Genomic DNA, 57,671 nt, shown 5'->3' with positions numbered 1-57,671 from the left:
AACTTCGACGCGCAGCAAATTTGCACGATTGATGCCCGAATAAAAACGGCTCAAAAAGAAAACATCTCCAACCAATTGGCGGAGATGCTTTTAGATTTCGAAATTATCGATTTATAATATTTGTTAGTCGCGACGGCCTCCAAAGAGCATCGATGCCCAGTAGAGAAGCTGTCCAAGAGAGCCAATCGCAGCGACAACATAAGTTCTTGCCGCCCATTTTAGACTATCTTCTACACCAACATATTCTTCTTGTGTTACGGTTCCAGATGATTTTAACCACTTCATTGCGCGATTACTTGCATCGTATTCCACTGGTAACGTCACAAATGCAAACAATGTTGTCACTGCAAAAAGCGCTACACCGATTGCTAAAATCCATGTATTACCTTGTGGATTGTCAATTGTTCTAGATGCGAACATGACACCAATACCCGCCATAATTACGAATTGAGACAAGGTAGAACTAATGTTAACCATCGGCACCAGTTTCGATCTTAGTTGCAACATCGAATAACCAACAGCATGTTGAACTGCATGCCCAACTTCGTGTGCTGCAACTGCCGCAGCCGCTGCATTTCTTTGCATATATACGGCTTCCGAAAGGTTAACTGTTTTATCAGCAGGATTGTAATGATCTGTCAATTGTCCTGGCACCGAAATAACTTGCACATCGTTGATGCCATTATCTCTCAACATCTTTTCTGCCACTTCTTTTCCGGACATCCCGTTCCTTAAGTGGACTTGAGAATAGTATTGGAACTTGGATTTTAACCGATTGGATACAATCCAACTCGCTAACATCGTAAGACCAATAATTAAATAATAACCCGTCATTTTTATATATTTTTATAACTTTTACTTTGAGTAAATTTGAGTAAAAAGTATGCCAAAGTATTGTAATAACTGCCATTTGCGCTTATATTTGTTTAATTTTGAAAATTATGTCACAGATCATCATAAAAAAGGTTGAAACTAAAAAGGATTTGGCAGATTTTGTCCAATTCCCGAACGATTTGTATCGCAACAACGATAATTACGTTCCGCCTTTAACCAACGACGAACTTAATATTTGGAATCCTAAGGAAAACCCAGCTTTAGAATATGCAGATGCACAACAATTTTTAGCTTTTAAAAATGATAAAATCGTTGGTCGTATTGCTGTAATGATCAATCATAAGGAAGAAAAGGATTTAGGCATCAAAAAAGTGAGATTCGGTTGGTTAGATTTTATCGATAATCAAGAAGTTTCTAAAGCTTTGATTGATGAAGCTATTAAATATGCTAAAGCCAACAACATCACGAAAATCGAAGGTCCAATGGGCATCACCAATCTCGACAAAGCTGGGATGTTAACACTTGGATTTGATAAGCTTGCAACAATGATTGGCATTTACAACGAGGCTTACTATCCAAAACATTTGGAGAATCTTGGACTTGTAAAAGAAAAAGAATGGGTAGAATTCGAAATTGTTTTCCCTGAGGTTTTACCAGAAAAAGTGGTGAAATTCAATAATTTAATCAAAGAAAAATATAAACTGAAAGTTTTAGAATTTAACTCAAAAAAAGAAATTCTTCCTCTTGTAGAACCAATGTTCAAACTTTTGGATGAGACTTACAAAGGACTTTCTACCTATACGCCGATTACTGACGAGCAAATCAAACATTATAAAGAGAAATACTTCGGTTTTATAGACAAAGATTACATTATTTGTATTGAAGATGAAAACCACAATTTAGTATCCTTCGCTATTACAATGCCTTCTTATTCTCGCGCACTTCAAAAAGCCAACGGAAAACTTTTCCCTTTTGGTTGGTGGCATCTTTTAAATGCTGGTAAGAAAAACGATCGCGCTAACTTTTATCTAATCGGTATCCATCCAGAATACCAAAGACGTGGTGTTACAGCAATTATTTTTAAAGAAATCTATGAGACTTTTAAGAAAAAAGGTGTTAAATTTTTAGAAACCAATCCAGAATTGGAAGAGAACAAAAACATCCAACTTCTGTGGCAAGATTACGATCCCGTTAATCACAAAAGAAGACGTACTTATAGCAAAGAAGTATAAAATTTAAGCAAATGTTTAGTTTTATTTAAAAAGGAAAATCAAAGAATAATGAAGACTCAAATTATCATATACGCAATTCTTATCGTCATATTTTTAGCTTTCAACTTTATTGATCCGATTAAAGACCCGAAAACTAACACCTTGATTAACATTGTTTTTGCAAGTATTTTATTCCTTTACATTGCATATATCGCATTTGTTATATTGAAAAAAATGGGTAAGAAAAAATAAGAATCCATTTATTTTTAACCATTCTAAATTAGCTTTTTTTTGCCATTCTAAAAAGACTTAAAGCCTAGGTTTTTTCTATTATTCGATCTTAATTTTGTACTTTTGCAGGTGCATAAATTAGGTACAATAATGAATTTGCCAGAAAATTATATTCCGATACTCATCCAAGCTGCTGTAGGCCTTGGATTTGTGATAGTTTCTTTATTAGGTGCTCACTTTTTAGGACCAAAAGTAAAAAGTGAAGTCAAAGACCAAAGTTGGGAATGTGGTGTGGAAAGTGTCGGTAATGCGAGAACGCCGTTTTCGGTTAAATATTTCCTAACCGCTATTCTATTTGTTTTATTCGATATCGAAATCGTATTCTTCTACCCTTACGCCGTTAACTTCCGCGAGTTGGGTGTCGAAGGCTTTTTAGCTATAGTAACTTTTGTATCCATCTTTTTCCTTGGTTTCTTTTATGTTCTTAAAAGAGGCGCTTTGGATTGGGATAAATAATTTTTAACATTAAAAGATTTAAACATTAAATAATTGAATTTTATTTCAAATTTTAAAATCATTGAATCTTTAAATATTTAAATCATAAACAAAAATGTCAGATAATAAACCAGTCGTTAACATGAACAACCCTGCTCCTGCTGGTTATGAAGGAGAAGGTTTTTTTGCGACAAAATTAAGTAGCGTTATTGGTCTTGCCAGAAGTTATTCGCTTTGGCCGTTACCATTTGCAACCTCTTGTTGCGGTATCGAATTCATGGCAACACTTAACCCTAACTACGATGCAGCAAGATTCGGGATGGAGCGTAACTCCTTCTCACCTCGTCAAGCTGATATGTTGATGGTTTGCGGAACTATTTCTAAAAAATTAGGTCCAGTTCTTAAGCAAGTTTACTCACAGATGGCGGAACCAAAATGGGTTGTAGCTGTTGGTGCTTGTGCTTCTAGTGGTGGTATTTTTGACACATATTCTGTACTTCAAGGTATTGACAAGATTATCCCAGTTGACGTGTACGTGCCAGGATGTCCTCCAAGACCAGAACAAATTATTGAAGGGGTAATGCAAGTCCAAGAACTAGCACAAACCGAAAGTCTTAGAAGAAGAGACTTACCAGAATATAAAGCTTTGTTAGACTCTTACGGAATTAAATAAATCAGGAAACAATGACAAACGAATTTGTACTAGAAGCTTTAACACGAGAATTTCCTGATTCTATCCTTGCATCATCGGAGCCTTATGGCATGTTAACCATCGAGGTTAAAAAAGATGATACTAAAAAGATTATTCATTATCTAAGAGATTCTTCTTTGGAATTTAATTTTTTAACAGATATCTGTGGTATTCATTATCCAGAAACACCAGATAAAGAAATCGGCGTTATTTACCATTTACAAAATATGATGGCAAATTTCAGATTACGTCTTAAAGCTTTTATGCCAAGAGAAAATGCTGAAATAGATTCTTTAACAGAATTATTTGCTGGAGCTAACTGGATGGAGCGCGAAACCTACGATTTCTATGGTATTAACTTTAAAGGACATCCAGACTTAAGACCTATTCTTAATATGGACGACCTTGGTTATCACCCAATGTTAAAAGAATATCGACTAGAAGACGGAACAAGAACGGATAAAAACGACAGCATGTTCGGAAGATAAAAAATAATGCATGAAGCTATAAGCAATAAGCAAAATGCTTAACGCCTAGAGCCTAAAGCCTAAAGCATTAATATTATGAAAGACAACGAATTATCAAACATACTTAACCAATACGAGTCAAAAGAACAGATTGACGGGCAGCTATACACCCTCAACCTTGGACCAACCCACCCTGCTACACACGGTATTTTCCAAAACGTGTTGACCATGGATGGCGAGCGTATTCTTCATGCTGAACAAACAGTTGGATACATCCACAGAGCTTTTGAAAAAATCTCTGAAAGAAGAAATTTCGCTCAGATTACGACGCTTACTGACCGTATGAATTACTGTTCTGCACCTATTAATAACTTAGGTTGGCACATGACAGTTGAAAAACTAATCGGTTGCGAAGTTCCAAAACGTGTAGATTATATGCGCGTTATCTTGATGGAATTAGCAAGAATTGGTGATCACCTTATCTGTAACGGTGTTACAGGTATGGATGCTGGAGCTATTACTGGTCTAACTTATATGTTCATCGAAAGAGAACGAATTTACGATATGTATGAGCAAATTTGTGGTGCTCGTATGACAACTAACATGGGAAGAATTGGCGGTTTCGAAAGAGATCTTTCTCCTAAATTCCATGAGTTGTTAAAAGACTTCCTTAAAACTTTCCCACCAAGATTCCAAGAGTTCTGTAATTTATTAGAAAGAAACAGAATCTTTATGGACAGAACCATTGGTGTTGGAGGTATTTCTGCAGAACGTGCTTTGAGTTATGGTTTCACAGGACCTAACCTAAGAGCTGCAGGTGTTGACTACGATGTTCGTGTAGCACAACCTTATTCATCTTATCAAGATTTTGATTTCGATATTCCAATTGGTACAGCTGGTGACACTTATGACCGTTTTATGGTACGTCAGCAAGAAGTTTGGGAATCGATTAAAATTATAAAACAAGCTTACGAAAACTTACCCGAAGGCCCTTTCCATGCAGACGTTCCGGATTTCTATTTACCAGAAAAACCAGACGTTTATACGAAAATGGAAGCTTTGATCTACCATTTCAAAATCGTAATGGGAGAAACTGAAGTGCCTCGTGGTGAAGTTTATCACGCTGTAGAAGGCGGAAACGGCGAGTTAGGATTTTATCTAGTAAGTGACGGCGGAAGAAGTCCATACAGATTGCACTTCCGTAGACCTTGCTTTATTTATTATCAAGCTTATCCAGAGATGATTACAGGATCTGTAATCTCTGATGCGATTGTAACGATGTGTAGCATGAATGTGATTGCAGGCGAGCTAGACGCGTAATTTGTACGAAGTACAAAGTAAAATGTAAAAAAATTTAAATATTATTAAAGTACGCTGTACATAGTACATAGTACATTTTACAAGAAATAAAAATGAGCGAAACTATTGCTTTTAAACCTGAAACTTTAGAACAGGTTAATAAAATTATCGCTAGATATCCAGAAGGTCGTCAGAAGTCGGCTCTTATTCCTGTTTTGCATGTTGCTCAAAAGGAATTTGGAGGTTGGTTAGACGTACCAGTTATGGATTACGTTGCACAAGTTCTTAACATCACACCAATTGAGGTATATGAAGTGGCGACATTCTACACCATGTTCAACATGAAGCCAGTTGGTAAATATGTTTTGGAAGTTTGTAGAACAGGACCTTGTATGGTAAGAGGTAGTGAAAAAATCCTTGACCACATTCGTACAACTTTAAACATTAAAGATGGCGAAACAACAGCAGATGGATTGTTCACATTAAAACCAGCCGAGTGTCTTGGTGCTTGTGGTTATGCGCCAATGCTACAACTTGGTAAGTTTTATCACGAAAATTTAACCATAGAAAAAGTTGACGAAATCTTGGAGCTTTGCAGACAAGGTCAAGTTGATTTGGGTTAATAAAGTTTAAAAAGATTTGATTTTTTTTTTAATTAAATCAAACCTAGGTAATTAATATTAAAATGCAAAAAGCTAACACACAACGCTTGTCAAAGTGTAAAAGCCGATTGCAATAAGCAAATAAAAATGAGTAAAAAACTTTTACTTAAAGACGCCCACGTAGAAGGCATTAGATATTTCGATGTGTATCGAAAGCAAGGTGGCTATGAGGCTGTTGAAAAAGCTTTGAAAATGACAACCGATGAAGTTTTAGAAGAAGTTAAAACTTCTGGACTTCGTGGTCGTGGTGGTGCAGGTTTCCCCACTGGGATGAAGTGGAGTTTCTTAGCGAAACCAGAAGGCGTACCAAGACACTTGGTAGTTAACGCCGATGAGTCGGAGCCTGGGACTTTCAAGGATAGATACTTGATGGAATTCATTCCGCATCTTTTGATAGAAGGGATGATCATTTCGTCTTACACTTTAGGTGCAAACACTTCTTATATCTACATTCGTGGCGAATATTCTTGGATTCCAGATATCTTAGAAGAAGCGATTGAAGAAGCTAAAAAAGCTGGTTTCTTAGGTAAAAATATCTTAGGAACTGGTTTCGATTTAGAAATATATGTTCAACGTGGTGCTGGTGCTTATATCTGTGGAGAAGAAACGGCTTTGCTAGAATCTCTTGAAGGTAAAAGAGGAAATCCTCGTCTTAAACCACCTTTCCCTGCTGTTAAAGGACTTTGGGAAAGACCAACCGTGGTTAACAATGTAGAAACAATTGCGGCAGTTGTGCCGATTATCAATATTACTGGAGCTGAATATGCCAAAATTGGTGTTGGACGCTCAACGGGAACTAAATTAATTTCGGCTTGTGGTAACATTAACAAACCAGGCGTTTACGAAATTGACATGACAATTTCTGTGGAAGAGTTTATTTATTCCGAAGAATATTGTGGTGGAATCCCGAATGGTAAAAAATTAAAAGCTTGTATTCCTGGAGGTTCTTCGGTGCCGATTTTACCAGCGAATTTACTTTTAAAAACTATTAATGGTGAACCTCGTTTGATGAATTACGAATCTCTTGCAGATGGTGGTTTCGCAACAGGAACAATGATGGGTTCTGGAGGTTTCGAAGTTTTGGATGAAGATCAATGCGTTGTAGAACATACAATGACTTTGGCGAGATTCTACAACCACGAAAGCTGTGGACAATGTACGCCTTGTCGTGAAGGTACAGGATGGATGTACAAAATCTTAAAGAAAATTGATGCCGGAAAAGGAACTTTAGCAGACATCGATCTACTTTGGGACATCCAAAGAAAAATTGAAGGTAACACCATTTGTCCATTAGGAGATGCAGCGGCTTGGCCTGTTGCAGCGGCGATTCGCCACTTCCGTGATGAGTTCGAATGGCATGTTAACAATCCGGAATTATGTTTAACTCAAAATTACGGCCTGGCTAATTATGCCGACCCAATTCCTGTAGTTGCAGGAAACTAAAATGAAAAAATTAATTGTAGCTGGACTTTGTGCCTTGTCAACAACTTTAGGTTTTGCACAATCACAAACTTCACAAGAGGATAGTTCTTTAACTAAAAAAGGAAAAATATTTTTATTCTGGGGTTGGAATACCGCAGCTTATAGTGACTCAGATATTCATTTTAAAGGAAATGGTTATGACTTTACATTGAAAAGTGTAAGTGCTCATGATAGAATTACACCATTCACTTTTAAGGATTATTTTGCGCCAGACAGTTGGACAATTCCACAGACTAATGCCAGAATTGGATATTTTGTAAAAGATAATGTTGCAGTTGTTTTAGGTCTTGACCACATGAAGTATGTGATGGATCAAAACCAAACTGTTGGCTTCGAAGGTCACATTTCGGATCCGACTTATGCCAATATGATCCAGCCAGGTTCGGCGGTTAATCTTACGAATGAGCAGTTTTTAACTTTCGAACATACCGATGGACTTAACTACATCAACGTTGGTGTTGAAAAATATCAAAACATCCTTAACAAAAAAGGATTCGATGTAGAATTTGCTTACGGAGCCGGTGTTGGCGCTCTGTTTCCGAAAAGTAATGTTAAATTATTTGGAAACGAAAGAAGCGACAGATTTCATTTAGCAGGATTTGGAGCTGATGCGAGAGCGAGTTTCAATGCTATTTTTGCAAATCATATTATGTTGAGATTGGAAGGTAAAATTGGTTACATCAATATGCCAGATATCAAAACAACATTGAACAATAAGCCTGATAAAGCGTCACAAGATTTTATGTTTGCACAGGCTAATTTAGGAATCGGATATATTTTCGGTTTAAAAAAGAAAAATTAACAGGCTTTTGCCTTAATGATAAGCTTATAACAATAAGATAATGAGCGAAGAAATTAAAAAATTTAAAGTAACCATCGACGGACAGACAACCGAAGTCTTGCCTGGTACTTCTATTTTGGAAGCTGCTAGACAAATCGGTGGCAAATCTGTTCCGCCTGCGATGTGTTATTATAGCAAGTTGGAAACCAGTGGTGGCCGTTGCAGAACATGTTTGGTAGAAGTGTCAAAAGGTTCTGAAGCTGATCCTCGTCCAATGCCAAAATTGGTAGCGAGTTGTAGAACTGGCGTTATGGACGGTATGGAAGTTAAAAATTTAACTTCGGAAAAAGCACAAGAAGGTCGTAAAGCGGTAACCGAATTTTTATTAATCAATCACCCTTTGGACTGCCCTATTTGTGACCAAGCTGGAGAATGTCATCTTCAGGATTTGGGATACGAGCACGGTGTTGAAGGGACAAGAACGGAGTTCGAAAGAAATACTTACGATGCAGATGACATCGGTCCTTATATTAAATTAAATATGAACCGTTGTATCCTTTGTGCAAGATGTGTCTTGGCTGCTAATCAGTTGACTGAAAAGCGCGAGCATGGTATTTTGTTCAGAGGAGATCATGCTGAGATTTCGACTTATCTTAACAAAGCTTTGGACAATGACTTTATCGGAAACGTTATCGATGTTTGTCCAGTAGGCGCTTTAACAGACAGAACGGCTCGTTTTGCAAGTAGAGTTTGGTTTACTAAACCTGTTAACGCAACTTGTAAATGCGAAAAATGTAGTGGTAAAGCAGTGTTGTGGATGAAAGGTGACGAAATTGTACGCGTAACTGCAAGAAAAGATCAGTACGACGAAGTGCAAGATTGGATATGTAACGAATGTCGTTTCGAAAGAAAAGATCCTAAATATTGGAGCATCGAAGGTCCTAGACATATCGACAGACATTCTGTTATCTCGCTTAACCATTACGAAAAGCCAAAAGATTATTACAGACAATTGGATAATCCTGATGCTATAGAAATTGCTAAAAAAGACGAGGAGAAAATCGAGAACAATAATTAATTTGAAAATTAGATAATTTGACGTTTTGAAGATGAATTTTATTCTGAATCGAATTTCAAATTTCAAATCAAAAATATGGAACTATTAACTTTTAAACTAATATTAGTCCTAGCTTTATTCTTGCTAGCACTTACGGTAGCAGCCTACTCGACTTGGGCAGAGCGTAAAGTGGCAGCAATTATGCAAGACCGTATTGGACCTAACCGTGCGGGACCTTTTGGACTTTTACAACCTTTGGCTGATGGTGGAAAATTCTTCTTCAAGGAAGATTTTACACCTGCAAATGCCGAAAAATTCCTATTCGTAATTGGACCTGCATTGGTGATGTTTATTTCATTAATTACAGGTGCCGTTATCCCTTGGGGAAAAAGTCTTAACATTGGTGGACAATCATTTGACCTACAAGTTGCTAACGTTGATGTTGGTGTACTTTACTTGATCGGAATGGTGTCAATTGGTGTCTACGGAATTATGATCGGAGGTTGGGCTTCTAACAACAAGTACTCTTTGATAAGTGCGGTTAGAGCGTCTTCACAAATGATTTCTTATGAATTAGCGATGGGACTTTCGTTACTAGCAATCATTATGATGGCTGGTTCTTTAGATTTAAAAGTTATTACTGAATCACAAACGCATGGTAAACTTTGGGGTATTATTCCTGAGGTTTCTGGGATGAACTGGAATATCTTCTACCAACCCGTTGCATTTATTATTTTCTTAATTGCAGCTTTGGCAGAAACCAACCGTCACCCATTCGACTTACCAGAATGTGAGTCTGAGCTTGTAACAGGTTACTCAACAGAATATTCTTCGATGAAGTTAGGATTATTCATGTTCGGAGAATATGTTAACATGTTTATTTCTAATGCTTTAATCACTGTTTTATTCTTTGGAGGTTTCAACTATCCAGGAATCGATTGGGTTACTCAACACTGGGGCGAAAACGTTGCTGGTATCTTGAGTGTTGTAGCATTTTTAAGTAAAACAATATTCGGTATTATTTTATTCATGTGGATAAGATGGACCTTACCGAGATTCCGATACGATCAATTGATGCACTTGGGATGGAAAACTTTAATTCCACTAGCATTGGTTAATCTATTAGTAACAGGAGCATTAATCTTGTTATTCGGACATTAAAAAAGTGATAATATGATGATGTAAGATGTGCTATCAGATAGAATTTATCTTTTAACATCTAACGTCTAACATCTAATATCTATAATTAAATGAAACTAACAAACAGATCAAAAGTTGTTTCTAACAAGAAAATGAGTTTGAAGGAAAAACTATACCTTCCTGCAATTGCACAAGGTATGGGGATTACTTTGAAACATGCTGTACGAAATCTTGTTAAAGGCGTACCATCCGTACAATATCCTGAAGAGCAAAGACCACGCGCTATTATCTGGCGTGGACAACATGTGTTAAAACGTGATGACGAAGGTAGAGAGCGTTGTACTGCTTGTGGATTGTGTGCTGTAGCTTGTCCTGCAGAAGCGATTACAATGACGGCGGCAGAACGTACAAAAGACGAAAAACATCTTTATAGAGAAGAAAAATACGCCGAAATCTACGAAATCGATATGCTACGTTGTATCTTCTGTGGTATGTGCGAGGAAGCTTGTCCAAAGCAAGCCATCTTCTTGACAGATCGTCTTGTAGATGTTGAAATGATAAGACAAAATTTTGTCTACGGTAAAGACAAGTTAGTTGAGAAAATCGAACAACGTATCGATATTAGTGAACGTCAAAAGAAAACTTATTAAGAATGGATCAGATATTATTTTTCACAGTTGCTTTTATTGCAATTCTTAGTGCTGTGTATTTTGTATTTGCAAGAAATCCATTATACAGTGTTTTGTCCCTTATCGTAACGTTTTTCAGTATTGCTGCGATGTATATTCTTCTTAACGCTCAGTTTTTAGGAATTGTACAGATTATCGTCTATGCTGGAGCTATTATGGTGCTTTTCCTTTACGTATTAATGATGTTAAACCTTAATGCTAAAGACGAAAGTAAAAAGAAAAATCTTCCAAAATTCATTGGGATTTTCACGGTTTGCATTTTGTTTATCGGGATGTTGGGTGCTTACAAAGGTCTTACTGGTAACACCACAGCAGCGGCAACAGTAGACTCTGGTGTTGGATTAACAAAAAATTTGGGAAGACTATTATTTAACGAATATGTTTTACCGTTCGAGCTAGCATCAGTACTGATATTTGCAGGTATTGTTAGTGCGGTATTAATTGGTAAAAAAGAAATATAAAAATGGGAGAAGTTAACAGTTTTATACAATCTGTACCTTTAGAATATTTTATTATTCTAAGTACCATTTTGTTTTGTTTAGGCGTGTTGGGCGTTCTAATTCGTAAAAATGCGATCATCATTTTGGGTTGTGTGGAGTTAATGCTTAACTCTGTCAATCTTTTGTTAGCAGCTTTTTCTGCATACAAAGGTGATGCGCATGGACAATTATTAGTATTCTTTATCATGGTTGTAGCAGCTGCCGAAGTAGCAGTTGGACTTGCAATTATTGCTATGATGTACAGAAATACTAAATCTGTGGACGTAAGTATATTTAATAAATTAAGAGGATAATTAGGAATGGAAAATTTAGTTTACGCAATTATTCTTTTACCATTAGCAGGTTTCCTCATCAATGGTTTGTTTGGGAAAAATCTTCCTAAAACTCTTGTTGGAGGATTAGCAACTTTGGTTGTTTTTGGATCTTTCCTTATTGCTGTTAGCATCTTTATAGGAATGTCAAAAGATAGCGCGCCTGTTATTGTAAAAGCATTTGAGTGGTTCACAGTTAATGGGATGCAGGTTAACTTCGGGTTCCAAGTTGATCAACTATCAATCATGATGGTGATGATTATTACAGGAATCGGGTCGTTGATTCACCTTTATTCTATTGGTTATATGAGCCATGACAAAGGTTTTTATAAATTTTTTACATACCTAAATCTTTTCATCTTCTCGATGTTGTTATTGGTATTGGGAAGCAATTATCTTATCCTATTTATCGGATGGGAAGGTGTAGGACTTTGTTCTTACCTATTAATTGGTTTCTGGTACGACAATGTTGAATATGGTAAAGCAGCTCGTAAAGCCTTTATCATGAACCGTATTGGTGACTTAGGATTGTTGTTAGGTATTTTTGCTTTAGCACATCATCTTAACGCGATTGACTTCTTGAGCGTTGCAGAAAATTCAACAGTTTTTGAATTGGATGGCAATGCGATTATCTTCATCACAATGTGTTTATTCGTTGGGGCTGTTGGTAAATCTGCTCAGCTTCCACTTTTCACTTGGTTGCCAGATGCGATGGCTGGACCAACGCCAGTTTCAGCTTTAATCCACGCTGCAACGATGGTAACTGCGGGTATTTATTTAGTCGTAAGATCTAATTTCTTATTCACTTTAGCACCGACAACACTTAATGTAATTTTGTTAATCGGTTTAGCAACATCTTTGGTTGCAGCTTTCATTGGTTTAAGACAAAACGATATCAAAAAAGTATTGGCCTACTCTACTGTTTCCCAGTTAGGTTTTATGTTTATTGCTTTGGGCGCAGGCGCTTATACAACTGGTATGTTCCATGTTATGACGCATGCCTTCTTCAAAGCTTTATTATTCTTAGGTGCAGGATCTGTAATCCACGCAATGAGTGGCGAACAAGATATGCGCTTTATGGGAGGACTTAGAAAGAAAATCCCAGTAACTTATTGGACATTCTTAATCGGTACTTTGGCAATTTGTGGTGTTCCGCCATTGTCAGGTATGATTTCTAAAGACGAAATTTTAGTAACGATTTACGAAAAAAGTCCTATTCTTTGGGCATTGACATTATTTAGTGCTGCAATGACAGCGATCTATATGTTCAGATTATTGTTCTTAACCTTCTTCGGAGATTTCCGTGGAACTGAAGAACAAAAGAAGCACATCCACGAAAGTCCAGCTTCTATGACGATTCCATTAATTGTTCTAGCGATTCTTTCAGTAGTTGGTGGTTTCATCAATCTTCCGCATTTTATTGGACATGGCGAATATCAAAACTTGGCACATTGGTTAAGTAAAGTTTACAAATATCCACAAGCTGCGGCTGAGATTCCGTTTAACATCGAAATGATTTTGTTAGCGCTAACGATTATTATGGTTGTTGTTATCTTCTTCGTTGTTAAAAATATCTATGTTAACAAAAAGAAAGTGGCGCTTCCAGAAGAAGAATACACTGGTTGGGAAAGACTTTCTGCAAAGAAGTTGTTTATCGACGAAATATATCAAGCTTGTGTTGTAAAACCAGTTGAAGGACTTGGTAAAGCAGCGTCAATGTTCGATAGATCTGTTCTTGATCCGATTGTAACTTTCATTGGACTAGGCGCAGCAGACTCTGGTAGAGCAGCGAAGAGATTGCAAAATGGTAAGGTCGAAAACTATGTTTTGATCATGTCTTTAGCAATCGGAATAATTTTAATTATTAACTTTTTATTGAAATAGTAATGTCATATTTAGCAACACTATTACTATTACCTCTTGTAGGTTCGGGATTGGTTTTTGCATGGAGAAATTCTTCTAGCAAGCATCTTGCGCTGGCAATTGCGTTTATACAAATGTTTTTAGCATTCTATATGTTATCCAATTTTGATTTTGGACCAACGGTAGATTCTAGATTACAATACGAAATCCAATATCCTTGGTTTCAGTTTATTAACAGTACACTTCATTTCGGGATAGATGGGATGAGTATGCTTTTGGTGATACTAACTAATATTTTAGTACCATTAATCATACTTTCTTCATACAACGAAAACAAGCCTTACAACAACAATTTTTATGCGTTAATCTTATTAATGCAATTTGGATTAATTGGAGTTTTCACAGCATTGGATGGTTTGTTATTCTACATCTTCTGGGAAGTAACTTTGATCCCGATTTGGCTTATTGCTGGCGTTTGGGGACAAGAAGACAAACGTATTAAATTCACAACAAAATTCTTTGTTTACACATTTGTTGGGTCTTTATTTATGTTACTTGGTTTCATCTACGTTTACAACTATTCGGCATCGTTTGCGGTAACGGATATGTACAACGCAGCGCTTAATCTTAATCAGCAGACGGTTATATTCTGGTTTATATTCTTTGCATTTGCAGTTAAATTACCAGTATTTCCGTTCCATACATGGCAACCAGATACGTATACTTATTCACCAACACAAGGTTCGATGTTGTTATCTGGTATCATGTTAAAAATGGCTGTTTATGGTGTTTTAAGATATTTATTACCGATTACACCTTTAGCAATTGGCGGAATTTCGGGAGATATTGTTGTTATTCTTGCAGTTGTCGGTGTTATTTATGGTGCATTAATCGCCATTGTCAACAACGATTCTAAAAGAATTATAGCTTACTCTTCCCTATCTCACGTAGGCTTGATGGTTGCAGGGATTTTTGCTTCTGCAATTTTGACAGTGCGACTTGCAAATCCAGCGTCATTGGTTATCGAAGGCGCAGAAGGTGCTTTGGTACAGACATTTGCACACGGTATCAACGTTGTAGGTTTATTCTACTGTGCTGATATTCTTTATAAAAGATTTAAAACAAGAGATATTAGACAAATGGGTGGCCTGGCGAAAATCGCACCCAAGTTTGCAATTCTTTTCATGATCATCTTACTAGGTTCTATGGCGGTGCCATTAACCAACGGATTTATCGGAGAATTTATCCTTCTTAAATCAGTTTTTGATTATAACCTCATCATGGGCGTTTTATCAGGATTAACAGTAATCTTGTGTGCCGTGTACATGTTGAGATTATACGGAAAAGCAATGTTTGGTAAGACAGATGACATGTTATTATCAACCGCAAAAGATCTTTCGACTGCAGAGTTTTCAGTTCTTGCAAGTTTATCTGTTTTTGTAATTCTTATGGGTATTTTCCCACAAGTTATTATCGAAATGGTGGGTAGTTCGTTGAAGTTTATCTTCTTATCAATGATAAGTTAATTTGATATATAAAAAATGAGTGTTTTTATAGTATTATTCATTACCGCAGTTTTAGCATTATTTGCTGGCGTTTTCGAACAAGGCAAATATTCAAGATACATCGGCATTGCAGGATTGTTAGTAGCTTTATATGTAAGTTATCTTCCAGATTGCGAGTTTTTCGCAGCCTACAAAACGATGTTCGATTACAGTACTAATGCTGCTTTGTTTACCAAAATATCTATCGTAACGACTTTGCTAATTTTCTTTATCGGAGGATTTGCATTTAGTAATCATAGAAGTCACCAATCAGAATTGTATGCGTTAATGCTAATTTCTTTATCTGGTGGTGTTGTACTTTTCGGTTATCAAAATTTAGTAACATTATTCATCGGTATCGAAATCCTTTCTATCCCATTATATGTAATGGCAGGAAGTAACAAAACTGACCTTCGCTCTACAGAAGCCTCAATGAAGTATTTCTTGATGGGAGCTTTTGCAACAGGGTTTTTATTATTCGGTGTCGCATTAGTTTACGGATCTGCTGGTAGTTTTGATCTTTATCAAATAAGTTCGTTCGCGATTAACAATCCTAAGAATTTGATGCTAGTTGTTGGATCGATTCTTATGTTATCCGCAATGGCTTTCAAAGTATCGTTAGCGCCTTTCCACATGTGGAGTCCAGACGTATACCAAGGTGCACCATCATTGATTACAGCTTTCATGGCAACGGTTGTTAAAATCGCAGGTTTCTTTGCGTTCTTAAAATTAATGACCATCGCATTTGGAGGAATCGTTGGAGAATGGATTAACATTGTTGGCGTATTATTAATCGTGACTTTGCTATTAGCAAACGTAATGGGATTGGTACAAACCAACGCAAAACGTATGTTGGCTTATTCGAGTGTTTCGCATGCTGGTTACGTGACGCTAATTTTCTTCGGAATGAATAGCCTTTCACCTTATAACTTAGCATTCTATCTATTCGCTTATTCGTTGTCTACGGTTGGTGTTTTCATGGCATTAATTTGGGTAGAAAAAGTGAAAAGAGAAACCTCTTTCAATGCCTTTAACGGTTTAGGAAAAAGACATCCATTATTGGCAATTGCAGCAGCAGTTTCGATGATATCAATGGCTGGTATTCCTTTAACAGCAGGATTCATGGCTAAGTTTTCGTTATTCAACCAAGCAATTAAAGGTGGTTTCGAATTCTTAGTATTAATCGCAGTTTTCGGTTCTGCATTGAGTATCGCTTATTATTTACGATTAATCATTGCGATGTTTTTCTATAAAGAAAGTACATTCAACACTTCAGAAAAAGTAAGCATCACTTACAACATTGTGGCTGTTGTTATTATTTTCGCCATCATCAGTCTAGGTGTTTATCCAGATTTGTTTGTCAAACAATTTGGACTTTAATAAAATTAAAAAAGCTTCAGTTCTTCTGAAGCTTTTTTGTTTTTAAATTAAGTTTAAAACTAAATAATTGTCTATAAAATTTTGGTTTAAAAGACTTACAAAACTTTCAAAACCTCAGTAGCGATTTCGTAGGAATGAAGCTTAGCAGCGAAATCATAAATATGTCCCGACACAATTATTTCGTCTACTTTATTCAACTTTACAAAATCTGATAATTTCTTTTCTAAAAGTTCTTTATCTCCAACAAAGGTTTTGGCAGACATTCTGTTAAGATGAACAGCCAACTCATTAGACATATCGCCCAATTGCGTTTCTTCAGGTGGCAAAAGTGGTTGACGCTGATCTGTCAAAATATTAACAAAAGCTTGAAAATGCGACGTCGACAAATAATGCGCTTCTTCGACTGTATCAGCGGCAATAATATTAATACACGCCATTTTATAAGGTTTATCTAAAACCTCACTTGGTTGAAAATGTTCTTCATAAATCTCAAAAGCAACTTCCATTTGTGATGGTGCAAAATGTGCAGCAAACGCATAAGGCAAGCCTAACTTTGCAGCAAGAAAAGCGCTGTCTGTCGACGATCCTAACATATATAACGGAACATCCGCTCCTTCTCCAGGAATTGCTCTAACTTTTGAATTTTTATTTTCTAAACTTAAATATTGTCGAAGCTCTTGAATATGAAATTCAAAATTATAATTGTTATCCAGTTGTCCTCGGCGCAAAATGCTTGCCGTCAGCATATCCGTTCCCGGTGCTCTTCCTAGACCTAAGTCGATTCTGTTGGGATAAAGCGCTTCCAAAGTCCCAAATTGTTCTGCAACGGACAATGTCGAATGGTTGGGTAACATAATGCCACCAGAACCAATTCTTAAGGTTTTGGTTTGTGATGCAACATGTCCTATTAATAAAGAAGTCGCCGCACTCGCAACATTGGGCATATTATGATGCTCCGAAAACCAATATCTTGTAAAACCTAATTCCTCTGCTTTTTGTGCCGCTCTAACAGATTTATCAAAAGTCTGGCTAAGATTATCGCCTTTAATAATAGTTGCTAAATCTAACACCGAATATTTAATTGCCATATTTTCTCTTTTCTAAATCGGGACAAAAACCGAACCACTAAAAAAATAGGACAAAGTTGCCAGTTTAGTCCGATGAAATAAGAATTGTATTAAAAATTATACTACATTTGATAGACACAAAAAAATTTCAAACTATGACAAAAAAATTATTTGCTGAATTTTTCGGCACATTTTGGTTAGTATTCGGAGGTTGCGGAAGTGCTATTTTCGCTTCTCAAATTGCCCCTGCAAGCACGGGACAAATGGGTATCCTTTTGGTTGGTGTTGCTTTGGCTTTTGGTCTTACGGTTTTGACGATGGCTTATGCTGTTGGTCATATCTCTGGAGGTCACTTCAACCCAGCGGTTTCTTTTGGGCTTTTCGCGGGTGGAAGATTTTCTGCTAAAGAATTGGTGCCGTACATTGTGGCACAATGTGTTGGTGCGATTGCAGCTGCTGGTGCGCTTAGCTTCATCAATGGTGGTGTTGGCGATGGCAGCGCTGGATCCTTTGCTACTAACTTCTACGAGTCCGCCGTCTATTTTGGTAAAAGCTATTCGATGCAACAAGCCTTTATGACTGAGTTTTTATTGACTTGCTTTTTCTTAATCATCATTATGGGAGCAACGGATAAATTCGCGAACGGAAAATTTGCGGGTATCGCGATTGGTCTAGGTCTTACATTGATCCACTTGATTTCGATCCCAATTACAAATACATCTGTTAACCCTGCAAGATCACTTTCTCAAGCTGTTTTTGTTGGTGGACAAGCGATGTCGCAGTTATGGTTATTCTGGGTTGCGCCAATCTTGGGAGCAATTGTTGGTGGTGCCATCTACAAATTCCTTTTGCAAAGAACTGACGAAGAAGTTGCAAATGCGTAATAAATTTAAAATAAGCTTAATAATAGTTGCGCTAATTCTTTTGGTATTAAACTTAATATTTTCAAAAGATTATGACTGGCTATTTTGGTTACGAATTATCCCTTTAGTTTTGATGATGATAAGTTGCTACTTAAGTTTAAATAAAACAAAAAATCCTATCGAATGATAGGATTTTTTGTTTTACAATTATGGCGGTTAGTAGTCGCGGCCGGGATAGTAAGGGCGCGACTGCAAGGAGCGGTCTGAAGAAATGCTTGGGGAAAGTTCGGGTTTCTGAAGACGAAACCCCTGAATAGCCCGAAATGCCGCCCAAATAAAAAAGCTAAGTCTTACGACCCAGCTTCTGAAATTATAATATGTTGTCCTCCATCATCTCGCGGTGCTGATAGTCCTGCACCAGCTCGATAGCGTTGGTCAAAACGTCGCTGAGCGCGGTGATAAACATGCCGTCCTCCGCCATGCTCATGGCGTGTTTTAGAGCTTCGATTTCTTTCGGAATAATCTCATAGCTGACTTCTCTGCCCGAGCTGTTGATGCCCTCGATGATGAGATTGTTGATTTCTTCCTCTTCGCGGCCTCGCAAATGCTTTTCGCTGCGGATAATGATATGATCGAACATGCGACCTGCAATCTTACCACACTCGCGGATGTCCTCGTCACGGCGGTCGCCAACGCCAGAAATAATACCGATTTTTTTGTTGGATTCGACGTTTTTCAGAAAGTCTTCGATAGCTTCGTAACCCGCAGGATTGTGGGCAAAATCGATCATCACTTTAAAGTTTTTAAACTTAAAGATATTAAGTCGTCCCGGCGTCAACTGCGCACTCGGGATAAAAGTGGTCAAGGCTTGTGCAATGTTTTGGATTTCGAAACCGTAAACGTAAGCCGCCAAAGATGCTGCCAAAACATTTTCGATCATAAAACGGGCTTTGCCTTCCATCGTAATCGGGATGTTTTTCACTTTTTCGATGCGGATTTTCCACTCACCTTTTTTGATGGTTACATAACCGTCTTCGAAAACGCAAGTCGTCTTGCCTTCTTTCGCATATTTTTGAATATAAGGATTGTTTTCATCCATACTAAAAATCGCGACTCTGCAATCCAAATCATTTTTGATTTTCATGGAATATTCGTCGCCAGCATTTAGAATTGCCCAACCATCTTTTTTGACACTGTCTAAAACGACACGTTTTACTCGTGTTAAATCTTTGAGCGTGTGGATATCATTAAGCCCTAAATGATCTTCTTTAATATTGGTTAAAACCCCAACATCACATCTTGAGAAACCAAGTCCAGAACGGAGAATTCCGCCTCTCGCTGTTTCTAAAACCGCGAACTCAACCGTTGGATCTTTTAGGATAAATTCTGCCGACAAAGGTCCTGTTGTATCGCCTTTTGACAACATGGTATTCTGAATATAAATACCGTCAGAAGTTGTAAAACCTACGCGATAACCACTGTTTTTAACAATGTGAGAAAGAATCCTTGTCGTCGTAGTTTTACCGTTGGTCCCCGTAACCGCCATAATTGGGATTCGACATTCTTTCCCCTGTGGATACAACATATCAACGACTGGTGCAGCAACATTTCTTGGAAGACCTTCACTTGGTGCCAAATGCATTCTAAAGCCTGGCGCTGCATTAACTTCTAAAATTGCGCCGCCACTTTCCTTAAGCGGTTGCGTCAGATTTTCTGCCATAACATCGACACCGCAAACATCCAAACCAATGATTCTGGAAATACGTTCCATCATGGTTATGTTTTCGGGATGCACCATTTCGGTAACATCAATGGAAGTTCCTCCAGTAGAAAGATTGGCTGTGGACTTTAGATAGACGATTTCACCTTTTTGAGGAATTGTTTCTAATGAATATTCTAATTTTTCGAGAAGCTCGTTGGTATCTTTGTCAACTTTTATTTCTGTTAAAACATTTTCGTGGCCATAACCTCTGCGCGGATCTTGGTTTTCAAGATCTATTAAATACTGAATATTATTTTCGCCATCCCCAATAATATGCGCAGGAACTCTCCTCGCTGCAGCTACCATTTTGTGATTAATCACCAAAACTCGGAAGTCAAAACCTGTAACATATTTTTCAACGATAACACGTCTAGAGACATTTTGAGCATGTTCTAAACCAATTTTTGCGGTTTCCCAATCGGTTACATTTATGGTTTGTCCACGCCCGTGATTGCCATCCAAAGGTTTAATAACAATCGGATAACCTATTTTTTTAATAACAGATTCTAATTGCTCAACATCGCTAACCAAGCCTCCCGTCGGAACAGGAATCGCCGCATCATCCAACATTTTTTTAGTTAGCTCTTTATTACAAGCAATATCCACGGCAATACTGCTCGTGTTACCTGTAATTGTCGCTTGGAAACGTTGCTGATTAACACCGTAACCCAACTGAACTAAAGAATTTCTGCCTAATCGAATCCATGGAATGTCACGCGAAACGGCTTCTTCTACAATACTTCCTGTTGATGGACCAAGACGTTCTTGCTCGCGAATTTCTTTTAATTTTTGAACGCAATCTGCAATGTTATAATCGGTGTTGTCTATCAAAGCTTGCGCAATCTTCACAGATTCTTCCGCAGCAAAGACGCCAACTTTCTCTTCTACGTAGTCAAAAACAACATTGTAAGTGCCTGGTGTTTTGGTCTCTCTTGTACGTCCAAAGCCAACCGACATCCCTGCTAAATGTTGAATTTCTAAAGCAATATGCTCGATGACATGTCCCATCCAAGTTCCCATTTCGATACGCTTGAAGAATCCACCTGCTTCCCCTTCGGAACAGCGATGCGCGTACATTGACGGTAGCAAAGCTTCTATTCTTTCTCTAAAACCATCGATTTTATTTGTCGGAAAATCTTCTAATTCTTCCAAATTTAAGCGCATTTGGATAAGCTTTTTTCTTCTTATACTCCAAATATTTGGACCGCGTAAAACTTGTATTTTCTCAATGCGCATATTTTATCATTTTTTAATCGTTATAATCAAAGATAAAAGATTTTCCTAATAATTAACATTCAAAACAATTAATATTTTATTAGAAAATGCAAACCAATTAATTTTCAACAATATTAATTCGGAAGTTTTAAAATTTTTTATTAATTTTTCAGTTTTAAAGAACTAAATCGAAATTATCAATAGCGATACATATTAAAGAGATTGCATATTAATAATTCTTAATTTTGTAATATGAAACCGATAGGAAAATTAGTGATCATAGGAGGCGCCGTTAATGTCGGCAGCTTTTCCGAAGTATCATACGACCAAGATGTAGAGAAAAATCTTAACTTTTTTGAAAGAGGTATTTTAAAGAAAATTATTTCAGAATCTCGTCTGAAAGAAGATTCTGTTATCGAAATAATTACGACAGCCTCTCAAATCCCTGATATCGTAGGACCAGAATATATCAAAGCTTTCACGCATCTAGGCGCGAAGCATGTCAACGTTTTGGATATCTTCACACGTGAGCAAGCTAACAGCGACGAGATCGTTGCAAGAATAAATGCTGCGGATGTTGTGATGTTCACCGGTGGAGATCAATTGCGTTTGACTTCAATTTTGGGTGGAACGCTTTTCCATGATGCATTATTAAACAAGTATCAAAATGAAGATTTTATCTATGCTGGTACTTCTGCTGGTGCAGCTGCGGCTTCCGAAAATATGATCTACCAAGGAAGTAGCACAGAAGCACTTCTAAAAGGTGAAATTAAAATGACGCAAGGTCTCGGCCTCATCGAAAATGTTACCGTGGATACACACTTTGTACAACGTGGCAGAATGGGGCGTCTCTTCCAAGCGGTGGTTAACAATCCTCGTACTTTGGGCGTTGGTTTGGGTGAAGATACTGGACTTTTTATCTCAGGTGATGTAATGACAGCCATTGGATCTGGTCTTGTTATTATTGTAGATGGTCGTTTTATAAAAGACACCAATCTTACAAATGTCGAAATGGGACAACCAATTTCTATAGAAAATCTTATTGTAAATGTAATGTCGATGAACGATACTTACAATCTTACAACACGTGATATGACGATTATTAACTCTCAATACAGTCCGATTCCGCAAGTTAATTAATATGATGAAGCTTATTATTCACGGTGGTTTTTTCTCGGAAAGTGACCAATCGCACGACACTAAAATTGCAAAGCAAAACGCTCTAAAATCTATTATTGAAAAGTCTTATGAGTTTTTAAAATCAAATTCTTCTTATGATACCGTAGCTTATGCTGTGTCTTTATTGGAAGATGATGAGCTCTTTAATGCAGGAATTGGATCACAAATACAAAGTGATGGCGTTATCCGTATGAGTGCTGCCATTATGGATGGCGATTCGCAAAAACTAAGTGGTGTTATTAATATCGAAAATGTTAAAAATCCCATTTTTGTAGCGAAAGCTTTACGACAAGAAGACGACCGCGTTTTGGGCGGTTCTGGTGCTAAAAATTACGCAACAGAACATGGCTTTGAAGATTTTTCAACCGAAATCCCTCAACGTAGAAGTGAATATGAAGCTAAACTAAAAACTGGTGGTAAAGGTACAGTAGGCGCAGTTGCCATCGACAGCAATGGAAAATTGGCTGTGGCAACTTCAACAGGTGGAAAAGGTTTTGAAATCCCAGGACGAATCTCTGATTCTGCTACTGTTGCTGGAAATTACACAAATGAATATTGTGCGGTTAGTTGTACTGGTGTTGGCGAAGATATCGTCAGCAATGCCACTTCTGCAAAAATTGTTACGCGCGTCACAGACGGTATGAGCATAGAAGATGCTTTTGCTAAAACCTTTATTGAATTAAAACAAATCGATGGTTTTGCTGGTGCAATTGGCATCGATAATAAAGGCAATATTTTCCATCAAGATTCTTATCCGACAATGGTATTTGCTAGTTTTGATGGAGAAAACTTTGAGGTTTTTGAATAAAAAGAAATGAATTTAATCTTACTTTCTACCCACATTTTGCGTGAGGGCGAAATGCATTGTTGGAGCTCGTTATGCGAGGCGGCGGAGCGCAGCGGAGCCGTCCGAGCATAACAGCGACTGCATGGAGACCGACCACAATAAAAAAGACTGCCCATATTAAGCAGTCTTTATTATTGTGGGCACGCCCAAAATACTTTAAAAATGTTAGTCTAGCCAACCCATTTCTTTCATCCACTCGTCGTTGTAGATTTTGGCTACATAACGGCTTCCGTGGTCGTGTAACAATACAACAATAACGTCATCTTTGGTGAACTGATCCTTCATCTGTACCAAAGCCGACATCGCACTTCCCGCAGAATAACCACAGAAAATCCCTTCTTCTTTCGCCAGTTTTCTAGCATAGATCGCACCGTCTTTATCGGTTACTTTTTCGAAATGATCAATCACCGACATATCATAATTGTCTGGGATAATATCCTCTCCAATTCCTTCTGTAATGTAAGAATAGGCATGATCGTAATGCAATTCGCCAGTCTCGTGGAATTCTTTAAGAATCGAACCATAAGTATCCACACCGATTACTTTGATGTTTGGATTTTTCTCTTTGAAGAACATACCACAACCTGTGACTGTACCTCCAGTCCCTGCTCCAGCTACAAAATGCGTCAACTTCCCTTCTACTTGATCCCAAATTTCGGGAGCCGTTTGCTCGTAATGCGCGGTTCTGTTTGACAAATTATCGTATTGATTAACATACCAACCATTTTCGGTTTCTTTCGCTAATCTTTTTGAAACTGAATAATAAGAGCGTGGATCAGTCGGTTTAACATCTGTCGGACAAACGATAACTTCTGCACCAACAGCGCGAAGAATATCGCATTTTTCTTTTGACTGTTTCGCGTTCGTCACAAAAATACATTTGTAACCTTTGATAATCGCCGCCAAAGCCAATCCCATACCTGTGTTACCAGAAGTCCCTTCAATGATGGTTCCGCCTGGTTTTAGACGTCCGTCTTTTTCAGCATCTTCAATCATCTTAAGCGCCATTCTGTCTTTAACAGAATTACCAGGATTGGTCGTTTCTACTTTTGCTAAAACCAAAGCAGGAAAATCTTCTCCCAATACTTTGTTAAGCTTTACCAATGGCGTATTGCCAATGGTTTCTAAAATGTTATTATAATATTTCATAAAATATTTTTTCTGAAAATTAATCGTATTTAATAGACTTCACTGGGGAAATCTTACTTATTAAATAACTTGGGATAATCATCACAATTGCGGATGTTATAAGAATTCCCAACGATATCGAAATGATATGCACTGGATTGAGATCCACAGGAACGGTACTAATAAAATAGTTTTTGGGATCGAGTTTAATAATACCAAAATACTTTTGAATCAACAATAGACCAACGCCAACGACATTACCTATAATTAATCCAGGCACCATAATCATCAAAGTATAATTAATAAAAATCGCTCGAATCTGACCATTAGTTGCACCAAATGTTTTTAAAAGTCCTATGGAATTTGTTCTTTCAATGATTAAAATTAAAAGTACCATGACGATGTTAATAACCACCACCAAAAGCATAATCGTGATAATCAAACTGATGTTTTGATTAAAAATATTAATCCAATCCAAAATCTGCGGATATCGATCGATAACGCGTTCTGCATAGTTTTTGTAACCGATATATTTTTCGATTTCGGGATATTCGCGGGTCATATTCGCGTTGTCTTTTAGGAAAATATCCATCCCACCAATATCTTCTGGTTGCAGTCCTTGGATTTTTCTAACATGATTGATGTCGCCAATCATATAAAGGTCGTCAACTAATTTAATGTCCGTTTTATAAATTCCTGTGACAACAAATTTTCTATAAATTGGTTTTTGTTCTTCCTTAGAAAAGATCGCAACAATGCTATCTTTTGGTTTTAAATCTAAGTCGTTAGCCGTTTTTTCGGACAAGATAATTTCGTTGTTATAGCCGTCCTCATTATAGTTAGGAATACTTCCTGCGACCATAAAACTTTGGAATCTTTCTTTATCAAAATCTTTCCCAACACCTTTTAGGATAACGCCCGAGAAGTTTTTTTCGGTTCTTAAAATCCCACTAACTGTTGCATAGGATTGTACGCCTGCAACTTCATCCAGTGATTTTAGAGCTTTAAGATTAAGACCTTTTTTGTCTAAAACAGAAGAGTTATAAGAATTATTAGAGCGCGTCGACTTAACAGTAATATCACCACTAAAATTGGAAATTCTGTTTTCTATTGCTTTTTTGGATCCAAGACCTGTTGCCACGGTAATCAGCGACACAATTATCCCTAACGCAACCGAGATGCGCCCGATGTAGACAATAACCTTTGATAGATTATTTTTGTTATCTTTGGAAAAGGCAATTTTTTTAGAAAAAAATACAGGAAAATTCAACTTAATGATTTTAGAGTTCAAAATTAAACATTTAGTTTTGATGTGCCTAATTTATTTTGGAATCAACCAAAATTTAGGTGCTCAAAATATCGCAAACACAAGCTTCCGAACTGGCGCTGACCAACCCGAACTTTATTTAGAAAAACTTAAAAGCAAAAAAAACATCATCGTCGTTGCCAACCAAACTTCGCTTTTGGAAAACAAACAACATCTTGTTGACTTTTTAGTAGAGAAAAAAATAAACATCAAAAGTATTTTTGCACCCGAACATGGTTTCCGTGGTGATGCTGACGCTGGCGAACATATCAAAAATGGTATCGATACCAAAACCAACCTACCAATTGTTTCGTTGTATGGTAAAAATAAAAAACCAAGCAACGATCAACTAAAAGGCGCAGATCTCATCCTTTTTGATATTCAGGATGTTGGGGTGAGATTTTACACGTACATTTCGACTTTGACTTATGTAATGGAAGCGGCGGCGGAAAATAATATTCCTGTAATGCTTCTTGACCGACCAAATCCGCACGATGGCTACATCGACGGTCCTGTCTTAAAAGAAAAATGGTCGAGCTTTGTTGGATTGCATCAAGTGCCTGTTATCTATGGATTGACGATTGGCGAATATGGCAAAATGGTAAATGGTGAAAAGTGGATGAAAAACGGTGTGACTTGCGATTACGAAATCATCCCAATGAAAAATTATCACAAACAAAAACGTTATCCAATTTCGGAGCGTCCATCGCCTAATCTTCCAAATGACCAATCGATAAATCTTTATCCAAGTCTTTGCTTTTTTGAAGGGACGGAAGTTTCGGTTGGTCGAGGAACGGATTTCCCTTTCCAAATATACGGTTCGCCTTGGATTAAAAGTATGGACTATAGCTTCACGCCAAAACCTAATTATGGTGCAAAAGATCCTTTCCTGAATGGTCAATTATGTTACGGAGAAAATCTTAGTAAAGATAAAAGCGATCTTAGAAAACTCGATATCGCTTGGTTATTGAAAGCTTACAAAAATTTTGACCATTCGAAAAAGCAATTCTTTTTGAAAAATTTATTCTTTGATAAATTAGCAGGGAGCGACGAATTAAGGAAACAATTAATCTCAAGAAAATCCGAAAAAGACATCCGAAACTCGTGGAAGTCTGATCTTGAAGCATTTAGTAAAATAAGAAACAAATATCTTATCTATCCTAACTAAAACATCTATTGATATAAAAACAAAAATCCTCAAATATTTTGAGGATTTTCTATTTGTTATAATTCAGTGAAATAATTTTTGGCACGATGCTTGCAAACTACTTAAACATCTTATTAAATCAAGAAAAACACACTTTTAATATAAACGACACGATTAACAATCGATAAAAATCCACCTTTTGGGGTGGATTTCTTATTTATTAATAATTTAATCAAAATTTTGTGGAGGATCATTATCCTTATTAAAGAACAACATCCATATTGTAAGTCCCGCAACGCCACCAAGTCCTGTTAAAACGGCACGTTCTACTTTGTCTGGATTATCGTTACCAATGTAATTCATTAAAAATAAAACTACAAAAACTGCAACTGCGATTAAAAGATATTTAGGATTTAAAATTTTCTTCATTGGTTTAAAGTTTATAAGTTAACATCACACCGCCACGATAAGGCAGCCACTCGCCACTTCTGTCCCACTCATGTCCTGCGCGATCTTCAAGATTATCGTAACGGTCGCCACTTACTTTATCATAGCCTTTATAGAAGCTCTGCATCGTCCCAATTCCTAAATAAATATCAAGTCCCCAATGATCGTTCCACTGGAATTGATAACCGCCAACTGCACCAAGGATAAACGTAAATCCTTTTTGATAAAGATTAGAATGAATATAAGGCGTTACTTCACCATTTTTATGAACATAAAAGTTGTCGTTCCAATAATTCCATTTTTGAATATTAAAAAATCCACCAGAAACATTGGCTCCGATATAAAACTTTTCGAATGCCTTACTGAAATAATATCGACCATCGAATCCCACCAAATAAGCTTGTGCATGTTTGCCCGCAAACGACTTCCAAGGTGACACAAAAACATCTGCTTGTACAGTATAATGTTCGCTAATCTGCTTTTCTACACCAACATTTATCATGCTTATCGGCAAGGTTAGTAGGTTAGCTTTTATTCTTAAATCTTTTGTATTGTTAGATTCTTGTTCCTGTCCAAAAGCAAAACTTCCTACACTAAGTAATCCTGCAATAAGAATATTCCTCATCTATTTTATTTCTGATTGATAATTTTGTTAAGCTCTGTTAGATCAACATTTTGATCTTTCGAATGCGCTACAGCAGATTCGGCAAAGCTTTTAGCTTCGCTCTTTTTTCCGATTTTGTTATAAAGTGTAGCAACCATCGCATTGGTTCGGAAAGAATCTTCTGTCATCAAAGCTTTTTCTGCCCACATCGAGGCTCTTTCTAATGAAGATTTTGTTGTTATATGATCACTAAAATTTTTAGCAGCCGTTAATAAATCTTCGGCTGAAAAGCCATCTCCAGTTTTAAAAACGTCTAAAGCAGCCTTTTCGTACTCTTTCCAGTTTTGTACGCTTTGATAAAAACTTAATTTAATAATAGAAAGCGATTTTTGAACCTCTTCTGCAGAAATATATTTAGACGCCTCTTTGATGTATAATTGCTCATCAAAAGTCTTTTTATCCACGTTAGTTGCATCCTGAATAATCTTCTGAATATTAACTCTGAAAATGAACTGCGAATAGTTGTCGTTGCCGATGTATTTAGAAAGTACATCTTTATTATTAACAATATATTGATAATTAAAATCTTGATTGGATTGGATGCTTCCAAACAACATATTAATTTCGTCAGCCGAAAATTCTAAATTCTTTTTTGCTTTAAAATAAGCTTCTGCAGCCATTTTCGCTTTAATAGGATTGGTCTGCACCGCTGTTTTAAAATAGCTAATTAAAAAATCTGGATCGCGATCGCCTTTATCAAAACGTTCTTGAAGGCTTCCTTGCGTGTTACCCGGTTTGTTATATCTTTCGCCAACTTTTATAAACTCTGAACTTTCGATATAACCTAACTCTTGTCCAACAGCTTCGCCATCACCATTTAAAAACAAAAAAGTTGGGTAACTTCTTACAGAATATTTCTGTGCCAATGTTCTACCTTCCCCTTTTTCCATATCAAAACGGGCATTGATGAAGTTTTTATTGTAATACTCTGCAACTTTTGCATCAGTAAAAACATTTTTTTCCATCATTTTACAAGGTCCACACCAAGCTGCAAAAGCATCCATAAAGATTATTTTTTTCTCTTTTTTGGCTTTTGCTAAAATAGTTTGGAAGTCTGTATCCTCAAATTTAATAGAGTTTTGTGCCCAACCAGCAACAGAAATCCCTAATCCAAATACAACTGCGGCTTTTTTCAACAACATAGATTGCTCAACGAAAAATGACATAAGCTTGTTTGTCTTTAATTTATAATATGCGAATATACTGCAAAATTGAAAAACCTAAGACAATGACTTTTAACAAAACTAAAACGCAATCGTAAGAATTTCATAAATTTGCAAATTATAAAAGTTATTTATGCAAAAATTATCTCTTCTTTTCATGAAGGACGGCTTGCAATGGCAAATTCTGAAAGCGAAAAAAGTCATTGAAGAAAAACAATTTTTCGTAACAGAAGAAAGTCCTGCAAACCTTATTGAAGAAGCACTTAACGAGGTGCTTTCTAGAGATGATTTCCAAGATATTACGGTGTTGAGTACGCTTAATCATTTTACAGTAATGCCAGAAGGTTTTGATAAACATAATCTTGGATTTGACCTTATTGCATACAATGCTGATGTTGACAAAGCGAATGAAGAGTTGATGTTATCGATTAATAAAAAATTCGATGTTCAATTCTATTATAGTTTTCCAAAAAACTTTTATAAAGCAATAAAAGCCAAAGACTTACCAACTTATTTCAACTTTACTGGAGAAAAATTTCTTAACACGATTAATAATAAACATAAAAAGGAAATCCACATTAACCTTTACAAAAATCAGGTTGAGTTTTTCGCTTTAGAGAATAAAAAAGTGGTGCTTTATAACAATCTTGATGCTTCTTCGGAAGTTGATTTTTTGTATTTTATTATGTTTACATTAAGTAAAATCGGCTTCGGAATTAACGATACGTATTTCTACATCTACGGCGAGACTTCAGAAAACGATACCTTTATCTCTGAGTTGCAAAAATTTGCAAAACACATGAAAATTCTTTTCGACAATTTGTATAAAAAATCCTTTATACTAAACGCTTAGAAGAGAAAATTCGATCTTAAAAATTAAAAAAAATGTACAGAATTATATCCGGAAAATGGAAAGCAAAAAGAATTGCTGCTCCCAAAAATTTTGATGTTAGACCAACAACTGACTTCGCAAAAGAAGCTTTGTTTAGCATGTTAGAACATCGTTTTGATATGCAATTTATTTCCGTTTTGGATTTGTTTGGCGGGATTGGTTCCATTTGTTTAGAATTCGCTTCTAGAGATTGCCCCGACATTACAACAGTGGAAATGAATCCTAAACATGCGGGGTTTATCAACACAACTGCGCAAGAATTAGGTTTTGGACTGCAAGTTAACGTGCAACGTTCTGATGTTTTTGAATGGTTAAAAAAGAAGCGCAATCAATCCAAAACTTATGATTTAATTTTTGCGGATCCACCATTTGATATGGACGAAAAAAAATACCACGACTTGATAACTTTGGTGATGGAAGGTGACTTTCTAAAAGAAAACGGAACTTTTGTTTTAGAACATCAAAGTCGACAAAAATTCGAACATCCCAATTACATCGAAACTAGAAAATATGGGAATGTGAGTTTCTCATTTTTTGACAAGAAAAAAGCTGAAGGTCTATAAGACTTTCAGCTCTAATGCTATTCGGTTTCCGAAAAACTTCTTCGAAATTCTCTCGAAATTCTTCGTAATATCTGACAAGAAAAATCTGTATTTAGGATCAGGATTTTCTTCGTTTAACAATTGATATTTATCCAAAACACTTTTCACTTGGTTGGCAACAATATTTGGCGAATCGATCACACGAACACGATTGCCGTAATACTGCTTGATCTCGCCCAAAAGCAAAGGATAATGCGTACATCCAAGGATTAAGGTTTCAATATTTTTGAGTTTACTATTGGATAGATAATTGTAAATAATCGCGTGCGTTATCGGGTGATTTGCAAAACCTTCTTCAATAGCTGGAACCAAAAGCGGTGTCGCCAACTCGTCCACTTTGATGAATTTATTATGCTTGCGAATGCTCTTTTTATAAAGTCCTGAATTAACCGTTGCTTTCGTCGCAATTACGCCAACATTATTATGAATTTCGAAAGCTACTTTTTCGGCAACAGGGTTGATAACGTCAAAAACAGGAACCTGCCCAGCAACCAAGTCCAGAATTTCTTTTAGAGCGTTCGCTGTTGCGGTGTTACAAGCAATAACAATCGCTTTACAGTTCATGCTTAGAAGGAAATTAACGATTTGTAAAGAATAGCCTACAATCGCTTCTTTGGACTTTTCGCCGTACGGCAAATGTTTGGTATCGCCAAAGTAGATTAAATCTTCCTGAGGCATCAATCTTTTTATCTCTTTTGCAACAGTCAAACCACCAACACCAGAATCGAAAATTCCGATGGGTTGCTTTGCTGATAGATGTGTATAATTAGGTTTCAAAAAAAAATCTTTGTGCAAAATTACTTATTAATTATCTTTTCAGCTTTAATATCGGAAATAAATTTTAAACCAAAAAAATGCTTTACCAACAGAATCAAAAAACTTCTACTTTTTAACCACAAACTTCTTAGTAATTATTTTGTCTTTTGATTTTAATTCTAGGAAGTAATTACCATTTTTAAGATTTGAAACATTGATTTCTGGTTTGAATAAACTTGTCAAAACCAATCTTCCCGAAGCATCATAAACATTAACTTCATCGAATTTAACATCTGTTTTAAAATTTAAAATATCTTTTACAGGATTTGGAAAAAGAGAAACCGATTTATTATTAAAGTCGTTTTCAAAAGTTTTTAAAGAAATCGTTCCCGAAAAAGGCATCGAAAAATTGAGATTAACACTGTCTTCGAGTTTTTTATAATCACAAACAACCTCGGTTTGATAAACATTAACTTTCAGATTGTAATTACTAGGAACTGTAGGAATACCGATATTAAAATCATGGTCATAATATGTCATCGCTCCAAAATCCGTTACTTTATAACAAAGTGAAAGTGTAATTTGTGAGCCTGAAGTTTCTATTTTATTAGTCAAATATTCACCAGCGGTAGAACCAGTCACTTTTAGATTTGCTTTTATTTGATGTTCACCAATTTGGGCTAAACTTAAATCAGAAATTCCCAAATATTCTGCATTTTGTGAAAAACTGAGAAAAAAGCAAAACAGAAAACAGAATGTGTAAAGTTTTTTCATAGTCATATTTTTTATTAAAAATATAACTTATTTTTACATAGAACTAAAATTCAGTAACAAATCAATTATTTAATTAGGAATTACTTAAACTAAACCAAAAACAAATCCGCTGCAATGCCATCTGCCATAAACCAATGTTGCTCAGGAATTATCAACCGATTATTTTCGATTTTTAAAATACCATCTTTTATTTTTTGCTGAATCGAGTTTTCAAAAGCAGAAATCATCTCACTTGAAAAACTATTTTTAAACCTCATCAAATCAACGCCTTTTTGCGTACGAAGTCCAATCATCAACATTTCGTTGTAGCGATCATTTTCATTAAGTTCTTCACGTTCGATCGGCAATTGATTTTCTGAAAGTGACTTGATGTACTTCGTATTATTAGCGACATTCCAACTTCTGAGATTTTTACCATCATAAGAATGTGCGGACGGACCAATGCCCAGATATTCCTTATACTCCCAATAAGAAGAATTGTGTTTAGAATGGAAATTCGGTTTTCCAAAATTTGAAATTTCATAATGATCAAAGCCATTTTCTTTCAAAAATTCTGACATATAGAAAAAGGCATCATTCTGAAACGCTTCGTCAGGAGATTTTATTTTTTGTTGATTAATCCAATTGTCTAAAATCGTTTTTGACTCGATGGTTAAAGCATAAGACGAAACATGTGGAACTTGCAATTCTATGATTTTTGCGAGATTCTGTTTCCATTGTTCCATTGTAGATGTTGGCGAACCATAAATTAGATCAACACTGATGTTTTCTAAACCAAAATCTTGTGCACGTTTGATGCTAGATTCCGCTTCCGAAGCTGTATGTGCACGATTCATTAATTTAAGATCGTCTTCAAAAAAAGATTGTGTACCGATACTTAAACGATTAATGCCAATATTTTTTATTTCTTTTAAAAATGAAGCATTCAGATCGTCTGGATTCGCTTCCAAAGTCAATTCCATGTCTGGATTAAATTCAAAATAGCGATTGGCTTCATCAATAATTTTTCCAATTTCCTTAGCTTCTAGAATAGATGGCGTCCCACCTCCAAAATACAAAGAGTCGATTTTTTTGTTTTCGAGTTCTTGATGTCTTAACGAAAACTCTTTGATAATCGACGAAAGCATATCTTCTTTAAGCTTTAAAGAAGTTGAAAAATGAAAATTGCAATAGCTGCATTTTTGCTTACAAAACGGAATATGTATGTAGATCATCAACAAAAAAAGCCAACTAATGTGGCTTTATGATATTTAATTTAAAATAAAATTCTATCTATATCGGAAACCTTGTCCATTAATAAAGTTCTCGAATCTGAAACCAAGACTCAACATAAAACTATTACCAACTGTCTGTTGCAACTCTGACATCCCGAAGTTATAAACTGCTCCAAAAGTGAAATTACCAACACGACCTTTAATAACTGGAGAAAGCCCCAAGTTTTGGCTACCAACGCTACTTTTTGCACTTCTAAAACTAACACCTCCAGAAAAACTTGCATTATCTGAAAAAATAGTTGCTAGAAGATTTAAATCCATCATACTTGATGAATTGGTATTGAGATTCCAAAGGACCGATGGTGTTATAAAAAAACTATCTGCAAAATGCCAATCGTAACCAGCATTCATAATAATTTTGGTAGGAGAAGGTTCGATACCGTTAACGATTGGGATGTCATTATTCAATGCAATGTCCATCACCGAAATACCACCAGCAAAACCTTTATATTTAACCGCCATACCTAAGTTAGCGTAGGCTAGAAAAATATTTTTATCATAAAGTACAGGATCATTAGGATTTTCTGGTGTTAACAAAGCTGTATCCAAATTCATGTTATAAAAACTTGCTCCTGCCCCAAATGAGAATTGATTTTCACGATTTTCTTCATCACCAAGCGGAATGAAATATGCGGATCCTACAGTAATACCATTTGCTGAAATGGGACCATTTTGATCTCTAAAAAAAGACGCGCCAACACCTACTCTATCGAAAACATTGGCATGCATCCCAACAGATTGTACGTTAGGCGATTCTCCAAAATTGGAAAACTGTTTTTGATAGTTTAGATTTAGAACAACATCATCCGATTCTCCATACAATGCTGGATTGAACAAGAAATCCCCATCCAATAAATATTGTTGATATAGTGGTAAAGTCTCCTGAGCTTTAACTGTATTTACATTAAATAAAGTCAAAACAAAAGCAGCGCTAAAGATTTTATAAATTTTTCTCACAAGGCAAATATAAAAAAATATTGTATTAGATACTTTTAATTACTTTCCAAATACTTTCGCCATCTCTCAACAGCCTCTTGCATATCACTAGGCATCGGACTTTCGAAGTACATTTCTTTTTTCGTCGTCGGATGGATAAATCCTAATGTATGTGCATGTAGCGCATGTCTTGGCAATACTTCAAAAACATTTTGAACAAATTGTTTATATTTTGGAAGATTAACACCCCTCAAAATTGTATGTCCCTCGTAACGTTCATCATTAAATAAGGTATGCCCAATATGTTTAAAATGTGCTCTAATCTGATGTGTACGCCCTGTCTCCAATTTACACTCCACCCAAGTCATGTGACGAAAACGTTCCAAAACTTTGTAATGCGTTACAGCATGTTTACCGTGACTGCCATCTTCATAGACCGCCATTTGCATTCTATTTTTTTGGTGGCGTCCAATATGTCCGCGTATTGTTCCTTCATCATCAGCAACATTTCCCCAGACAAAAGCCCAATACAAGCGTCTTGTTTTTCTATCAAAAAACTGCTTCGCCAAATAGCTTAATGCATACTCTGTTTTTGCAATCACCAAAAGTCCAGATGTATCTTTATCAATACGATGTACCAATCCTACTCGATCTAAATCTGAATTGTAATTCGGGTCTTTTGCAAAATGAAATGCCAAAGCATTAACCAAGGTCCCATCCCAATTTCCGAAACCTGGATGTACAACCATCCCAGCATCTTTATCGACAACTACCAAATCGTCATCTTCATAAACGATTTTAATTGGAATATCTTGTGGAATGATGACATTTTCTCTTGGTGGATGCGCAAGAAGTACACTAATCTCGTCACCTGGCTTTACACGATAATTCTGCTTAACAGGATTACCATTAACGACAACATTACCAGCGCGACAAGTTTGTGATATTTTGTTACGAGATGAGTTTTGTCGATAGATTAATAAGAACTTATCGATACGCAGTGGTTCTTGTTTTTTATCAACAGTAATATTAAGATGTTCATAGAGTCCACTATTCTCATCGGATAATCCCACTTCATCATTAGATTCTAAAGCATCATCAAATTCGTCTTCGTAATTATCTTCTTGCATACTTTTATTTATCAAAATTGGCTTCAACAACTAAGCTGAAGCCACTTTTATATATTTTATTTTTATTAAAATTATTCTATAATAACCTTTTTCTTTTCTTTTGGTTTTTCGGTTGTTATTGGTTTTTTGTCAGAAGAAGTTGCTGTCGGTTTTGTCGTTGTAGTCTGTGGCTTCTTCTCTGCCTCCGGTTTTGGCGTAGGCTTTGGTTTTGGAACAACTGGCACAGGCGCTGCTGGTGCGTCAAAATCTACTTCTTCATATCTAATTGGCGGTGGTGCCACTGTATCAACTTTTGGACGATACATCAAATCCAACTCTTTAACTTTATTAAACATCTCAGCAGGTGTTTTCTTACTTGCCCAAAGGTCAATTTGCATACCTTGATCACGAAGTGCACCACCTGGTGGATCTTGATAATATACAATGGCAGATTCGTCGGTTTTGCCGTCTTCATATTCTACGATACCAACTTCGAATAAATTCTGAGCGATAATCTTTTTAGCCTCTTGTACTGTACGCCCAACTAAATTAGGAATCGTTACGTTACGCATTGGACCAGAACCAATTACCAAATCTACAGAAGAGAATTTCGGAAGCAATTCACCTGGTTTGATTGGGCGACTTTGATATAAAATTCTAAGAACCGCATCTCTTTGGATACTTGGTTCATAAAGGGTGTCACCTACTTTGAGACCAACCAAGTTAAGCTGGTTAAAAGCCAAACCTTTGTAACGATCGATAATATCTGGCACTGCAACTTTTGCCCAAGTTCTTGGGTTAACTTTTAAAAGTACAGTTCTTCCGCCTTTAACATGAGATCCTGGTGATGGAGAAATCATCAAGACTTGGAAAGGTTTGTATACTGGATTGTATTGCGCACTGTCAACCTCATACTCTAGACCTGAATCGTCCAGAACTTTGATGGCTTGGTGCACTGTCATATTAACAACATTAGGAACAGGAATTTCTTCACCATGATTGGTATGAAACTCTAACCAACGGAAAGTCAACCAAACAAGACCTGCAAATACCGCCAAAGCGACAAGGAGGTTAACAAGAACTTTCCAATGGAAAAAAGATTTGAACATATTCTATTGTTTTGTTACAAAAATATCTAGCAAATATAAATAATAATTTTTGTAGTTTTTTCTTGTTGCTTCATTTTTTATGCCATTTTGCGATAGGGATAGCAGCGGATATCCTTCTGAAGAAATGGCTAAAGCGATGGACAGAAGATAGCAGCGAATAGCCCGACCGCAACTGTGCCAAGGAAAAAGCTAGGAAAAGTTGCGGAATCGCCCAAAAATAAAAAGCAAACGGGACGGTCCTTGTTGATAAAATTTTTACATTTGTTGCAATATAAATCTGTTATGGAAAAGAAAAATATAGCTGTTGTTATGGGCGGCTATTCTGATGAATATGTTGTATCGCTAAAAAGTGGACAATTGATCTACGACTCTCTAGACCGCGATAAATACAATGTTTATAAAGTTGTTATCCTAAAAGATGAATGGTACTTTTTGGATGAAAACGAACAAAAACTTGGCATTAACAAAGTGGATTTTTCGGTGACGTTGGCTGATGGTAGCGCATTGAAATTTGATGCTTGCTTCAACATTATCCATGGAACACCAGGTGAAAATGGTATTCTGCAAGCTTATTGGGACGCTGTTGGACAACGTTATACGGGCTGCAACTTCTACCAAAGTGCCTTGACTTTTAATAAAAAAGATACGTTGGCGGTTTTGTCAAAATATAATATTCCGTCTGCAAAAAGTATTTATTTAAGAAAAGGCGAAGTTGTCGATCAAGAAAAAATAGTTACAGAACTGGGACTTCCTGTTTTTGTAAAACCTAACCAATCTGGAAGTAGCCTCGGAATTTCGAAGGTTAAAGATATATCTGAACTAAACAAAGCGATTGAAATCGCTTATAAAGAAGACGACGAAATCCTTATCGAAAGCTTCTTGGACGGCACTGAGGTTTCGGTTGGCGTTTTAGATTATCAAGGAAAAACTATTGTTTTGGGAATTACGGAAATTGTGCCTGACAATGAGTTTTTTGATTATCAAGCTAAATACGAAGGCGCTTCGCAAGAGATAACGCCAGCAAGACTAGACGAGGAAACACGCAAAAAGGTTGAAGAAATTTCGATTCGTGCGTATGATTCTCTTGGGATGAGTGGTTTCTCTAGAAGTGAATATATCATCATGAACGGCGAACCTTATATGCTGGAAATGAATACCAATCCTGGTTTTTCGCCAGCGAGTATCCTTCCGCAACAAGCCAAAATCTATGGCATCAGCATACAAGACCTTTGTGGTAACGAAGTCGAAAAAGCACTAAAAAAACCTTTACATTAACCAAACTAAAACTAATGAGAATAGCAGTTTTCCCAGGTTCTTTTGATCCGATCACACTTGGACATTACGACATCGTAGAAAGAGCTTCCCCTTTGTTTGACAAAATAATTATCGCCATCGGCAAAAACTCGCAGAAGAAATATATGTTCTCTCTCGAGCAACGCAAAGAGTTTATCCGTAATACTTTCAAAGATTTTCCGAATGTTGAAGTTGACGACTTCGAAGGTTTGACAGTGGATTATTGTAAAAGTAAAGGTGTTAATTTTATCTTGCGTGGTCTTAGAAATCCAGCTGATTTTGAGTTTGAAAAAGCGATTGCACAAACCAACCGAGCCTTGACACGAGAAAATGTTATTGAAACCATTTTCCTACTGACTTCTTCTGGAAAATCCTTTATCAGCAGTAGCATCGTGAGAGAAATTATCTCTTTTGGTGGTAACTACGAGATTATGGTTCCGGATTCTGTGAGGGTTTAGAATTAAAAGAAAAATCAAGATTATAAAAACTAAAAAACCTCTAGAAATTCTAGAGGTTTTTGTTTTATTTTAAATCTTAAAAATTCGATTAAGAATTCTCCAAAATGTACGTAAACATCAATGGTGCACAGATTGTAGCGTCTGATTCCACGATATATTTTGGGGTATCGATATCCAATTTCCCCCAAGTGATTTTCTCGTTCGGAACAGCTCCTGAATACGAACCGTAAGAGGTTGTAGAATCTGAAATCTGACAGAAATACGACCAGAAAGGTACGTCTTCCCACTCCAAATCTTGATACATCATCGGAACTACACAAATTGGGAAATCTCCAGCGATACCTCCACCAATTTGGAAGAATCCAACGCCTTTTCCGCCTGAATTTGCACGATACCACTCCGTTAAGTAAATCATATATTCGATACCAGATTTTACGGTGTGAACATTAAGATTTCCTTTGATTACGTTAGAAGTAAAGATGTTTCCAGTTGTTGAATCTTCCCATCCTGGACAAACGATTGGTAAGTTTTTCTCTGCCGCCGCTACAATCCAAGAATCTTTAGGGTCGATTTCGTAATATTGTTCTAGAACTCCAGAATTCACCACTTGATATAAGAACTCGTGTGGGAAATATCTTTCGCCTTTTTCTTCGGCTGCATGCCAAACATCTTCCAAATGCGTTTGCAATCTTCTGAAAGCTTCTTCTTCAGGAATACAAGTATCTGTAACACGGTTGTAGTGTTGATCTAAAAGTTCTCTTTCCTGCTCTGGCGTTAAATCACGGTAGTTAGGAACTCTTTTATAATGCGAATGTGCAACAAGATTCATTACATCTTCCTCCAAGTTGGCTCCTGTGCAAGAAATAATATCTACTTTCCCTTGACGAATCATGTCCGCAAGAATTTTACCCATTTCTGCCGTTGACATTGCACCAGCAAGAGTAATCATCATTTTCCCGCCATCTTTTAGGTGGGCAACATAACCTTTAGACGCGTCTACAAGCGCAGCAGCGTTAAAGTGTAAATAGTACTTTTCAAGAAATTCTGAAATTGGTCTATTGCTCATTTTTGAAATTTGTTTTTGCAAAGATAGGAATATTGAAACGTATAGGCTAAATCTTGCTTAAGGAAAAGCCGATTTTATCATTTGTTAAAATTTCTGTTTTAATAATGAAATAAAAAAACATTTCTAAAAGTTTAAAATAAAGCTATATGCATGTCTTTTTTTAATAAAGACCTATCTTTGCCGAATCAATTCAATAAAATGAAAAGATATATTTTCGCTTTTTTACTTTTAAATATCAACTTTTACTTCAGTCAAAAAAACAAATCTTTAGATTGCTACGACTTGAAAAAAGTTCTCGAGGTTGAAGCAACACCTTTGTACCAACCTCATCTTGACGCTTCCAAAAAGTTTAACATCAAGCTTTTAAAAGACTCCAAAGACGTTACAAAGTACAATAACAGAGGGAAAATGCCGAAAGTTAAAATGACAGCGAAAGGTTATAAAGTTCAGAAATTGGATTACAGCCGACCTTATCTTGTTTCGAAAGCGAAAACAACTTTAGAAAAAATTGGTTCTAAATTTAGCAAAGACAACAAAGGCGCTACAATTACAGTTACTTCGATAACGCGAACTTTGGAAGATCAGTGCAAACTTCGTAAAGTCAATAAAAATGCGTCATTAGGCATTAGCTCGCACAATTATGGCAATTCGTTTGACATTTCTTATGTAAGATTTAATGGAAAACTTGAACATAACACCAAATTGGATGCTGCACTTTTAAAAGTTTTAAAATACTACGAAAGCCTTGGCAGAATTTATTTTATTAAAGAAAAGCAACAAAGCTGCTATCATGTCACGGTGAGGAATTATTAGTTTTGGTTGTTAATTGATGGTTGATGGTTGATGGTTGTCGGTTTTGGGTTCTTGTCTCTTGATTCTTGTCTCTTGTCTCTTGTCTCTTGTCTCTTGTCTCTTAATCAAAACTAATTCATAATTCATAATTCATAATTCATAATTCATAATTCATAATTCATAATTCATAATTCATAATTCATAATTCATAAGTAAAACTTCAATTTTCTCTCTCGCTTAAAATCCTTACTTTTGCACCGTAAAATTTAACACATGGTTTCAGTACAAGGTTTAGGGCTTCATCACTCCGGAAATTATCTTTTTAGAGATGTGAATTTCACCATTAAAAAAGATGACAAAGTCGGTTTGGTAGGTAAAAATGGAGCAGGAAAATCTACACTTCTTAAAATACTTTCAAAAGAAATTACTTTTTTTGAAGGCAACGTTGTTACAGAAGGTAATATAACGATTGGTTTTCTAAAGCAAGATTTAGACTTTGTAAAAGGTAGAACTGTTTGGAACGAAACCATGCAAGCTTTTGAGCAAATTAACGCTTGGAAGGACGAATTAGAAGAGGTTAACCACCAATTAGCAACGAGAACAGATTACGAAAGTGACGCTTATTCTGACCTTATTCAGAAAATGACAGAGCTAAACGATTTGTTGATGAATCACGATGCCTACAACCTAGAATGCTATGTGGAAAAGGTTTTGTTTGGACTTGGTTTCAAAGCGGATGATTTTCATAAAATCACTGACGAATTTTCTGGCGGATGGAGAATGCGAATCGAATTGGCGAAGCTTTTACTTCAGAAAAATGATTTGATGCTTCTCGATGAGCCGACCAACCACTTGGATATGGAATCCATTATTTGGTTAGAAAACTTCTTAAAAGATTATAACGGCGCCATTGTTTTGGTAAGTCACGATAAGCAGTTTATGACTGCTGTTTGTAACAGAACTTTTGATGTTAACAACAAAAAAGTTGACGATTACAAAGCCAATTATTCCAAATATTTGGTAATGCGTGAAGAACGTCGCGAAAAGTTATCACAAGCGAAGAAAAACCAAGATGCGGAAATCAAACAGATGGAAGACAACATCAACAAGTTCCGTGCGAGTGCGACCAAAGCTTCTTTTGCGCAATCTTTAATTAAAAAATTAGAAAAAATAGAACGTATCGAAATTGACAACGAGGACGTTTCTAAATTTAATATTCGATTTGTACAATCTGTTGTTCCGGGCAAAGTGGTTTTCGAAGCCGAAAAACTAGGAAAAGCTTACGGACAAAAACAGATTTTTGATGATGTCGATTTCTTTGTGCAACGTGGCGATCGTATCGCATTGTTGGGACAAAATGGTCAAGGTAAAACGACTTTAGCTAAAATTTTGGCTGGCGAAATTAAAGACCATTCCGGAAATTGGACTTTAGGACACAATGTTAATATTGGTTATTTTGCTCAAAATCAGGAAGAAGTTTTAACACCAGACAAAACGGTTCTTCAAGAGGCGGAAGATTCTGCAACCGAAGAAACGAGACCTAGAGTTCGTGACCTTTTAGGATCTTTCTTGTTTCAAGGTGAAGATGTTACCAAAAAGACGAAAGTCCTTTCGGGAGGAGAACGTAACCGTCTAGCACTTTGTAAGTTGTTGTTACGTCCTTTCAACACGTTGATTATGGACGAACCTACCAACCACTTGGATATTCAGTCTAAAGAAATCATCAAATTGGCGCTTCAAAAATTTGAAGGAACCTTAATTGTTATTTCTCACGACCGTGAATTCTTGCAAGGTCTTTGTGATAAAATCTTTGAATTCCGTGATGGAAAAATGAAAGAATTTTTAGGAAACATCGACGAATATCTAGAGTTCCGTCAGAAAGAAAGTATCCGCGAAATCTCTGCTGAAAAAGCAAAACTTCATGGTGAAGAAGCCAAAGTTGAACAACCGAAAAAGGAAGAAAAACCTGTTGAAAAGGAAACTTCGACTAATTCTGGCTTTGTAAGTAAAGAACAAAAAGCGGTTTTAAATAAGATTAAAAAAGTGGAAGAAAAAATTTCGGAGCTTGAAACCAAGGTTTCGGAATTTGAAGCGCAGTTCACGAAAAGTAATCCTTCGGACGAAACTTTAGAACAATACAATAAAACAAAAGAAGAACTTGATCTTGCGTTGCAAGAATGGGAATATTTATCAGAACAAACTTCTTAAATACTAAATCCTCCAATTTCGGAGGATTTTTTTTGTGCGCTTAACAAGGCTTTCAGCGGTTTAAACCCTGAAAGCCTTTTCCTTTATCACATTTTTTATTCAGTTATTTCATTAAGAAAGACTTTTATTTAACCCAAATTTCAAAATCAAGATAAATCCGTATTTTTGAGTACTTAAACAATTACTCAATGAAATTTATAAAATACTCACTAGTTGCTTTGACTGTTGGTAGCTTTGCTTTTGCACAGAATCAAAAATTCACAATGGCAGAAGCGGTTAACGGAATGCGAAGCAATTTAGCACCAAAAAACATTGCACAGTTTTCGTGGTCGGACGATGGACAATCTTATATTCAGTCTGTAAAAAATGCTTATTTGACAACCGATGTTAAAAGCAAAAAGCAAGATACATTAATCTCTTTAACACAACTTAACCAAAACCTTGGAACTGCAAAACTAAAATCGCTTCCAAAAATTAATTTTGTTGGTTCTGACAAAGCTTATTATGTTAGCGGAAACAAATTAACTTGGTTAACGAAATCTAACAAAACTTGGACAATTGGCGAGTCAATTACTTTAGGTGAAAACAACGATAATCTTCAACTTTTACAAGACAAAAAAAGTTTAGTTTACACCAAAGACAATAATCTTTTCATCAATCAAAACGGAAAAGAAACCGCTATTACGAACGACCAAAACAAAGATATTCTTAACGGTCAAGCTGTACACAGAAACGAATTTGGGATCAAAGGCGGAATTTTCGCAGCACCAAATTCTGAGATGATTGCTTTCTATAGAATGGACCAAAGTATGGTAAAAGATTATCCGATTATCGATTGGTCTGTGACGCCTGCGGTTAATACCAATATCAAGTATCCGATGGCTGGACAAAAGTCTCATGAAGTGACTTTGGGCGTTTACGATGTTAAAAGCAATAAAACCAATTTTCTAAAAATAGATGGTGATAAAGAGCAATATTTAACGGCTATTTCTTGGAGTCCAGATTCTAAATATGTTTTCGTTGCAGTGCTTAATCGTGGTCAAAATCACATGAAACTGAATCAGTATGACGCAAAAAGCGGAAACTTTATCAAAACACTTTTTGAAGAAACTAACGATAAATATGTAGAACCTCAAAATCCAATGTTGTTCTTACCAAATTCTAACACCGATTTTATTTGGCAAAGTCAACGTTCGGGTTACAATCATTTGTTCCATTATAATTTGGAAAAAGGTCTTGTTTCTCAGTTGACAAAAGGCGATTGGTTGGTAACCGAAATTCTTGGATTTAACGAAAAACAAAAAGACATTTATTTTATTTCCACCAAAGAAACTGCTTTAGAAAGACACATCTACCGCGTTAATTGGTCAACTCAAAAAATGGAAAGATTAGACAAAGCCGAAGGTATGCACCAAGCGGTTTTATCTAAAGATGGAAGTAAAATCTACGATGTCTACGCCAATGCAACAACGCCGCGCGTTGCCAATATTATCCATACCAACAACTTGAAATCCGAAAATATTTTAACTTCAGAAAATCCGCTTAAAAACTACAAGCGACCTGAAATTAAAAATGTAACGCTGAAAGCCGACGACGGCACAGATCTTTACGGAAAAATAATTCTTCCAACAGACTTCGATCCCAACAAAAAATATCCGACAATTGTCTATTTGTACAATGGTCCGCATTTGCAGTTGATCACCAACTCCTTCCCTGCTTCGGGTAATCTTTGGTACGAATATATGGCACAAAATGGCTACATTATCTTCACGATGGATGGTCGCGGATCGTCTAACAGAGGCGTTAAATTCGAGCAAGCTGTTTTCAGAAACTTGGGCGATACCGAAATGAACGACCAACTAAAAGGCGTTTCTTACCTTAAATCTCTACCTTACGTTGATGCTCAAAATATGGGAATCCACGGCTGGAGTTTTGGTGGTTTTATGACGACTTCCTTTATGTTAAAGCATCCAGAAGTTTTCAAAGCTGGAGTTGCTGGTGGTCCAGTTATCGACTGGAATATGTACGAAATAATGTACACAGAACGTTATATGGACACGCCACAAGAAAATCCAGAAGGTTACGCCAAAGCCAATCTTTTGGACAAAGTACAAAATCTGAAAGGCAATCTTTTGATGATCCACGGGGCGCAAGACGACGTTGTGGTTTGGCAACATTCCATCGACTTCCTAAAGTCTGCGGTTGACAAAGGCGTGCAGTTGGATTACTTCGTTTATCCAGGGCATCAACACAATGTCATCGGCAAAGATCGTGTCCATTTGATGCAAAAAGTGACCGATTATTTCGATCAACATCTAAAAAAATAAAACAAAAATCCGTTCTTCATTTTAGGAGAGCGGATTTTTTATTTGGGCGGCATTTCGGGCTATTCAGGGGTTCCGTCTTCAGAAGCCTAAACTTTCCCAAAGCTTTTCTTCAGACCGCTCGCTGCGCTCGCGCCCTTACTATCCCGGCCGCAGCTGGTGGATAATTACAAAAGTTATAATGAAAGAAATTTCTTTAAAAGCTTCAAATATTTATTTTATTTATCAGTTTTACCAATCTAATTTTAAATATCTATAACCTAAAACTATTTTAAATAATAAACTATTCCAAACATAATACTACATTAATTTATAGATTACCAATCTTTTAACATAAATAAAATCAATAACATCACAAACAAAACAAATGAATAAATTATAGACAATATTAATTAAATTACATAATTTATATAATTTAATTCTATTTATTATATTTTTCTCAAAAATTTTATTTTTTCATTAGGATTTTATTATACATTTGTCGATACCAAATCTTAAAAAATGAAAAACAAGTACTACCTTTCTGTTGCTGCTTTAGGAATAGCAGTAGCATTTTATGGTCAAGAACAAAAACAAGACCTTAACAATCAAAAATTTCACAACTCACTTATCGAATTTACAGAATCTAATGCACCTAATTTCCAAAAAGGTGTTTTTGCTTTCGATTCGAAAAGTACAAAAGATCAACTTCCAGAACTTAAATTCATTTCCTCAGAAATTGATAATCTGGGTATCGAGCATTATCGTTATCAACAAACCTACAATGGTATACCTATCGAAGGCGCTTATATCGTTCAACATGTAAAAGCTGGCAAATTGCTTGCTCAAAATGGATTAAGCATTAAAGAGTTCTCATCAGATATAAAAAGCAAAAGCTCAAAAATTTCTGAAAGCTCAGCATTAGCTGCTGCCAAAAACCTCGTAGGTGCTAAGCAATATAAATGGGAAAATCTAGCCGAAGAAGATTTCCTTAAAAAAGAAACTCAAAACAAGAATGCAAGCTTTCTTCCAAAAGCTGATCTTGTTTATTACAATTCTGGCTCCGAGTTCAAAGCTGATCAATTGCGTTTAGCTTACAAATTTGACATTTATGCAGAGGCTCCAGTTTCAAGAAAATTAATATATGTCGATGCACAAAACGGCAGCATCCTAGGAAGTGAAGACCTTATTAAAACACTGTACGGCGAAGGGACTAGCAGAGAAATACATATCGATTATCACCCAGTTATTGCCACATCATCTAGTATGTTAGCTAACACAACAGGAAGCGCAGTAACCGCATACAGTGGCACACAAAGTATTACAACAGATTATACAGGTTCTACCTATAGACTTCGTGAAACTGGCAGAGGCAATGGTATTGAAACTTACAATCTCAAAAAATCAACATCCTACACAAATGCTGTTGACTTTACCGATGCTGACAACAATTGGAACAATGTTAACTCTGCAGAAGATCAATACGCTACGGATGCACATTGGGGTTCCGAAAAAGTTTATGATTACTATAAAAATACCTACAATAGAAATGGTATCGACAATAACGGTATGAAAATGTTAAGTTATGTACATTATAGCTCTAACTACCTTAATGCTTATTGGGACGGCTCTAGAATGACCTATGGCGACGGCGATTCATCTACTACACCATTAACCTCACTCGATATTGTAGGTCACGAGATGACGCATGGCGTAACAGAAAGAACTTCAAATCTTGCTTATCGTGGCGAGTCTGGTGCGCTTAACGAAGCTTATTCTGACATTCTGGGAAAAGCAGTCGAATTTTCTGCAAAACCAACAACAGCCAATTGGCTAATGGGACAACAAATCGGAATGACTTTTAGAAGTATGAGTAATCCCAACCAATACAACCAACCAGATACTTATAAAGGTACAAAATGGGTTAATGTCTCTGGTTGCTCACCGACAAGCTCTAACGACTACTGCGGTGTACATACCAACTCTGGTGTACTTAATTATTGGTTCTACTTATTAACAGTTGGTGGCGCAGGTACTAATGATATCGGCAATAGTTTTAACGTTACTGGTATCGGTATTCAAAAGGCTGCTGCAATTGCATACAGAACAAACACATCATACCTAGGAGCTTCTTCAACTTATGCTGATGCTAGAACTTACTCTATCAAATCTGCAGAAGACCTTTACGGTGTTGGCAGCAACGAGGCCAATCAAGTCATGAATGCATTTTACGCCGTAGGAATAGGTTCTGCAGCTGGCTCAGGAGGCACCACAACTTGTACAGCACCTAGCACTATAACTTCTGCAAATATTACACAAACTACAGCCACAGTTAACTGGTCAGCAGTAAGCGGATCAACAGGCTATAGTTTTGAATACAAGCCAACATCATCAAGTACATGGACTACAAATTCTACAACAACAACTACACAGAACTTAACTAGCCTTACAGCGAGTACCACTTATGATATTCGAGTTAAAAATAATTGTTCGATAACTAGCAGTAGCAACTACACAACTGGACAATTCACAACTGCAGCTTCAACTGGCTCTTGCGCACAAGCTTACGAATCAAATAACACAACCGCGACCGCAACACCAATCACCGCACTTAGCACAGATTATAATGCAGCCATTCAAGTTTCTGGTGATATAGACTGGTACAAAATTACCTTTACAACTGGCGGACAAGCTACCATCAAACTAAGCAATCTTACACATGATATTGACTTAAGATTATACAATTCAAATGGTACAAGCATTCTAAAATCCTCATTGAATGCAGGTACAACAGCTGAGAAGATACAATATAATTTTGCTGCAGGAACATATTACATTAAAGTATATCCATATAGCGGCTACAATGCTAACTCTTGTTATTCTTTGCGAGTAGAACCAGGTTATACTGTCAATAATATTAATTCTCAAAACCAAAATTCAGAATTAACAAATGACGATATCAAACTATATCCAAATCCTGTTGTTGACAACTTCACTTTGAATATCCCTGCGAAATTAAGAAAAGATACCACTGCCAACATTTATGATGTAGCTGGTAATTTAAAAATGAGTGTTAAACTAACATCAGACGATCAAAACATCAATGTTGCAAGACTACAACAAGGTGTATACATTGTCAAAATTGACAACTCAGAAGAACCAATAGTTCTAAAATTCGTAAAAAAATAACACTATAAAATCATTATTTAATGGCGGTATTCTTCCGAGAATACTGCCATTTTTTTATTTAATCTTAACCTTCAAATCTGTTGTATATTTTCTAATATCTTTTTCTAATTTTTCAGGATAGCTAAAATTCAGTTTTACAGATAATTGCGTTCCAATTTCGTGCACCAAATCCATCATTGCAAATAAGGCTTTCCAGTTTTCATCAATATCGCTTCCTGAAAATGTTGCTTCAATTTTCTTCCATAATTCTGGCGACAAATAGTGTTTGAAAAGCCTTCCATGTTTATTAGTTGTCACTTTCCAATCGTGTTGACTTCCGATAAAATACTCAATCAACGGAACCAAATAATTACTTCGAATACCCTCGGACATATATTTAGCATAAAATAAATCGTCTCTTTTCAAACATTTTGAAACATAAGTTGTATCCCACCAAAAATCATTTAACAAGGTTTGAAATTGCGCTTCTGTCGGCTTCTTGATAATCGAAACTTGATAACTAGGCTTCTTCATAGCCTTGGTCATTTCGTCTTTATCTAGCAAAATTTCATAGCCAATATCCCAATCTTCCGGCAAATCTTGCTGATTAACTTCTTCACAGAATTTCGTTTTACTATACAATTTAAAATCCACCTTCACGCCATCTTCGTACAAAACCATCTTCATCGCATGCTTGCCATCAAAACAAGTTTCATCTTCTTCAATCATTGCAATTGGATTCCCAAAAATATTTAGCCAAGAATTATTTTCAACATATTTATCATTATTTTCAAAAACAAATTCGATATCCAAATCGCTCAAATCATCAACCGGCGCCAACGGATTCACCAAAGAACTCGTCAACAAAACCACTCGAATATCTTCGTTATTTTCTGCCCAAGCAATGATATTTTCTAACTTTTCATCACGAATTTTCATCAGAAATAGATTTGATTATACAATTCAAAAATCGCTCATTTATCCATCATTTCCAAAAAAAGTAGTATTATTTGGGCGGCATTTCGGGCTATTCAGGGGTTCCGTCTTCAGAAGTCTAAACTTTCCCAAGCCATTCTTCAGACCGCTCGCTTCGCGAGCGCCCTTACTATCCCGGCCGCAGATTTCGGATAATAAAAAAGCAAGTTAACAACAGTCAACTTGCTTTTAATATTTAGAATTTCTAAAAAGAATTATTTAATAAAACCTCTATTTCTTAACAATGGTTTGATGTCAGGATTTCTTCCCGTAAACTCTTTGAAAGCTTTATTCAAATCCACCGAATTGCCGACAGACAAAATATACTTACGGAATCTATCACCGTTTTCTCTAGTCAATCCACCATTATCACGAATCCACTCCCAAGCGTCTGCATCCAAAGTTTCAGACCAAATGTAAGCGTAATAACCAGCAGAATATCCGCCACCCCAGATATGCGCAAAATACGGCGTATGATATCTCGGCGGAACAGTCCCCAACGTGAAACCATGTTGCAACAAAGACGCTTTTTCAAAATCTAAAGCAGGTTTGAAGTCCGAATCTTTAGACACCGTATGCCAATCCATATCCAAAATCGCTGCAGACACCAATTCCGTGGTCATATAACCTTGGTTAAAAGTCGCTGCTTTTTTAATCTTATCAACCAAAGTCTGAGGAATCGGCTGTTTCGTTTGATAATGGATCGCATAATTTTTAAGAACTACTGGATCCAAAGCCCAATGCTCATTAATCTGCGAAGGGAATTCTACAAAGTCTCTCGGCACGTTAGTTCCTGACAAAGACGTATATTTTTGGTTAGCAAAAATCCCATGAATAGAGTGTCCAAACTCATGGAACATCGTTGTCACATCATCATAACTAATTAACGATGCCTTTCCTGGAGCTGGTTTTTGATAGTTATAACAATTCACGATGACAGGTTTAGTCCCCATCATGTGCGACTGCTCGACAAAATTACTCATCCAAGCGCCACCACTTTTAGAATCTCTTGTGTAAAAATCCAAATAATATATCGCCAAAGACTTTCCGTCGTGGTCAAAAACTTCGTAAGTCACAACATCTGGATGATACACCGGAAGATCGGTTCTCTTTTTGAACGTAATACCGTAGAACTTTTCAGCAGCGTAGAAAACTCCTTTTTCTAGTACGGTTGTAATTTCAAAATAAGGTTTTATCTCGTTGTCGTCAAGGTCATACTTAGCTTTTCTAACTTGCTCTGCATAAAAGTTCCAGTCCCAAGGCTCAACTTTGAAACCACCTTTTTGCTGATCAATCAAATCCTGAATATCTTTAGCTTCACGTCTTGCAGTTTCCACCGCAGGTTTCGCCAATTGATCCATTAACTGTTTTGCAGCTTCAGGAGTTTTCGCCATTTGATCTTGCAACTTCCACTCTGCGAAGTTTTGTTTCCCAAGAATTTGAGCTTTTTTAAGTCTAAGTTTTGCTAATTTTTCGACTGTATCTCTTGTATCATTAGCATCGCCTTTCTCTGCTCTACCCCACGACGCTTTGAAAAGCTTTTCGCGAGTCGCTCTATTTTTTAGGTTTTGCAACATCGGTTGTTGCGTTGTATTTTGTAAAGCTAAAAGATATTTTCCAGATTGTCCAGCAGCTTTAGCATCGGCAGCCGCCGCAGAAATTTCGTCTGCAGAAAGTCCATCCAATTCTTTAACATCAGAAATTAAAACACCACCTTGCTTTCTCGCTTCCAACAATTTGTTAGAAAACTGTGTTGATAATGACGCTAAATCTTGATTAACTTGTTTTAATTCTTCTTTTTTAGCTGCAGAAAGATTAGCACCAGCGATTTCAAAATTTTGTTTATAATATTGTAACAACTTTTTACTTTCAGGATCTAGACCATCTTCTTTTATCGATTTTACTTTATTATAAAGAAATTCGTTAAGGTAGATTTTGTCAGAATGCGCTGCAAAAATTGGTGCATATTCTTCATCCAAAGCCTGAATCGTTGGATTGGTATTTGCGCTACTCAAATTATAAAATACAATCTGTGCACGCTTCAAGACTTCACCACTTTTTTCTAAAGCGACAATGGTGTTCTCAAAAGACGGAACCATACGATTGTTTGCAATCATATTAACCTCTTGCTCTTGCTGCTTTAATCCGTAATCGAAAGCAGGTTTGAAATCCGAATCTTTAATTTTATCAAATTCTGGTGCTTCATATTGAAGTTTACTTTTCGTCATGAAAGGATTATTTTTCATTGACTCGTCACCAGAAGTATTTTGGTTAGTTGTTGCCACTTCGGTTGTTGAATTTTGTTTCATTGTACTACAAGAAATATTGAAAGCCAAAACAGCCATCAACACGCTAGTTGTTACTTTTTTCATTATAATGATTATTATTGAATATCTAAAGGTAGAAAAAATAATGCGAATGCAATCCTTTATTTAGACATCATTGGTTTTATCAATAGTTTTATGATCTTCCTCATCATCCTCACTCCAATAATTTTCGTCAAAAGATATGCTGTCGTAAGCTAGTAATTCGGCTTCGCGTTCGAGAGATTCTCGCAGACCAAAAGAAACAATATCGTTTACTTTTTGTTTGGCAAGTTTCTTTGTTGAAGCTTTATCAAGCAACATAAATCGTTTCCCCATACGACGTGCAGCATAACTTCGCATGCCCGTCGCTTTAAGAACATCCACCGCAAGATCAACGGCTGTACCCAGCGTTTCACGATAAATATTATCTACGCCATTATTGATAAAATCGTAGGCGTCTAATCTGTTTTTTGCTCTTACAAAAATTTTCACTTTAGGAAAATTCTCATGAACCCATTCAACAATTAGTTTATTTTTTTCGGGATCATCAAGACATAAAATTAACAACGAAGCTTCTTCTATCCCAGCTGCTCTCAATAAAGAATTTTTAGTAGCATCGCCGTAATAAACATTGAATCCGTTAGATCTCAGCAATGCTATTCTGTCAGGATCGCTATCCAAAACTGTTGCACGTATACCATTAGCTCTCAACAAACGCCCAACGGTACTTCCGAAATATCCAAAACCAACGATAATTATTTTTCTTTGTGTTATAGGTTCTAATGGCAAAGCACCTTTATCTTCTTTATTAAATTTATCATCGAGAAAACGTTCTTTAAACATTAATAAAAATGGCGTTATGCACATCGTTATCGCAACAATCGCTAACATTTCGGCGCTTGTTTGTTTATCTATTAAATACAAACTGGTAGAGAAATTGACCAAAACAAAAGCAAATTCGCCAACTTGCGACAATGCAAAAGCAATGAAAAAACTTTGATTGTTATTCATTTTATAATACTTCGCGATTCCAAAAAGTATTAAAGCTTTAACAAACAATACTGCAAAAGCGGTAGAAAAAATAAAAATAGGATCGTTTTTAATAATACTAAAATTAATGGTCGAACCTACACTTACAAAGAAAACAGCCAATAACAAACCTTTGAAAGGATCAATCTGGCTTTCTAACTCGTGACGAAACTCACTATTGGCAAGCATAACACCAGCGATAAAAGCACCTAACGCTGGGCTTAATCCTACTGAAATCATCAATTCGGATACGCCAATTACTAGAAATAAAGATGAAGCCGTCAATAATTCATTCATCCCAGATTTTGAAACAAATCTTAAAAACGGTACAAAAATATAACGTCCCAAAAGTATTAAAGCGGTTATGCCAACAATCAACGAGAAAGGTTGCAACCAATCTGGTAAATATTGTAGTAATATTTTCTCATGTGAGTTATCTGTATCTAACGGAGAAATAATCGGTAACAATGCCAAAATTGGTATAACCGCAATATCTTGAAATAATAAGATTGAAAACGATGCTTCACCACTTGCTGTCCTGAAAAGATTTTTCTCCTTTAATGTTTGTAAAACAATTGCTGTCGATGACAATGCAAAACACATCGCGATAACGAAAGCTTTGTTAACACGCCAACCCGCAAAATAAAATATTGCAAATAGAAACAAAATTGACAGCAAGAGTTGACTTAAACCAAGTCCTAAAATACGTTTCCGAATTGCCCAAAGTTTTTTAGGATCCAGCTCTAATCCTACAAGAAACAACATCATGATAACACCGAATTCGGTGGCATGCATCACATTATCGGCGGATCGTCCAGTAAGTTTGAGAACAAAAGGGCCAATAATTATCCCTCCAAGAATATAACCAATAACCGAACTAAGTCCCAAGCGCTTCACAATAGGAACCATAATAATTGCAGCTCCCAAAAATATTAACGCGATCATTGCAATCGAGCCTTCCATCAGTTATCGAGTATTTTTTTTAATTGGTTTGTAAATGGTTTTATCTCATAGACTTTAAGATCGTCAGCTTGATAAATGTATAATTCGTCTTTCAAAAGCATGTCATTGGACTCAATACTAAGTTTAAGACCAAGCGTCAAATCCGTCAAACCCACCTTATAACGACCCGTTTTAGAATAACTTTCCTCATTACCGCCAACCGTGACAACAATTGCGCATTCTTTACCTGCTAATGGATTCGGGAAACCTTCATTAAGCCATTTCATATCAAAAACTTCTTCTAGCCAAAGTTTAAGAAGTGGTGGCATACCAAACCAAATCATTGGATAATGAAAAATAATTCTGTCAAAATCTACAATTCTTTTTCGCTCCCGAAATGGCTGAATATGAAAATCTGGATAATCTTCATAAAGATCTCTAAAAACAATATTCGGATTATTTTGGTAGGCTTTTATTAACTCTACATTGGTTGTAGAATGTTCGAAATAAGGATGTGCAAAAAGGACTAAAGTCTTTTTCAAAATTGAGATTTCTGTAAAATTAATTAAATATCAAAAAAAATCCAATCTATCGCTTCGATTTATATAATAAAAAAGCAAGTCCCGATTGAGACTTGCCTGATTTTTTATGTTCAAAATTAATTACCAACCGCCACTGGCACCGCCACCGCCGAAGCTTCCGCCACCACCAAAGCCGCCAAAACCGCCACCTGATGATCCGCCGCCGAAACCGCCGCCCCCAAAACTACCTGGGAACGGGAAGAATCCGCCACGATATCTTCGACTTCCGCGACGTGACAATATCACATCATCGTCATCATAATTACCGCCACCCATACCATCACCACCACCTTTAATGGCGCCGATAAAGATTATTAACAAGACAATTATGAAAAGTATTGTCCCAATATTAACGCCTCCTTCGGGTTGCTTCTTCTTAACAATCGGCTTGAATTTACCTTCAACCGCTTCCATAATCGCATTGGTACCTTGGTCAATACCTTTGTACCATTCTCCATTTTTGAAAGCTGGTGTCACGAGATAATCCAAAATTTGTCCTGCGACTGACGCCGTCAAATATTGCTCGACTGCACGACCCTGCTGGATAGACATGGTGTGATCTTCGGTCGCGATCAAAAAGACAACACCATTGTCAACACCTTTTTTCCCTATGCCCCACTTTTCGCCATAACGCGCCGCCAAAAAGTTAACATCTTCTCCGCCAGTTGTTGGCAAGATTATGACTTCAATTTCGGTTGATGTAGAATCTGCGAATTTTATTAGTTTTTGATTAAGTCTATCTTTCTCTTGTTGATTCAAAAGATTCGCTTGATCGTAAACGGGGTATAGAATTTTCGGTTTTTCTGGAATAGTTTGTGCTGCTAAATTCCCGATGAAACTTAGTAAAACAACAACAATCAGAAAGCTACGAGAAACTAATCTCATTAGGTAATTCATTTTTATTTTCTCCTTTTATAGGGAAATATTTTTTTAACTCGTGTCCAGTTTTAAGAATAGCATTTTGGAGCGCCTCGCAATATTTGCTATTTGCAAAGCCTGTTGTTATCTCGTCATGCAATTGATCCCAAAAAGCTTGTCTCACCTTACGATGAATACCTTCGTCACCGATAATGGTTAAATATTTTTGTTCAAAATTAACATGAAACAAAACAGCATTTCGCTCCTTTGTTTGATCCATGTTAAGTGACCTGAAAACATCCCAAGCCACTTTAGCATTATGATCAAGCGTTGTAGAGTCGATATGCACCCGAATCTCTCCAGAAGTTAAATCTTCCGCAGTCTGGATCGTATCAACCAACGTGGCTATTTCTTTATCTGTTAAAAAAGAGGTGTACATTATTTGAAAACTTCTGGCGCTTTTTCTGCACCTGCTTCAGCTTTGAAGTAAGGTTTATCTTTAAAGTTTGTAAAATTAGCTACAACATTATTCGGGAATTTTTGGATCGCCGTATTGTATTCTCTCGCAGCATCGTTGTAATTAACAGTTTCCATACGGATGCTATTTTCGATAGCTGTATATTCTCTTTGGAAATTGATATATTGTTGATCCGCTTTTAAATCGGGATATTTTTCAACAACCATCATTAATTTCCCTAAAGCACCAGAAAGTTGTCCTTGCGCCGCTTGGAATTTTGCCATATCTGCTTCCGTCATATTAGTCGGATCGATATTAACAGACGTCGCTTTAGCTCGCGCTTCTACAACTTGTGTTAAAGTTTCTTGCTCAAATTTTGAATAAGATTTTACTGCTCTTTCAAGATTTGGGATAAGGTTAGCTCTTTTTTGATAAACAGTCTCAACGTTTGACCATTTAGATTCTACAACATTTTTTTGAGTCACAAAATTGTTGCGAACACCAACGCCCCACATCAATGCAATACCTGCAATAACAACAAGGGCGATTACTAGGACTAGACAGCCTTTTCCTTTCATAGTTTATGTATTTTTTATTTGTTACTAAATCAAAGATAGATATTTCTCTTTATTAAATTTAAAATTTTGTTTAATAAATGAAAAATCCAATCTGAGAAGACGGTGTCGAATTTACTTTTAGTTTAAACAAAAAATCCGAATTCAATATTTTGATTCGGATTTTATATCTTATTTAAAGCAATAATTTTAATTAAACTTAAACTTCAAATGTTTTTGCTTCTTCCCACAATTCGTCCATTTTTTCTAAACTTAAATCTGCTAAAACTAAATTTTTATCTCTAGCTAAATTTTCCATTTTTTGGAATCGAGAAATGAATTTAATATTAGTTCTTTCTAAAGCTGAATCTGGATTAAGCCCCGAAATTCTGGCATAATTTATCAACGAAAAGAAAACATCGCCCAGCTCTTTTTCCTTTTTATCATTTTCGGTTTCCGCGTGAAATTCACTCAGTTCCTCCTCTACTTTTTGCCACGCATCTTCCGCAGTATCAAACTCAAAACCGATACCTTTTACTTTGTCCTGAATTCTATAAGCTTTTATCAAAGCGGGCAAAGACTTGGGAACACCAGAAAGGATGGATTTGTTTCCTTCTTTAAGTTTTAATTTTTCCCAGTTTTGCTTTACCGTTTCTTCATCTTCTGCAACTGCATCGCCATAAATATGTGGATGACGGAAAATCAACTTTTCATTTAACGAATTGATAACATCCGCAATATCAAAACTTTCCTTTTCGGAACCAATTTTAGAATAAAAAACCAAATGCAGGAGAACGTCACCCAATTCTTTTTTTATTTCCTGTAAATCTTCACTCAAAAGTGCATCCGACAATTCGTAAGTTTCTTCCAAAGTCAAATGACGAAGTGTCTCGAAAGTTTGCTTTTGATCCCATGGACATTTCTCACGAAGATCATCCATAATATCGAGCAAACGCCCGAAAGCTTCCATTTTTTCTTGCTTTGTATTCATCATTTTCAGTGGTTTTTATCCTGCAACATTGGGACAAATTTATAAATCCCGAATTCTTCTTTTTCGATTTCTTTTTCCGAAATTTTTGTAAATCGACACAACATTTGTTGATCGGTTGGACCTAACGGAATCACCATTTTTCCACCAACTTTCAATTGGCGCAAAAGTTCGGTTGGCAATTGTTCTGCGCCGCAAGTCACGATAATTTTGTCAAAAGGAGCAAAACTCGGAAGTCCAGCAAAACCGTCACCAAAACTCTGAAACTTTGGTCTTAACATTAACTCTCGAAACATTCTTGTGGAAAATTCGTAAAGGCTCTTTTGGCGTTCGATAGTGTAAACTTGAGCATCCATCTTCATCAAAACTGCAGTTTGATAACCGCAACCCGTTCCGATTTCTAAAACTTTTTCGCCTTGTTTTAATTCTAACAATTCGGATTGCTCAGCAACAGTTGACGGATGCGAAATCGTTTGTCCAGCGGCAATCGGAAACGCACGATCTTCGTAAGCATAGTCTTCGAAAACGCTTTCTATAAAAAGATGACGTGGTACCTCGTTCATTGCATTAAGAACCAGCGCATCGCTAATCCCCAAACCGCGCTGAAGATAATCCACCAACTGCCGACGTTTTCCCCGATGTACAAAAGAATCTCTCATCTACGCAAAATTAAAAGAATGAAATCGCATTTCAAAATTTTAGTAATTAGTTTTTGGTTGTTGGTTGACAGTTGACAGTTGTTGGTTCTTGGTTCTTGGTTCTTGGTTCTTGGCTTAAGATTAAAATAATTCATAATTCATAATTCATAATTCATAA

The 57,671-nt window shown here is 36.3% G+C and carries 54 protein-coding genes (1 of these 54 running past the window's edge); 30 read left to right on the top strand and 24 right to left on the bottom strand.

The window, feature by feature from the left end:
- Positions 1-117: the final stretch of an IMPACT family protein gene (locus B5X62_RS15455; protein WP_144038332.1), read on the top strand. It extends 486 nt beyond the left edge of the window; only the last 117 of its 603 coding nucleotides appear in the window; its start codon lies beyond the left edge, outside the window; the stop codon is at positions 115-117.
- A 6-nt stretch (positions 118-123) separates the two neighbouring features.
- Here B5X62_RS15455 and B5X62_RS08010 read toward each other — a convergent pair whose 3' ends face one another.
- Positions 124-834: a zinc metallopeptidase gene (locus B5X62_RS08010; protein WP_079666897.1), complete on the bottom strand. Its 711-nt coding sequence runs from the start codon at positions 832-834 to the stop codon at positions 124-126.
- Between the two features lie 107 nt (positions 835-941).
- Between B5X62_RS08010 and B5X62_RS08005 the strand changes: the two genes are divergently transcribed.
- The 17 genes from B5X62_RS08005 (at position 942) to B5X62_RS07925 (ending at position 16,637) form a co-directional block, all read left to right on the top strand.
- Entirely contained in the window at positions 942-2,066 is a 1,125-nt protein-coding gene (locus tag B5X62_RS08005) for a GNAT family N-acetyltransferase (protein WP_079666896.1), read from the top strand.
- Between the two features lie 48 nt (positions 2,067-2,114).
- Positions 2,115-2,297, top strand: coding sequence for a hypothetical protein (locus tag B5X62_RS08000; RefSeq protein ID WP_079666895.1), 183 nt, complete (start codon positions 2,115-2,117; stop codon positions 2,295-2,297).
- Positions 2,298-2,426: 129 nt separating this feature from the next.
- The gene (locus tag B5X62_RS07995) at positions 2,427-2,792 is read left to right on the top strand and encodes an NADH-quinone oxidoreductase subunit A (protein WP_079666894.1); all 366 of its coding nucleotides are present in this window, start codon (positions 2,427-2,429) and stop codon (positions 2,790-2,792) included.
- Positions 2,793-2,886: 94 nt separating this feature from the next.
- Positions 2,887-3,444 carry an NADH-quinone oxidoreductase subunit B gene (locus B5X62_RS07990; RefSeq protein ID WP_079666893.1) on the top strand — a complete coding sequence of 186 codons (558 nt, stop codon included), beginning with the start codon at positions 2,887-2,889 and terminating at the stop codon, positions 3,442-3,444.
- An 11-nt stretch (positions 3,445-3,455) separates the two neighbouring features.
- Positions 3,456-3,950: an NADH-quinone oxidoreductase subunit C gene (locus B5X62_RS07985; protein WP_079666892.1), complete on the top strand. Its 495-nt coding sequence runs from the start codon at positions 3,456-3,458 to the stop codon at positions 3,948-3,950.
- 75 nt (positions 3,951-4,025) lie between these two features.
- Entirely contained in the window at positions 4,026-5,249 is a 1,224-nt protein-coding gene (gene nuoD, locus B5X62_RS07980) for an NADH dehydrogenase (quinone) subunit D (protein WP_079666891.1), read from the top strand.
- 92 nt (positions 5,250-5,341) lie between these two features.
- On the top strand, positions 5,342-5,851 hold the full coding sequence (locus B5X62_RS07975) for an NADH-quinone oxidoreductase subunit NuoE family protein (RefSeq protein WP_079666890.1): 510 nt from the start codon (positions 5,342-5,344) through the stop codon (positions 5,849-5,851).
- Between the two features lie 126 nt (positions 5,852-5,977).
- On the top strand, positions 5,978-7,333 hold the full coding sequence (nuoF, locus tag B5X62_RS07970) for an NADH-quinone oxidoreductase subunit NuoF (protein WP_079666889.1): 1,356 nt from the start codon (positions 5,978-5,980) through the stop codon (positions 7,331-7,333).
- Between the two features lies 1 nt (position 7,334).
- Positions 7,335-8,174, top strand: a complete 840-nt coding sequence (locus tag B5X62_RS07965) for a hypothetical protein (protein WP_079666888.1) — start codon at positions 7,335-7,337, stop codon at positions 8,172-8,174.
- Between the two features lie 40 nt (positions 8,175-8,214).
- Positions 8,215-9,231 (top strand): NADH-quinone oxidoreductase subunit G, encoded by a 1,017-nt coding sequence (locus B5X62_RS07960; protein WP_079666887.1) that lies wholly within the window; start codon positions 8,215-8,217, stop codon positions 9,229-9,231.
- A gap of 75 nt (positions 9,232-9,306) precedes the next feature.
- Entirely contained in the window at positions 9,307-10,371 is a 1,065-nt protein-coding gene (nuoH, locus tag B5X62_RS07955) for an NADH-quinone oxidoreductase subunit NuoH (RefSeq protein WP_079666886.1), read from the top strand.
- Positions 10,372-10,460: 89 nt separating this feature from the next.
- Positions 10,461-11,000 carry a NuoI/complex I 23 kDa subunit family protein gene (locus B5X62_RS07950; protein ID WP_079666885.1) on the top strand — a complete coding sequence of 180 codons (540 nt, stop codon included), beginning with the start codon at positions 10,461-10,463 and terminating at the stop codon, positions 10,998-11,000.
- Positions 11,001-11,002: 2 nt separating this feature from the next.
- A complete protein-coding gene (locus B5X62_RS07945) occupies positions 11,003-11,500 on the top strand; it encodes an NADH-quinone oxidoreductase subunit J family protein (RefSeq protein ID WP_079666884.1) in 498 nt (165 codons plus the stop codon).
- A 2-nt stretch (positions 11,501-11,502) separates the two neighbouring features.
- Complete coding sequence (gene nuoK / locus B5X62_RS07940) at positions 11,503-11,832, top strand: NADH-quinone oxidoreductase subunit NuoK (RefSeq protein ID WP_079666883.1); 330 nt, start codon at positions 11,503-11,505, stop codon at positions 11,830-11,832.
- A gap of 6 nt (positions 11,833-11,838) precedes the next feature.
- On the top strand, positions 11,839-13,734 hold the full coding sequence (gene nuoL, locus B5X62_RS07935; RefSeq protein ID WP_079666882.1) for an NADH-quinone oxidoreductase subunit L: 1,896 nt from the start codon (positions 11,839-11,841) through the stop codon (positions 13,732-13,734).
- A gap of 2 nt (positions 13,735-13,736) precedes the next feature.
- Entirely contained in the window at positions 13,737-15,239 is a 1,503-nt protein-coding gene (locus tag B5X62_RS07930) for a complex I subunit 4 family protein (protein WP_079666881.1), read from the top strand.
- Between the two features lie 15 nt (positions 15,240-15,254).
- Positions 15,255-16,637, top strand: coding sequence for an NADH-quinone oxidoreductase subunit N (locus tag B5X62_RS07925; RefSeq protein WP_079666880.1), 1,383 nt, complete (start codon positions 15,255-15,257; stop codon positions 16,635-16,637).
- A 95-nt stretch (positions 16,638-16,732) separates the two neighbouring features.
- Here the strand turns inward: B5X62_RS07925 and B5X62_RS07920 are convergent, their stop codons facing one another.
- Positions 16,733-17,725, bottom strand: coding sequence for an LLM class flavin-dependent oxidoreductase (locus B5X62_RS07920; protein ID WP_079666879.1), 993 nt, complete (start codon positions 17,723-17,725; stop codon positions 16,733-16,735).
- Between the two features lie 134 nt (positions 17,726-17,859).
- On the opposite strand from B5X62_RS07920, the gene aqpZ reads away from it, so the two are divergent.
- Positions 17,860-18,588, top strand: a complete 729-nt coding sequence (gene aqpZ / locus B5X62_RS07915) for an aquaporin Z (protein WP_079666878.1) — start codon at positions 17,860-17,862, stop codon at positions 18,586-18,588.
- 349 nt (positions 18,589-18,937) lie between these two features.
- Here the strand turns inward: aqpZ and cphA are convergent, their stop codons facing one another.
- Complete coding sequence (gene cphA, locus B5X62_RS07910; protein WP_079666877.1) at positions 18,938-21,565, bottom strand: cyanophycin synthetase; 2,628 nt, start codon at positions 21,563-21,565, stop codon at positions 18,938-18,940.
- Between the two features lie 231 nt (positions 21,566-21,796).
- Here cphA and B5X62_RS07905 point away from each other — a divergent pair, with 231 nt between their 5' ends.
- Both B5X62_RS07905 and B5X62_RS07900 read left to right on the top strand, forming a co-directional pair.
- A complete protein-coding gene (locus tag B5X62_RS07905; protein WP_079666876.1) occupies positions 21,797-22,684 on the top strand; it encodes a cyanophycinase in 888 nt (295 codons plus the stop codon).
- 4 nt (positions 22,685-22,688) lie between these two features.
- Positions 22,689-23,531 carry an isoaspartyl peptidase/L-asparaginase gene (locus B5X62_RS07900; protein WP_079666936.1) on the top strand — a complete coding sequence of 281 codons (843 nt, stop codon included), beginning with the start codon at positions 22,689-22,691 and terminating at the stop codon, positions 23,529-23,531.
- A 204-nt stretch (positions 23,532-23,735) separates the two neighbouring features.
- Here the strand turns inward: B5X62_RS07900 and B5X62_RS07895 are convergent, their stop codons facing one another.
- Positions 23,736-24,719, bottom strand: coding sequence for a PLP-dependent cysteine synthase family protein (locus B5X62_RS07895; RefSeq protein ID WP_079666875.1), 984 nt, complete (start codon positions 24,717-24,719; stop codon positions 23,736-23,738).
- Between the two features lie 19 nt (positions 24,720-24,738).
- Entirely contained in the window at positions 24,739-25,968 is a 1,230-nt protein-coding gene (locus tag B5X62_RS07890; protein WP_079666874.1) for an ABC transporter permease, read from the bottom strand.
- A gap of 4 nt (positions 25,969-25,972) precedes the next feature.
- Here B5X62_RS07890 and B5X62_RS07885 point away from each other — a divergent pair, with 4 nt between their 5' ends.
- The gene (locus B5X62_RS07885) at positions 25,973-27,172 is read left to right on the top strand and encodes an exo-beta-N-acetylmuramidase NamZ family protein (RefSeq protein WP_079666935.1); all 1,200 of its coding nucleotides are present in this window, start codon (positions 25,973-25,975) and stop codon (positions 27,170-27,172) included.
- Positions 27,173-27,379: 207 nt separating this feature from the next.
- On the opposite strand, the gene B5X62_RS07880 is transcribed toward B5X62_RS07885, so the two are convergent.
- Genes B5X62_RS07880 through B5X62_RS07870 form a run of 3 tightly spaced genes read right to left on the bottom strand, consistent with a single transcriptional unit; the run spans position 27,380 to position 29,428 of the window.
- Positions 27,380-27,580, bottom strand: coding sequence for a hypothetical protein (locus tag B5X62_RS07880; RefSeq protein WP_079666873.1), 201 nt, complete (start codon positions 27,578-27,580; stop codon positions 27,380-27,382).
- A 4-nt stretch (positions 27,581-27,584) separates the two neighbouring features.
- The gene (locus B5X62_RS07875) at positions 27,585-28,223 is read right to left on the bottom strand and encodes a DUF3575 domain-containing protein (RefSeq protein WP_079666872.1); all 639 of its coding nucleotides are present in this window, start codon (positions 28,221-28,223) and stop codon (positions 27,585-27,587) included.
- 5 nt (positions 28,224-28,228) lie between these two features.
- Complete coding sequence (locus B5X62_RS07870; protein WP_079666871.1) at positions 28,229-29,428, bottom strand: thioredoxin family protein; 1,200 nt, start codon at positions 29,426-29,428, stop codon at positions 28,229-28,231.
- 130 nt (positions 29,429-29,558) lie between these two features.
- On the opposite strand from B5X62_RS07870, the gene B5X62_RS07865 reads away from it, so the two are divergent.
- Both B5X62_RS07865 and B5X62_RS07860 read left to right on the top strand, forming a co-directional pair.
- Positions 29,559-30,278 carry a DUF3822 family protein gene (locus B5X62_RS07865; protein ID WP_079666870.1) on the top strand — a complete coding sequence of 240 codons (720 nt, stop codon included), beginning with the start codon at positions 29,559-29,561 and terminating at the stop codon, positions 30,276-30,278.
- A 32-nt stretch (positions 30,279-30,310) separates the two neighbouring features.
- Positions 30,311-30,880, top strand: a complete 570-nt coding sequence (locus B5X62_RS07860) for an RsmD family RNA methyltransferase (protein WP_079666869.1) — start codon at positions 30,311-30,313, stop codon at positions 30,878-30,880.
- Here B5X62_RS07860 and murI read toward each other — a convergent pair.
- The 6 genes from murI to B5X62_RS07830 all read right to left on the bottom strand — a co-directional run bounded on the left by murI (position 30,875) and on the right by B5X62_RS07830 (position 36,877).
- Positions 30,875-31,696: a glutamate racemase gene (gene murI / locus B5X62_RS07855; protein WP_079666868.1), complete on the bottom strand. Its 822-nt coding sequence runs from the start codon at positions 31,694-31,696 to the stop codon at positions 30,875-30,877. The genes B5X62_RS07860 and murI overlap by 6 nt on opposite strands.
- Before the next feature lie 105 nt (positions 31,697-31,801).
- On the bottom strand, positions 31,802-32,449 hold the full coding sequence (locus B5X62_RS07850) for a T9SS type A sorting domain-containing protein (RefSeq protein WP_159447639.1): 648 nt from the start codon (positions 32,447-32,449) through the stop codon (positions 31,802-31,804).
- A gap of 89 nt (positions 32,450-32,538) precedes the next feature.
- Positions 32,539-33,663 carry a radical SAM family heme chaperone HemW gene (gene hemW, locus B5X62_RS07845; RefSeq protein WP_079666866.1) on the bottom strand — a complete coding sequence of 375 codons (1,125 nt, stop codon included), beginning with the start codon at positions 33,661-33,663 and terminating at the stop codon, positions 32,539-32,541.
- Positions 33,664-33,717: 54 nt separating this feature from the next.
- Positions 33,718-34,680, bottom strand: coding sequence for a PorP/SprF family type IX secretion system membrane protein (locus B5X62_RS07840; RefSeq protein WP_079666865.1), 963 nt, complete (start codon positions 34,678-34,680; stop codon positions 33,718-33,720).
- A 35-nt stretch (positions 34,681-34,715) separates the two neighbouring features.
- Positions 34,716-35,789, bottom strand: a complete 1,074-nt coding sequence (locus B5X62_RS07835; RefSeq protein ID WP_079666864.1) for an RluA family pseudouridine synthase — start codon at positions 35,787-35,789, stop codon at positions 34,716-34,718.
- A gap of 71 nt (positions 35,790-35,860) precedes the next feature.
- Positions 35,861-36,877, bottom strand: coding sequence for a PASTA domain-containing protein (locus tag B5X62_RS07830; protein WP_079666863.1), 1,017 nt, complete (start codon positions 36,875-36,877; stop codon positions 35,861-35,863).
- A 282-nt stretch (positions 36,878-37,159) separates the two neighbouring features.
- Between B5X62_RS07830 and B5X62_RS07825 the strand changes: the two genes are divergently transcribed.
- The gene (locus tag B5X62_RS07825) at positions 37,160-38,152 is read left to right on the top strand and encodes a D-alanine--D-alanine ligase (protein ID WP_079666862.1); all 993 of its coding nucleotides are present in this window, start codon (positions 37,160-37,162) and stop codon (positions 38,150-38,152) included.
- Between the two features lie 14 nt (positions 38,153-38,166).
- On the top strand, positions 38,167-38,628 hold the full coding sequence (coaD, locus tag B5X62_RS07820; RefSeq protein WP_079666861.1) for a pantetheine-phosphate adenylyltransferase: 462 nt from the start codon (positions 38,167-38,169) through the stop codon (positions 38,626-38,628).
- 88 nt (positions 38,629-38,716) lie between these two features.
- Here coaD and B5X62_RS07815 read toward each other — a convergent pair whose 3' ends face one another.
- On the bottom strand, positions 38,717-39,694 hold the full coding sequence (locus tag B5X62_RS07815; RefSeq protein WP_079666860.1) for a deoxyhypusine synthase family protein: 978 nt from the start codon (positions 39,692-39,694) through the stop codon (positions 38,717-38,719).
- A gap of 198 nt (positions 39,695-39,892) precedes the next feature.
- Here B5X62_RS07815 and B5X62_RS07810 point away from each other — a divergent pair, with 198 nt between their 5' ends.
- The 4 genes from B5X62_RS07810 to B5X62_RS07795 all read left to right on the top strand — a co-directional run bounded on the left by B5X62_RS07810 (position 39,893) and on the right by B5X62_RS07795 (position 48,186).
- Positions 39,893-40,507 (top strand): DUF5715 family protein, encoded by a 615-nt coding sequence (locus tag B5X62_RS07810; protein ID WP_079666934.1) that lies wholly within the window; start codon positions 39,893-39,895, stop codon positions 40,505-40,507.
- A 252-nt stretch (positions 40,508-40,759) separates the two neighbouring features.
- Positions 40,760-42,694 carry an ABC-F family ATP-binding cassette domain-containing protein gene (locus tag B5X62_RS07805; protein WP_079666859.1) on the top strand — a complete coding sequence of 645 codons (1,935 nt, stop codon included), beginning with the start codon at positions 40,760-40,762 and terminating at the stop codon, positions 42,692-42,694.
- A 188-nt stretch (positions 42,695-42,882) separates the two neighbouring features.
- Positions 42,883-45,021, top strand: a complete 2,139-nt coding sequence (locus tag B5X62_RS07800; protein ID WP_079666858.1) for a S9 family peptidase — start codon at positions 42,883-42,885, stop codon at positions 45,019-45,021.
- Positions 45,022-45,519: 498 nt separating this feature from the next.
- A complete protein-coding gene (locus tag B5X62_RS07795; protein ID WP_079666857.1) occupies positions 45,520-48,186 on the top strand; it encodes a M4 family metallopeptidase in 2,667 nt (888 codons plus the stop codon).
- A gap of 54 nt (positions 48,187-48,240) precedes the next feature.
- Here B5X62_RS07795 and B5X62_RS07790 read toward each other — a convergent pair whose 3' ends face one another.
- The 9 genes from B5X62_RS07790 to B5X62_RS07750 all read right to left on the bottom strand — a co-directional run bounded on the left by B5X62_RS07790 (position 48,241) and on the right by B5X62_RS07750 (position 57,514).
- Complete coding sequence (locus B5X62_RS07790) at positions 48,241-49,104, bottom strand: AadS family aminoglycoside 6-adenylyltransferase (RefSeq protein WP_079666856.1); 864 nt, start codon at positions 49,102-49,104, stop codon at positions 48,241-48,243.
- A gap of 251 nt (positions 49,105-49,355) precedes the next feature.
- Positions 49,356-51,512 (bottom strand): M3 family metallopeptidase, encoded by a 2,157-nt coding sequence (locus B5X62_RS07785; protein WP_079666855.1) that lies wholly within the window; start codon positions 51,510-51,512, stop codon positions 49,356-49,358.
- Between the two features lie 60 nt (positions 51,513-51,572).
- Complete coding sequence (locus B5X62_RS07780) at positions 51,573-53,438, bottom strand: monovalent cation:proton antiporter-2 (CPA2) family protein (protein ID WP_079666854.1); 1,866 nt, start codon at positions 53,436-53,438, stop codon at positions 51,573-51,575.
- A complete protein-coding gene (locus tag B5X62_RS07775) occupies positions 53,438-53,959 on the bottom strand; it encodes an NAD(P)H-dependent oxidoreductase (RefSeq protein WP_079666853.1) in 522 nt (173 codons plus the stop codon). The genes B5X62_RS07780 and B5X62_RS07775 overlap by 1 nt, the downstream gene beginning before the upstream one ends.
- A gap of 120 nt (positions 53,960-54,079) precedes the next feature.
- Positions 54,080-54,883: a TPM domain-containing protein gene (locus B5X62_RS07770; protein ID WP_079666852.1), complete on the bottom strand. Its 804-nt coding sequence runs from the start codon at positions 54,881-54,883 to the stop codon at positions 54,080-54,082.
- A complete protein-coding gene (locus tag B5X62_RS07765; protein WP_079666851.1) occupies positions 54,864-55,295 on the bottom strand; it encodes a TPM domain-containing protein in 432 nt (143 codons plus the stop codon). Before B5X62_RS07765 ends, B5X62_RS07770 begins: the two co-directional genes overlap by 20 nt.
- On the bottom strand, positions 55,295-55,891 hold the full coding sequence (locus B5X62_RS07760) for a LemA family protein (RefSeq protein ID WP_079666850.1): 597 nt from the start codon (positions 55,889-55,891) through the stop codon (positions 55,295-55,297). The genes B5X62_RS07765 and B5X62_RS07760 overlap by 1 nt, the downstream gene beginning before the upstream one ends.
- 196 nt (positions 55,892-56,087) lie before the next feature.
- Positions 56,088-56,858 (bottom strand): nucleoside triphosphate pyrophosphohydrolase, encoded by a 771-nt coding sequence (gene mazG / locus B5X62_RS07755; RefSeq protein ID WP_079666933.1) that lies wholly within the window; start codon positions 56,856-56,858, stop codon positions 56,088-56,090.
- A 5-nt stretch (positions 56,859-56,863) separates the two neighbouring features.
- Complete coding sequence (locus B5X62_RS07750) at positions 56,864-57,514, bottom strand: protein-L-isoaspartate(D-aspartate) O-methyltransferase (protein WP_079666849.1); 651 nt, start codon at positions 57,512-57,514, stop codon at positions 56,864-56,866.
- Between the last annotated feature and the right edge of the window lie 157 nt (positions 57,515-57,671).

The organism is Soonwooa buanensis, assembly GCF_900167905.1.
Classification (GTDB): domain Bacteria; phylum Bacteroidota; class Bacteroidia; order Flavobacteriales; family Weeksellaceae; genus Soonwooa; species Soonwooa buanensis.
Note: the sequence above shows the minus strand (reverse complement) of the source record. Positions and strands in the feature narration are given on the sequence as shown.

What these genes read in the sequence shown, in the direction of transcription:
- B5X62_RS08010 (WP_079666897.1), bottom strand. Translation starts at nt 834, where the DNA reads ATGACGGGTTATTATTTAATTATTGGTCTTACGATGTTAGCGAGTTGG.
- B5X62_RS08005 (WP_079666896.1), top strand. Translation starts at nt 942, where the DNA reads ATGTCACAGATCATCATAAAAAAGGTTGAAACTAAAAAGGATTTGGCA.
- B5X62_RS08000 (WP_079666895.1), top strand. Translation starts at nt 2,115, where the DNA reads ATGAAGACTCAAATTATCATATACGCAATTCTTATCGTCATATTTTTA.
- B5X62_RS07995 (WP_079666894.1), top strand. Translation starts at nt 2,427, where the DNA reads ATGAATTTGCCAGAAAATTATATTCCGATACTCATCCAAGCTGCTGTA.
- B5X62_RS07990 (WP_079666893.1), top strand. Translation starts at nt 2,887, where the DNA reads ATGTCAGATAATAAACCAGTCGTTAACATGAACAACCCTGCTCCTGCT.
- B5X62_RS07985 (WP_079666892.1), top strand. Translation starts at nt 3,456, where the DNA reads ATGACAAACGAATTTGTACTAGAAGCTTTAACACGAGAATTTCCTGAT.
- nuoD (WP_079666891.1), top strand. Translation starts at nt 4,026, where the DNA reads ATGAAAGACAACGAATTATCAAACATACTTAACCAATACGAGTCAAAA.
- B5X62_RS07975 (WP_079666890.1), top strand. Translation starts at nt 5,342, where the DNA reads ATGAGCGAAACTATTGCTTTTAAACCTGAAACTTTAGAACAGGTTAAT.
- nuoF (WP_079666889.1), top strand. Translation starts at nt 5,978, where the DNA reads ATGAGTAAAAAACTTTTACTTAAAGACGCCCACGTAGAAGGCATTAGA.
- B5X62_RS07965 (WP_079666888.1), top strand. Translation starts at nt 7,335, where the DNA reads ATGAAAAAATTAATTGTAGCTGGACTTTGTGCCTTGTCAACAACTTTA.
- B5X62_RS07960 (WP_079666887.1), top strand. Translation starts at nt 8,215, where the DNA reads ATGAGCGAAGAAATTAAAAAATTTAAAGTAACCATCGACGGACAGACA.
- nuoH (WP_079666886.1), top strand. Translation starts at nt 9,307, where the DNA reads ATGGAACTATTAACTTTTAAACTAATATTAGTCCTAGCTTTATTCTTG.
- B5X62_RS07950 (WP_079666885.1), top strand. Translation starts at nt 10,461, where the DNA reads ATGAAACTAACAAACAGATCAAAAGTTGTTTCTAACAAGAAAATGAGT.
- B5X62_RS07945 (WP_079666884.1), top strand. Translation starts at nt 11,003, where the DNA reads ATGGATCAGATATTATTTTTCACAGTTGCTTTTATTGCAATTCTTAGT.
- nuoK (WP_079666883.1), top strand. Translation starts at nt 11,503, where the DNA reads ATGGGAGAAGTTAACAGTTTTATACAATCTGTACCTTTAGAATATTTT.
- nuoL (WP_079666882.1), top strand. Translation starts at nt 11,839, where the DNA reads ATGGAAAATTTAGTTTACGCAATTATTCTTTTACCATTAGCAGGTTTC.
- B5X62_RS07930 (WP_079666881.1), top strand. Translation starts at nt 13,737, where the DNA reads ATGTCATATTTAGCAACACTATTACTATTACCTCTTGTAGGTTCGGGA.
- B5X62_RS07925 (WP_079666880.1), top strand. Translation starts at nt 15,255, where the DNA reads ATGAGTGTTTTTATAGTATTATTCATTACCGCAGTTTTAGCATTATTT.
- B5X62_RS07920 (WP_079666879.1), bottom strand. Translation starts at nt 17,725, where the DNA reads ATGGCAATTAAATATTCGGTGTTAGATTTAGCAACTATTATTAAAGGC.
- aqpZ (WP_079666878.1), top strand. Translation starts at nt 17,860, where the DNA reads ATGACAAAAAAATTATTTGCTGAATTTTTCGGCACATTTTGGTTAGTA.
- cphA (WP_079666877.1), bottom strand. Translation starts at nt 21,565, where the DNA reads ATGCGCATTGAGAAAATACAAGTTTTACGCGGTCCAAATATTTGGAGT.
- B5X62_RS07905 (WP_079666876.1), top strand. Translation starts at nt 21,797, where the DNA reads ATGAAACCGATAGGAAAATTAGTGATCATAGGAGGCGCCGTTAATGTC.
- B5X62_RS07900 (WP_079666936.1), top strand. Translation starts at nt 22,689, where the DNA reads ATGAAGCTTATTATTCACGGTGGTTTTTTCTCGGAAAGTGACCAATCG.
- B5X62_RS07895 (WP_079666875.1), bottom strand. Translation starts at nt 24,719, where the DNA reads ATGAAATATTATAATAACATTTTAGAAACCATTGGCAATACGCCATTG.
- B5X62_RS07885 (WP_079666935.1), top strand. Translation starts at nt 25,973, where the DNA reads ATGATTTTAGAGTTCAAAATTAAACATTTAGTTTTGATGTGCCTAATT.
- B5X62_RS07880 (WP_079666873.1), bottom strand. Translation starts at nt 27,580, where the DNA reads ATGAAGAAAATTTTAAATCCTAAATATCTTTTAATCGCAGTTGCAGTT.
- B5X62_RS07875 (WP_079666872.1), bottom strand. Translation starts at nt 28,223, where the DNA reads ATGAGGAATATTCTTATTGCAGGATTACTTAGTGTAGGAAGTTTTGCT.
- B5X62_RS07870 (WP_079666871.1), bottom strand. Translation starts at nt 29,428, where the DNA reads ATGTCATTTTTCGTTGAGCAATCTATGTTGTTGAAAAAAGCCGCAGTT.
- B5X62_RS07865 (WP_079666870.1), top strand. Translation starts at nt 29,559, where the DNA reads ATGCAAAAATTATCTCTTCTTTTCATGAAGGACGGCTTGCAATGGCAA.
- B5X62_RS07860 (WP_079666869.1), top strand. Translation starts at nt 30,311, where the DNA reads ATGTACAGAATTATATCCGGAAAATGGAAAGCAAAAAGAATTGCTGCT.
- B5X62_RS07850 (WP_159447639.1), bottom strand. Translation starts at nt 32,449, where the DNA reads ATGAAAAAACTTTACACATTCTGTTTTCTGTTTTGCTTTTTTCTCAGT.
- hemW (WP_079666866.1), bottom strand. Translation starts at nt 33,663, where the DNA reads ATGATCTACATACATATTCCGTTTTGTAAGCAAAAATGCAGCTATTGC.
- B5X62_RS07835 (WP_079666864.1), bottom strand. Translation starts at nt 35,789, where the DNA reads ATGCAAGAAGATAATTACGAAGACGAATTTGATGATGCTTTAGAATCT.
- B5X62_RS07830 (WP_079666863.1), bottom strand. Translation starts at nt 36,877, where the DNA reads ATGTTCAAATCTTTTTTCCATTGGAAAGTTCTTGTTAACCTCCTTGTC.
- B5X62_RS07825 (WP_079666862.1), top strand. Translation starts at nt 37,160, where the DNA reads ATGGAAAAGAAAAATATAGCTGTTGTTATGGGCGGCTATTCTGATGAA.
- coaD (WP_079666861.1), top strand. Translation starts at nt 38,167, where the DNA reads ATGAGAATAGCAGTTTTCCCAGGTTCTTTTGATCCGATCACACTTGGA.
- B5X62_RS07815 (WP_079666860.1), bottom strand. Translation starts at nt 39,694, where the DNA reads ATGAGCAATAGACCAATTTCAGAATTTCTTGAAAAGTACTATTTACAC.
- B5X62_RS07810 (WP_079666934.1), top strand. Translation starts at nt 39,893, where the DNA reads ATGAAAAGATATATTTTCGCTTTTTTACTTTTAAATATCAACTTTTAC.
- B5X62_RS07805 (WP_079666859.1), top strand. Translation starts at nt 40,760, where the DNA reads ATGGTTTCAGTACAAGGTTTAGGGCTTCATCACTCCGGAAATTATCTT.
- B5X62_RS07800 (WP_079666858.1), top strand. Translation starts at nt 42,883, where the DNA reads ATGAAATTTATAAAATACTCACTAGTTGCTTTGACTGTTGGTAGCTTT.
- B5X62_RS07795 (WP_079666857.1), top strand. Translation starts at nt 45,520, where the DNA reads ATGAAAAACAAGTACTACCTTTCTGTTGCTGCTTTAGGAATAGCAGTA.
- B5X62_RS07790 (WP_079666856.1), bottom strand. Translation starts at nt 49,104, where the DNA reads ATGAAAATTCGTGATGAAAAGTTAGAAAATATCATTGCTTGGGCAGAA.
- B5X62_RS07785 (WP_079666855.1), bottom strand. Translation starts at nt 51,512, where the DNA reads ATGAAAAAAGTAACAACTAGCGTGTTGATGGCTGTTTTGGCTTTCAAT.
- B5X62_RS07780 (WP_079666854.1), bottom strand. Translation starts at nt 53,438, where the DNA reads ATGGAAGGCTCGATTGCAATGATCGCGTTAATATTTTTGGGAGCTGCA.
- B5X62_RS07770 (WP_079666852.1), bottom strand. Translation starts at nt 54,883, where the DNA reads ATGAGATTAGTTTCTCGTAGCTTTCTGATTGTTGTTGTTTTACTAAGT.
- B5X62_RS07765 (WP_079666851.1), bottom strand. Translation starts at nt 55,295, where the DNA reads ATGTACACCTCTTTTTTAACAGATAAAGAAATAGCCACGTTGGTTGAT.
- B5X62_RS07760 (WP_079666850.1), bottom strand. Translation starts at nt 55,891, where the DNA reads ATGAAAGGAAAAGGCTGTCTAGTCCTAGTAATCGCCCTTGTTGTTATT.
- mazG (WP_079666933.1), bottom strand. Translation starts at nt 56,858, where the DNA reads ATGAATACAAAGCAAGAAAAAATGGAAGCTTTCGGGCGTTTGCTCGAT.
- B5X62_RS07750 (WP_079666849.1), bottom strand. Translation starts at nt 57,514, where the DNA reads ATGAGAGATTCTTTTGTACATCGGGGAAAACGTCGGCAGTTGGTGGAT.